50 protein-coding genes and 1 pseudogene (1 of these 51 cut by a window edge) are annotated in these 54,051 nt (G+C 72.3%); 17 read left to right on the top strand and 34 right to left on the bottom strand.

Annotation, left to right across the window (positions count from 1 at the left end):
- The 4 genes and pseudogenes from ACFVX9_RS07185 to ACFVX9_RS07170 form a co-directional block, all read right to left on the bottom strand.
- Positions 1-743: pseudogene (locus ACFVX9_RS07185) on the bottom strand (hypothetical protein); the annotation flags it as partial.
- Positions 740-1,381, bottom strand: coding sequence for a DUF6114 domain-containing protein (locus ACFVX9_RS07180; protein ID WP_380379181.1), 642 nt, complete (start codon positions 1,379-1,381; stop codon positions 740-742). The pseudogene ACFVX9_RS07185 and the gene ACFVX9_RS07180, both read right to left, overlap by 4 nt.
- Before the next feature lie 132 nt (positions 1,382-1,513).
- On the bottom strand, positions 1,514-2,176 hold the full coding sequence (locus ACFVX9_RS07175; RefSeq protein ID WP_063347768.1) for a DUF6230 family protein: 663 nt from the start codon (positions 2,174-2,176) through the stop codon (positions 1,514-1,516).
- Between the two features lie 719 nt (positions 2,177-2,895).
- Positions 2,896-3,888: a tetratricopeptide repeat protein gene (locus ACFVX9_RS07170; protein WP_380379178.1), complete on the bottom strand. Its 993-nt coding sequence runs from the start codon at positions 3,886-3,888 to the stop codon at positions 2,896-2,898.
- A 494-nt stretch (positions 3,889-4,382) separates the two neighbouring features.
- Here ACFVX9_RS07170 and ACFVX9_RS07165 point away from each other — a divergent pair, with 494 nt between their 5' ends.
- A complete protein-coding gene (locus tag ACFVX9_RS07165; protein ID WP_380379183.1) occupies positions 4,383-4,943 on the top strand; it encodes a TetR/AcrR family transcriptional regulator in 561 nt (186 codons plus the stop codon).
- A gap of 60 nt (positions 4,944-5,003) precedes the next feature.
- Here ACFVX9_RS07165 and ACFVX9_RS07160 read toward each other — a convergent pair whose 3' ends face one another.
- From ACFVX9_RS07160 to ACFVX9_RS07150, 3 genes are all read right to left on the bottom strand, one after another.
- Positions 5,004-6,689, bottom strand: coding sequence for a methylmalonyl-CoA mutase (locus ACFVX9_RS07160; RefSeq protein ID WP_063347770.1), 1,686 nt, complete (start codon positions 6,687-6,689; stop codon positions 5,004-5,006).
- Between the two features lie 183 nt (positions 6,690-6,872).
- Positions 6,873-7,214, bottom strand: coding sequence for a DUF3817 domain-containing protein (locus tag ACFVX9_RS07155; RefSeq protein WP_380379176.1), 342 nt, complete (start codon positions 7,212-7,214; stop codon positions 6,873-6,875).
- Positions 7,215-7,291: 77 nt separating this feature from the next.
- On the bottom strand, positions 7,292-7,831 hold the full coding sequence (locus ACFVX9_RS07150) for a MarR family winged helix-turn-helix transcriptional regulator (protein ID WP_380379174.1): 540 nt from the start codon (positions 7,829-7,831) through the stop codon (positions 7,292-7,294).
- A gap of 493 nt (positions 7,832-8,324) precedes the next feature.
- Between ACFVX9_RS07150 and ACFVX9_RS07145 the strand changes: the two genes are divergently transcribed.
- Complete coding sequence (locus tag ACFVX9_RS07145; RefSeq protein ID WP_387980822.1) at positions 8,325-9,962, top strand: M4 family metallopeptidase; 1,638 nt, start codon at positions 8,325-8,327, stop codon at positions 9,960-9,962.
- Positions 9,963-10,384: 422 nt separating this feature from the next.
- Positions 10,385-12,013, top strand: coding sequence for a M4 family metallopeptidase (locus ACFVX9_RS07140; protein WP_380336715.1), 1,629 nt, complete (start codon positions 10,385-10,387; stop codon positions 12,011-12,013).
- A 104-nt stretch (positions 12,014-12,117) separates the two neighbouring features.
- On the opposite strand, the gene ACFVX9_RS07135 is transcribed toward ACFVX9_RS07140, so the two are convergent.
- Positions 12,118-12,429, bottom strand: a complete 312-nt coding sequence (locus ACFVX9_RS07135; RefSeq protein ID WP_371517107.1) for a DUF3817 domain-containing protein — start codon at positions 12,427-12,429, stop codon at positions 12,118-12,120.
- Positions 12,430-12,740: 311 nt separating this feature from the next.
- Here ACFVX9_RS07135 and ACFVX9_RS07130 point away from each other — a divergent pair, with 311 nt between their 5' ends.
- From ACFVX9_RS07130 to ACFVX9_RS07110, 5 genes are all read left to right on the top strand, one after another.
- Positions 12,741-13,538, top strand: a complete 798-nt coding sequence (locus ACFVX9_RS07130) for a DUF2127 domain-containing protein (protein ID WP_380336718.1) — start codon at positions 12,741-12,743, stop codon at positions 13,536-13,538.
- Positions 13,539-13,618: 80 nt separating this feature from the next.
- The gene (locus ACFVX9_RS07125) at positions 13,619-14,257 is read left to right on the top strand and encodes an AIM24 family protein (RefSeq protein WP_079135621.1); all 639 of its coding nucleotides are present in this window, start codon (positions 13,619-13,621) and stop codon (positions 14,255-14,257) included.
- Positions 14,257-14,907, top strand: a complete 651-nt coding sequence (locus ACFVX9_RS07120; RefSeq protein ID WP_063347778.1) for an AIM24 family protein — start codon at positions 14,257-14,259, stop codon at positions 14,905-14,907. Before ACFVX9_RS07125 ends, ACFVX9_RS07120 begins: the two co-directional genes overlap by 1 nt.
- A gap of 221 nt (positions 14,908-15,128) precedes the next feature.
- Entirely contained in the window at positions 15,129-15,938 is an 810-nt protein-coding gene (locus ACFVX9_RS07115; protein WP_063351133.1) for an AIM24 family protein, read from the top strand.
- A 39-nt stretch (positions 15,939-15,977) separates the two neighbouring features.
- The gene (locus tag ACFVX9_RS07110; protein ID WP_079135623.1) at positions 15,978-16,493 is read left to right on the top strand and encodes a MarR family winged helix-turn-helix transcriptional regulator; all 516 of its coding nucleotides are present in this window, start codon (positions 15,978-15,980) and stop codon (positions 16,491-16,493) included.
- A 61-nt stretch (positions 16,494-16,554) separates the two neighbouring features.
- Here ACFVX9_RS07110 and meaB read toward each other — a convergent pair whose 3' ends face one another.
- Both meaB and ACFVX9_RS07100 read right to left on the bottom strand, forming a co-directional pair.
- On the bottom strand, positions 16,555-17,511 hold the full coding sequence (meaB, locus tag ACFVX9_RS07105) for a methylmalonyl Co-A mutase-associated GTPase MeaB (protein ID WP_063347780.1): 957 nt from the start codon (positions 17,509-17,511) through the stop codon (positions 16,555-16,557).
- A 79-nt stretch (positions 17,512-17,590) separates the two neighbouring features.
- Entirely contained in the window at positions 17,591-18,799 is a 1,209-nt protein-coding gene (locus tag ACFVX9_RS07100; protein WP_363371928.1) for an acetyl-CoA C-acetyltransferase, read from the bottom strand.
- Positions 18,800-19,100: 301 nt separating this feature from the next.
- Between ACFVX9_RS07100 and mce the strand changes: the two genes are divergently transcribed.
- The 3 genes from mce (at position 19,101) to ACFVX9_RS07085 (ending at position 25,819) form a co-directional block, all read left to right on the top strand.
- Positions 19,101-19,544, top strand: a complete 444-nt coding sequence (gene mce, locus ACFVX9_RS07095) for a methylmalonyl-CoA epimerase (RefSeq protein WP_063347782.1) — start codon at positions 19,101-19,103, stop codon at positions 19,542-19,544.
- Positions 19,545-20,042: 498 nt separating this feature from the next.
- Positions 20,043-24,782 carry a hypothetical protein gene (locus ACFVX9_RS07090; protein WP_387980821.1) on the top strand — a complete coding sequence of 1,580 codons (4,740 nt, stop codon included), beginning with the start codon at positions 20,043-20,045 and terminating at the stop codon, positions 24,780-24,782.
- 107 nt (positions 24,783-24,889) lie between these two features.
- Positions 24,890-25,819: a hypothetical protein gene (locus ACFVX9_RS07085; RefSeq protein WP_063347784.1), complete on the top strand. Its 930-nt coding sequence runs from the start codon at positions 24,890-24,892 to the stop codon at positions 25,817-25,819.
- Positions 25,820-25,960: 141 nt separating this feature from the next.
- On the opposite strand, the gene ACFVX9_RS07080 is transcribed toward ACFVX9_RS07085, so the two are convergent.
- Both ACFVX9_RS07080 and ACFVX9_RS07075 read right to left on the bottom strand, forming a co-directional pair.
- Entirely contained in the window at positions 25,961-26,272 is a 312-nt protein-coding gene (locus ACFVX9_RS07080; RefSeq protein WP_063347785.1) for a hypothetical protein, read from the bottom strand.
- On the bottom strand, positions 26,269-27,066 hold the full coding sequence (locus ACFVX9_RS07075) for an alpha/beta fold hydrolase (protein WP_387980820.1): 798 nt from the start codon (positions 27,064-27,066) through the stop codon (positions 26,269-26,271). Before ACFVX9_RS07075 ends, ACFVX9_RS07080 begins: the two co-directional genes overlap by 4 nt.
- Before the next feature lie 92 nt (positions 27,067-27,158).
- On the opposite strand from ACFVX9_RS07075, the gene ACFVX9_RS07070 reads away from it, so the two are divergent.
- Complete coding sequence (locus ACFVX9_RS07070) at positions 27,159-28,163, top strand: ABC transporter ATP-binding protein (protein ID WP_387980818.1); 1,005 nt, start codon at positions 27,159-27,161, stop codon at positions 28,161-28,163.
- Between the two features lies 1 nt (position 28,164).
- Entirely contained in the window at positions 28,165-28,932 is a 768-nt protein-coding gene (locus ACFVX9_RS07065; protein WP_063347788.1) for an ABC transporter permease subunit, read from the top strand.
- A 16-nt stretch (positions 28,933-28,948) separates the two neighbouring features.
- Here the strand turns inward: ACFVX9_RS07065 and ACFVX9_RS07060 are convergent, their stop codons facing one another.
- The gene (locus ACFVX9_RS07060) at positions 28,949-29,272 is read right to left on the bottom strand and encodes a hypothetical protein (RefSeq protein ID WP_063347789.1); all 324 of its coding nucleotides are present in this window, start codon (positions 29,270-29,272) and stop codon (positions 28,949-28,951) included.
- Positions 29,273-29,663: 391 nt separating this feature from the next.
- Between ACFVX9_RS07060 and ACFVX9_RS07055 the strand changes: the two genes are divergently transcribed.
- Positions 29,664-30,812 carry an LLM class flavin-dependent oxidoreductase gene (locus ACFVX9_RS07055; RefSeq protein ID WP_063351134.1) on the top strand — a complete coding sequence of 383 codons (1,149 nt, stop codon included), beginning with the start codon at positions 29,664-29,666 and terminating at the stop codon, positions 30,810-30,812.
- A 137-nt stretch (positions 30,813-30,949) separates the two neighbouring features.
- Here the strand turns inward: ACFVX9_RS07055 and ACFVX9_RS07050 are convergent, their stop codons facing one another.
- Positions 30,950-31,342, bottom strand: a complete 393-nt coding sequence (locus ACFVX9_RS07050) for an SCO5389 family protein (RefSeq protein ID WP_063347790.1) — start codon at positions 31,340-31,342, stop codon at positions 30,950-30,952.
- 480 nt (positions 31,343-31,822) lie between these two features.
- On the opposite strand from ACFVX9_RS07050, the gene nucS reads away from it, so the two are divergent.
- Complete coding sequence (gene nucS / locus ACFVX9_RS07045) at positions 31,823-32,482, top strand: endonuclease NucS (RefSeq protein WP_063347791.1); 660 nt, start codon at positions 31,823-31,825, stop codon at positions 32,480-32,482.
- A 4-nt stretch (positions 32,483-32,486) separates the two neighbouring features.
- On the opposite strand, the gene ACFVX9_RS07040 is transcribed toward nucS, so the two are convergent.
- Both ACFVX9_RS07040 and ACFVX9_RS07035 read right to left on the bottom strand, forming a co-directional pair.
- Positions 32,487-34,877 (bottom strand): ATP-binding protein, encoded by a 2,391-nt coding sequence (locus ACFVX9_RS07040; protein WP_380372658.1) that lies wholly within the window; start codon positions 34,875-34,877, stop codon positions 32,487-32,489.
- A 318-nt stretch (positions 34,878-35,195) separates the two neighbouring features.
- A complete protein-coding gene (locus ACFVX9_RS07035; RefSeq protein WP_380483198.1) occupies positions 35,196-35,525 on the bottom strand; it encodes a hypothetical protein in 330 nt (109 codons plus the stop codon).
- 83 nt (positions 35,526-35,608) lie between these two features.
- Here ACFVX9_RS07035 and ACFVX9_RS07030 point away from each other — a divergent pair, with 83 nt between their 5' ends.
- A complete protein-coding gene (locus ACFVX9_RS07030; RefSeq protein ID WP_387980814.1) occupies positions 35,609-36,652 on the top strand; it encodes an IS630 family transposase in 1,044 nt (347 codons plus the stop codon).
- Positions 36,653-36,686: 34 nt separating this feature from the next.
- On the opposite strand, the gene ACFVX9_RS07025 is transcribed toward ACFVX9_RS07030, so the two are convergent.
- The 4 genes from ACFVX9_RS07025 to ACFVX9_RS07010 form a co-directional block, all read right to left on the bottom strand.
- A complete protein-coding gene (locus tag ACFVX9_RS07025) occupies positions 36,687-37,007 on the bottom strand; it encodes an STAS domain-containing protein (RefSeq protein ID WP_063347793.1) in 321 nt (106 codons plus the stop codon).
- 387 nt (positions 37,008-37,394) lie between these two features.
- On the bottom strand, positions 37,395-38,264 hold the full coding sequence (locus ACFVX9_RS07020; RefSeq protein ID WP_063347794.1) for a 3-hydroxyacyl-CoA dehydrogenase family protein: 870 nt from the start codon (positions 38,262-38,264) through the stop codon (positions 37,395-37,397).
- Between the two features lie 253 nt (positions 38,265-38,517).
- Complete coding sequence (locus ACFVX9_RS07015) at positions 38,518-39,168, bottom strand: response regulator (protein ID WP_387980812.1); 651 nt, start codon at positions 39,166-39,168, stop codon at positions 38,518-38,520.
- Positions 39,165-40,367 (bottom strand): sensor histidine kinase, encoded by a 1,203-nt coding sequence (locus tag ACFVX9_RS07010; RefSeq protein ID WP_387980810.1) that lies wholly within the window; start codon positions 40,365-40,367, stop codon positions 39,165-39,167. Before ACFVX9_RS07010 ends, ACFVX9_RS07015 begins: the two co-directional genes overlap by 4 nt.
- Positions 40,368-40,523: 156 nt before the next feature.
- Between ACFVX9_RS07010 and ACFVX9_RS07005 the strand changes: the two genes are divergently transcribed.
- Positions 40,524-41,126: a hypothetical protein gene (locus ACFVX9_RS07005; RefSeq protein ID WP_380483194.1), complete on the top strand. Its 603-nt coding sequence runs from the start codon at positions 40,524-40,526 to the stop codon at positions 41,124-41,126.
- Between the two features lie 10 nt (positions 41,127-41,136).
- Here ACFVX9_RS07005 and ACFVX9_RS07000 read toward each other — a convergent pair whose 3' ends face one another.
- The 14 genes from ACFVX9_RS07000 to ACFVX9_RS06935 all read right to left on the bottom strand — a co-directional run.
- The gene (locus tag ACFVX9_RS07000) at positions 41,137-41,709 is read right to left on the bottom strand and encodes a cob(I)yrinic acid a,c-diamide adenosyltransferase (RefSeq protein WP_063347797.1); all 573 of its coding nucleotides are present in this window, start codon (positions 41,707-41,709) and stop codon (positions 41,137-41,139) included.
- Positions 41,710-41,863: 154 nt separating this feature from the next.
- Positions 41,864-42,364 carry a DUF2550 domain-containing protein gene (locus ACFVX9_RS06995; RefSeq protein ID WP_063347798.1) on the bottom strand — a complete coding sequence of 167 codons (501 nt, stop codon included), beginning with the start codon at positions 42,362-42,364 and terminating at the stop codon, positions 41,864-41,866.
- 149 nt (positions 42,365-42,513) lie between these two features.
- Positions 42,514-42,897 (bottom strand): F0F1 ATP synthase subunit epsilon, encoded by a 384-nt coding sequence (locus ACFVX9_RS06990; RefSeq protein WP_063347799.1) that lies wholly within the window; start codon positions 42,895-42,897, stop codon positions 42,514-42,516.
- 182 nt (positions 42,898-43,079) lie between these two features.
- Positions 43,080-44,525 (bottom strand): F0F1 ATP synthase subunit beta, encoded by a 1,446-nt coding sequence (gene atpD, locus ACFVX9_RS06985; protein ID WP_363371902.1) that lies wholly within the window; start codon positions 44,523-44,525, stop codon positions 43,080-43,082.
- Positions 44,526-44,527: 2 nt separating this feature from the next.
- Positions 44,528-45,442, bottom strand: coding sequence for a F0F1 ATP synthase subunit gamma (locus ACFVX9_RS06980; RefSeq protein WP_063347801.1), 915 nt, complete (start codon positions 45,440-45,442; stop codon positions 44,528-44,530).
- A gap of 32 nt (positions 45,443-45,474) precedes the next feature.
- A complete protein-coding gene (atpA, locus tag ACFVX9_RS06975) occupies positions 45,475-47,049 on the bottom strand; it encodes a F0F1 ATP synthase subunit alpha (protein WP_063347802.1) in 1,575 nt (524 codons plus the stop codon).
- 159 nt (positions 47,050-47,208) lie between these two features.
- Positions 47,209-48,024 carry a F0F1 ATP synthase subunit delta gene (locus tag ACFVX9_RS06970; RefSeq protein ID WP_063347803.1) on the bottom strand — a complete coding sequence of 272 codons (816 nt, stop codon included), beginning with the start codon at positions 48,022-48,024 and terminating at the stop codon, positions 47,209-47,211.
- A complete protein-coding gene (locus ACFVX9_RS06965; RefSeq protein WP_063347804.1) occupies positions 48,021-48,581 on the bottom strand; it encodes a F0F1 ATP synthase subunit B in 561 nt (186 codons plus the stop codon). The genes ACFVX9_RS06970 and ACFVX9_RS06965 overlap by 4 nt, the downstream gene beginning before the upstream one ends.
- Positions 48,582-48,615: 34 nt before the next feature.
- On the bottom strand, positions 48,616-48,858 hold the full coding sequence (atpE, locus tag ACFVX9_RS06960) for an ATP synthase F0 subunit C (RefSeq protein WP_030302757.1): 243 nt from the start codon (positions 48,856-48,858) through the stop codon (positions 48,616-48,618).
- A gap of 90 nt (positions 48,859-48,948) precedes the next feature.
- Positions 48,949-49,764 (bottom strand): F0F1 ATP synthase subunit A, encoded by an 816-nt coding sequence (atpB, locus tag ACFVX9_RS06955; protein ID WP_063347805.1) that lies wholly within the window; start codon positions 49,762-49,764, stop codon positions 48,949-48,951.
- 285 nt (positions 49,765-50,049) lie between these two features.
- Positions 50,050-50,493 (bottom strand): hypothetical protein, encoded by a 444-nt coding sequence (locus ACFVX9_RS06950; RefSeq protein ID WP_387980805.1) that lies wholly within the window; start codon positions 50,491-50,493, stop codon positions 50,050-50,052.
- Between the two features lie 302 nt (positions 50,494-50,795).
- On the bottom strand, positions 50,796-52,073 hold the full coding sequence (locus ACFVX9_RS06945; RefSeq protein ID WP_063347807.1) for an MraY family glycosyltransferase: 1,278 nt from the start codon (positions 52,071-52,073) through the stop codon (positions 50,796-50,798).
- A 174-nt stretch (positions 52,074-52,247) separates the two neighbouring features.
- Complete coding sequence (gene glyA / locus ACFVX9_RS06940) at positions 52,248-53,528, bottom strand: serine hydroxymethyltransferase (RefSeq protein ID WP_063347808.1); 1,281 nt, start codon at positions 53,526-53,528, stop codon at positions 52,248-52,250.
- Positions 53,529-53,708: 180 nt separating this feature from the next.
- On the bottom strand, positions 53,709-54,051 hold the 3' portion of the coding sequence (locus ACFVX9_RS06935) for a protein-tyrosine-phosphatase (RefSeq protein WP_063351136.1). 299 nt of this gene lie beyond the right edge of the window; 343 of the gene's 642 nt are visible here — the last part of the coding sequence; its start codon lies beyond the right edge, outside the window; its stop codon occupies positions 53,709-53,711.

Here is a 54,051-nt window from a genome sequence, read left to right as displayed (position 1 = left end):
GTGCCGGGCTGCGCGTCGGCCGGGGCCCCGGCCGTCGGGGCCTTCGGCTGGGCCAGCGTCCCGGCGCGCAGGGACAGGGCGGCCGGCGCGAGGGCCTGGGTGGTGGTCGGCGCGGGGGCCTGGGTGGTGGTCGGCGCGGGGGTGCCGGTCGACTTGGCGCTCGGCGTCGGGCTCGGTGAACCACCCGGGTCCAGCAGGTGGTTGACGCCGCCCAGGACGTCGTCGATCAGCCCGGCCCGGTGGACCGTGTCCGAACCGCCGGTGGCGGCGGAGCGGGCGGCCGGCGGAGTGGTCGCCGGGGTGGTGGCCGCGCCGGTCGGGGCGCCGGTCGGCGTCGCGTCGGCGCTCGGCGTACCGGCCGGCGCGGAGGGCTGCTGGGTGGGCGTGGTGGTCGGCGTCTGGGTGGGGATCGCGCTCGGCCCCGTCGAGGGCCCCGTCGAAGGCGCTGTGGAAGGCACCGTCGAGGGCGCCGTGGACGGACCGGGCGGTGGCTCGGGCAGCTCGCTCTTGGGGACGGGCGTCTCCAGCGGCGCGACGTCCGGCACGGTGGCGGGCGCGGTACCGCAGGGCTTGCCCGCCGTGGACTCGGCGACGGCCGGGTTGGGGGTGTACGCGGCGGCCATCAGCAGCGCCGTCGGCACCGCGGCCATCGCCAGCGCGCGACCTCTCAGCCGGACCCGGACGGGTGTGCGCGGCGCTGCGTGTCGACCGGCGCGCTGCGGTTGGTCCTCCGACGCGCTCACCGCGCCTCCTTCGGGTCCACGGCGACGGCCTGCTCGTTCGACGCGGCCTGTGCGGGCAGCTTCGCGGTGGGCGCTTCGGCGGCCGCGGGCTCGGTGGCGACGCTCTCGGCGACGACCGCGGTCTCGGCGACAGCAGCCTCGGAGGCAGGGGTTTCGGAGGCGAGGGCCTCAGGAGCAGGGGCCTCGGTGGCGACGCTCGCGGCGACGGCGGTCTCGGCCGCCTTCGGCTCCGGCAGCGGCGCCCAGGACGCCATCAGGCCGCCGCCGATCAGACCCGGCAGCAGCGCCAGGCCGAACCCGGCCAGGTTGGAGACCGGGATCGAGACCAGCGTCAGCAGGGTGGTGGCGACTCCCGCGAAGACCCGCACGGTCGGTTGGAACCACGCGGTCAGCCCGAGCACGATCAGCAGCACGCCGATGATCAGCGATCCGGCGCCCGCCGTGGTGGCCATGGCCACCGTCATGCCGCCCAACGAGAGCTTGGCGTACGGGAAGTACATGATCGGGACGCCGGCGATCATGGCCAGCAGGCCGCCGTAGTACGGCCGCGTCCGACGGAAGGTACGGAACACCCGGCGCAGCCACTGGACGGGGTTCTCGTGCTCGGCGGGCCGGAATGAGGCAAGGGCGCTGGACACGGTGCAGCTCCTCGATGGTGTGAACGAGGGATGGACGAGACACGGGATCCGGCGACGGCGCACGCGCCGCCACCGGTCCCTCAGGTGCCGTCGGGGCGGCGGACCGGGCCCGGTCCGCCGCCCGTCAACGGCCTAGTAGCACTCGCCGGTGCCGTCGGTGTGCAGCGCGAGCTTCAGGCCGGGGAGCTTGAAGGTGCCGGCCGAGGTGGCCCAGGCGGTCTGCTGCACGTTGTACAGGTCGGCCTTGTCGGCGGCCTGGGCGAAGCCGGTCGCGCCGGACGGCAGGCCGCCGAGCTTGGACTTCCAGCCCTGGGTGGCCTCTCCCTTGAGGGTCGAGGCGTCCTGGCCGATGTTGATGTTGGTGAACTCGGCGTCCGCGTTCAGCTGGTCGAGGTCGATCAGCAGGTTCTTGGCGTAGACCTGCTTCTTGACGTCGTCGCTGTTGCCCGCCTCCAGGCGAAGGACGATCTTGGGCAGCTTCCACGGCAGGCCGGGGATGACGTTGGGGTCGGTCACCACCGACTGGCAGAGGCCCTTGATGGTGGCCTCGTCGAAGGCCGAGACGGCGACCGGGTGCGGAGTGCCGTTCACCTCGGCGTCGATCGAGCCGAACTGGGCGAAGTTCTTGCCGTGCAGCTCCGGCGTGGTGACCTTGAAGCTCTGGCCGGAGACGCTGAACGAAGCCGCCAGCGCGTTGTTGGCCATGGCGGCGCCGACCATCGCGGTGGCCGCGATGCTCGGCACCATCACCAGGGCGAAGCGCTTCCAGCGGGTCTTGCCGTAGGTCTGGGACATGCGAGTCCTCCTTCTAGGACGTACATCTCCGGCTCCCCGGCGGCGCGCCCGCGCCGGTGGGGGACTGGGATGGGAGAGAGCTACGTCCTCGGTAGCGGAGAGCGCCTTGGGCGTCGTCGGACGCGGGAGCGGCCGGCACACAGCGGCACTCCCGTCCCTCCACCGGCCGTCCTTGCGGGGCGGCGGGCAGGACCGACGACATCGGCGATCACCCCCGAGCGACAACCAGCGACCGCGCAGGGCCGCGCGGCCGGTCGAAGGACAGGAACCGCCGTGGGACCGCGGATACCCCCCTGCCCTCCCTACCGCCGACCGGGGCCGGCGGATCACCCGGTGGGGATCCCGCGCTCCACGTGGCCGACCGGATCGGAGGGTGTGGAGTCAGGGACCGGGCGTCGCCGATCGTGCTCGAATCCCGGGCGAAGCACAAGAGGTTCCTTACTGACGGGTAATGCAACAGCCGACAGCGTTGATCATGAAATCGGCGCGGCATGCACCGTGCGTGACGCCTTGAAGGAAACGTGACGAAGAAATCCGCCGGAAACACGAACGAAACACCCGCGGACAGTCACCAAGTGTGACTGTCCACGGGTGTTGTCAAGATTTGGTAAACCTCTGTCCGGTTGACCGGATTGTCGCCAAATCACCCGGCGACACCGCAGGTCATCCGCCGTGCCAAGGCCCGCCCGGGACCAGCCGGGCCCGGACCGGAGGCAGCGTCAGAACAGCACGCGCGCCAGCGCGGTGCGAGCCGCGGTGACCCGCGGGTCCTCCGTGCCGATCACCTCGAACAGCTCCAGCAGGCGCAGCCGGGCGGCGTCCCGGTCCTCACCGGCGGTCCGGCCGACGGTGTCCACCAGCCGGCCGAAGGCGTCCTCGACGTGACCGCCCACCAGGTCCAGGTCGGCCGCCCGCAGCTGGGCCTCGACGTCCTTCGGGTCGGCCGCGGCCGCGGCGCGGACGGCCTGCGGGTCCACGCTCTCGATCCGCTGCAGCAGTTCGGCCTGGGCGAGGCCCAGCCTGGCCTCGGTGTTGCCCGGCTGGTCGGCCAGCACGTTGCGGTAGGCCTGGACGGCGCCGCCCAGGTCGCCGCTGTCCAGCGCGTCGTGCGCGGCGGCCAGGGCCGGGTCCTCCGGCCGCTGCGGGGCGGCGTCCGGCGCCTCGCCCGGAGCCCCGGCGCCGCCGACCACGCCGAAGCGCTGCTCGGCGACCAGGATCAGCTGGTCCAGCACCTTGCGGACGTTGGCCGCGCTCTCGGCACCCTGGAACAGCGGCACCAACTGGCCGGCCACCACGGCCATCACGGCCGGGATGCCCTGGATGCCGAACTGCTGGGAGATCAGCGGGTTGGCGTCCACGTCGATCTTGGCGAGCACGAACCGGCCGGCGTACTCCTCGGCCAGGCCCTCCAGGATCGGGCTGAGCTGCTTGCAGGGGCCGCACCACTCGGCCCAGAAGTCGATGACGACCGGCACTTCGGTGGAGCGCTGGACGACCTCGGACTCGAAGGTGTCCTCGGTGACGTCGATGACGAGCGCGTAGGCGGACTGCTCGGGGGCGACTCCGGCCGCTTCGTCGGCGGCCGCCTGGCGGGCCCGCTCGACCCGGGCCTGCTCGGCCTTCTGGGCAGCCTCGCCGGCTGCCTTCACTGCGGCGAGGTCGACCGCACCGCGCAGGGCGGAGCTGTTGAGACGCGAATTCCGTGGCTGCATGGCACCATCCTCCCCCGTCCGCGCCGCCTGCGGGCAACCAACCTCGGGAAAGTCGCCCCGCGCGGGCCGCGCGGCGCGGATTCCCGGGCGCGGTGGCCCTCCCCCGGTAGCCTGAACCGTTCGGCGCGGATCCCCACCCGCGCCCGCGCCGCCCCGTCCCACGGGTGCGGCGCCTGGTTGTCACTGCTTTCGCTACGAGTCGTAGCGTAACTGGAGCCGGGGTCCCGGCCGCAAGCCCCACCGGCGGTTCCGCGACGTGACCTGCCCCACTTTCCGGGGCGGCCCGGCTGCCCGAACGGGCGAACAGCCGCTACCGTTACCAGCCCCACCCATGTTACTCACCAGTAGAGCGCAAGGAGGCCCGGTTGCCGGCCCCCCAGCCCCCCGCGAACCCGGACGTCACGGGCCCGGAGACCGCGGACGGCCCCGCCCCCTCGGCGGGTGCCACGACCAGGGCCAAGGGGCGCCCGCGCAGTGCCGCCGCCGACCGCGCCATCCTCGACGCCACCCGCGAGGCCCTCGCCGAACTCGGCTGGGGCGGGCTGACCATGGGCCACGTCGCGACCCGCGCCAAGGTCGCCAAGACCACCCTCTACCGCCGCTGGCCGTCCAAGAACGAACTCGTGGTGGACGCCGTCGCCAGCCTCTTCGACGACCTGGTGATGCCCGACCTCGGCAGCCTGCGGGCCGACATCGAGGCGGTGGTCGCCCAGTTCGCCGACCTGCTGGCCCGCCCCGAGACCCAGGCCGCGCTGCTCGCGCTGTTCGCCGAGGGCACCCGCGACCCGCACCTGCGCCGCCGGATCCGGGAGGCCATCGTCGACCCGCAGAAGCGCCTGGTCCGGCAGGGCCGGGCGGCCGCCCAGGTGCGCGGCGAACTCGCCCCGGACGCCGACCCGCGGACGGCCCGCGAGGAGATCGACATCATCTTCGACACCATCGCCGGGACGGTCGAGCACCGCGTCCTGGTCAGCGGCGAGCCGATCACCGCCGACTGGACCCGCCGCTTCACCAACCTGCTGCTCGGCCCCTTCCCCAGCCTGCTGGGCGACTGAGCGCATGGCGAAGCCGCCCCGCACGAAGAAGCTCCGTACGGGGCGGCCCACCGGCGCGTCCTAGAAGGACGCGTTCTCCCGGTACGTCCCCCACTCCTCGCGCAGCGCGTTGCAGATCTCGCCCAGGGTCGCCTCGGCACGCACCGCGTCCAGCATCGGCGGGATCATCGACTCGCCCGAGCGCGCGGCCGCCAGCATGGCGTCCAGCCCGGCCCGCACCGCCGCCTCGTCCCGGGCCTCCTTGCGCTCGCGCAGCACCCGCACCTGCTCGCGTTCGACCTCGTGGCTGACCCGCAGGATCTCCAGTTCGGGGGTGACGCTGCGCGGGTGGCAGTTGACGCCGACCACGCGCTTGTCCCCCTTCTCCACCGACTGCTGGTACTGGAAGGCCGCCTCGGCGATCTCGCCGGTGAACCAGCCCTCCTCGATCCCGCGCAGGATGCCGGAGGTGATCGGGCCGATCCCGTGGTCCTCGCGGCCCTTGTCCAGGATCCGCTGGAAGATCGCCTCGGCCTGCTGCTCGATCCGGTCGGTGAGCGCCTCGACGTACCAGGAACCGCCCAGCGGGTCGGCCACGTTGGCGACGCCGGTCTCCTCCATCAGCACCTGCTGGGTGCGCAGGGCGATCTCGGCGGCCTGCTCGGAGGGCAGCGCCAGGGTCTCGTCCAGGGCGTTGGTGTGCAGCGAGTTGGTGCCGCCGAGCACCGCGGACAGCGCCTCCACGGCGGTGCGGACCACGTTGTTGTACGGCTGCTGCGCGGTCAGCGAGACGCCGGCGGTCTGGGTGTGGAAGCGCAGCCACTGCGCCTTGTCGGTCTTGGCGCCGAAGCGGTCGCGCATCCAGCGGGCCCAGATCCGGCGCGCGGCGCGGAACTTGGCGATCTCCTCGAAGAAGTCCAGGTGCGCGTCGAAGAAGAAGGACAGGCCGGGCGCGAAGACGTCCACGTCCAGGCCCCGGGACAGGCCCAGCTCGACGTAGGCGAAGCCGTCGGCGAGGGTGTACGCGAGCTCCTGCGCGGCCGTCGCCCCGGCCTCGCGGATGTGGTAGCCGGAGACGGACAGCGGCTTGTACGCGGGGATGCCCTGGGCGCAGTACGCCATCAGGTCGCCGATCAGCCGCAGGTGCGGCTCGGGGGCGAAGAGCCACTCCTTCTGGGCGATGTACTCCTTGAAGATGTCCGTCTGCAGGGTGCCGTTGAGCACCGCCGGGTCGACGCCCTGGCGCTCGGCGGCGACCAGGTACATGCAGAAGATCGGGACGGCCGGGCCGCTGATCGTCATCGAGGTGGTGACCTCGCCGAGCGGGATGCCGTTGAACAGCACCTCCATGTCGGCGGCCGAGTCGATGGCGACGCCGCAGTGGCCCACCTCGCCGAGCGACTTGGCGTCGTCGGAGTCGTAGCCCATCAGGGTGGGCATGTCGAAGGCGACCGAGAGGCCGCCGCCGCCCGCCTCCAGGATCATCCGGTAGCGCTCGTTGGTCTGCTGCGCGTTGCCGAAGCCGGCGAACTGGCGGATGGTCCAGGTGCGGCCCCGGTAGCCGGTCGGGTGCAGCCCGCGGGTGAAGGGGTACTCGCCCGGCCAGCCGATCCGCTCGAAGCCCTCGACGGCCTGCCCGGGGGCGGGCCCGTACATCGGCTCGACCTCGTCGCCGGACAGGGTGGTGAAGTCCGCGTCCCGCTTGCGGGCGCTGTCGTACCGCTGCTGCCAGCGCTGCCGTCCGCGCTCGATCTCCTCGGCGTCCATGACCCCGAACTCCGCTCCGTACGGCCGCCACGGCACCGGGGCGGCACAGCTATTAGGACGTCCTACTAATTTACTCGGACGTCCCAGTAGCTGTCGATGGATGCCGGGGTCGAAACGCCGGGGGCCGCAAACGCGCAGTGCCCCTTCCCCCGCGGGGGAAGGGGCACTCGCCGGGGCGTCGGATCAGACGCCGGCGGGCTGGCGGGCGTCGCCGCCGGCCGGGAGCCGCTCGGCGGCCTCGCGGACCACCTTGCGCTCGAAGACGAAGGAGGCGAACGGGATGCAGCCGGCGGCCAGGGTCAGGATCATCCGGCCGAGCGGCCACTTCAGCTTCTGCCCGAGCAGGAAGGTCACCACGAAGTACCCGATGTACAGGTAGCCGTGCAGCATCGCGACGTACGTGGTCAGGTCCTCGGCCGCGCCGAAGCCGTACTTCGCGACCATGAAGCCGCAGAACACCAGCAGGGCCACACCGGTCGCAATGGCCAGGGCCCGGTACCAGCCCAGCAGGGGGGTCGCCTTCATACTCTTCATCGCCTCGTTCGGCAGGGATCGACCGGTACGCCCGGATCCGCGCACCGCTCCCACGAGGGTAGCCGTCCTCACGGCCGCTCCGGCGCAGCCCCCTCGTCGCGTTCGTCGGTGAAGTCGCCGGCGGCGATCCGCAGCGGCCTGAGCAGTTCGAACACCTGCCGACACTGCTCGGTGTCGTACTCCTCCAGCCCGAACTCCATCGCCATGAGTTCCCGGGTGGCCTCCTCGACCGTCTCGCGGCCGCGGCCGGTGATCGCGGCGAGCACGCCGCGGCCGTCCAGCGGGTTGGGGCGGCGGGCGACCAGGCCGGCCCGCTCCAACCGGTCGACGGTGTTGGTGACGCTGGTCGGGTGGACCATGAGCCGCTCGCCGATCTTGGACAGCGAGAGCTCGCCGGTCCGGCTGAAGGTCAGCAGCACCAGCGCCTCGTACCGGGCGAAGGTCAGCCCGTACGGCTTGAGCACCGCGTCGACCCGGGAGAGCAGGATCTGGTGGGCTCGCATGATCGAGGTGATCGCCGCCATCGAGGGGACCCCGCCCCAGCGGCGGGTCCAGAGCTCGTCGGCGCGGGCGATCGGGTCGAAGTCGAGGGCTAGGGGCTTGGGCACCTCCTTACCGTACCGGCGGACGGGACGGGTGCTACCAGCCGTCCTGATGGTGGACAAGCGCGACGCGTGGCGGGAACCCGCCAAAAGGGCGGCCAGGTCCATACCAGGACATTGCACCGGTGTGAATGCACGGCAACGGGAGTGGGGCGCAGCGGAGTTGACGGCCGATCGGTCCGCAGCCGCACTATCAGGCCTCGGTTCGGATGGTAACCCGCTGAAAGGCAGGGTGATTCGCACCTTTTGTCCGCCCGTTCACAATCCTTCCGGCTGGCGGGACTTGGCCAATTCATGAGCAAGACCTGTCATTTGATTTGCTCGATTGTCATGCTTTCCGCCAACCCCGTCCGGTAGCCACCACCCCCACCCACCGGTGGCTCGCCGCTCGACCGCACGGGGTCCGCACGTCAGCGCCCGTCCCGCCCCTCAGGTGCCGACCCCGGCCCCCGGGACGAGGCGCGACCGCCCACACGCGGTTACCCGGAAGGACTCGTCCGTGAAGCGAAAGCTCGCAGCAGTCGCCGTACTCTCCGCCACCGCCCTGCTCACCGGCGTCGTCCAGGTGAGCACCGCCGCCCAGGCCAGCCCGATCCCCGCGGCGCAGGCGCAGGCCGCCGAGCAGCACGCGGCGGCGCTCGCCCTGGCGGGCGGCCAGTCCGGCCCGCTGGCGAAGGCCCTCGCCCTCGGCGGCCAGGAGCAACTGGTGGCGAAGGACGCCGTGGTGGACCAGGACGGCACCCGGCACCTGCGCTTCGAGCGCACCTACGCCGGACTGCCCGTGCTCGGCGGCGACCTGGTCGTCCACCAGAACGCCCGCGGCGCGGTGCAGTCGGTCGACAAGGCGGTCTCCGCACAGCTGAGCCTGTCGAGCCTGGCCCCGCAGATCCCGGCCGACAAGGCCGCCGCGCAGGCCACCGGCGCCGTCCAGGCCACCGTCGGCGTCGCCGCGGACAAGGACGAGTCCCCGCTGGCGGCCGTGCACCAGACCGGCAAGGCCGAGCTGGTGGTCTGGGCGAGCGACGGCAACCCGCGCCTGGCGTACCGGACCACCGTCGAGGGCGTGCGCGCCGACGGCACCCCCAGCAGCCAGCTGCTGGTCACCGACGCCGCCACCGGCCAGGTGCTGTCCACCCACGAGCAGGTGCAGACCGCCTCCGGCACCGGCAAGGGCGTCTTCGTCGGCAGCGTCCCGCTGACCACCACCCAGAGCGGCACCTCGTACCAGCTGAAGGACGCCACGCGCGGCGGCCAGTCGACCGTCAACCTGAAGAACAAGACCTCCGGCACCGGCACGCTGGTCGCCAACTCGACCAACGCCTTCGGCAACGGCCTGGCCTCCAACAGCGAGTCCGCCGCCGTGGACGCCCAGTACGGCGCGGCCGCCACCTGGGACTTCTACAAGAACACCTTCGGCCGCAACGGCATCAAGAACAACGGCGTCGGCGCGACCAGCCGGGTGCACTACGGCTCCAACTACGTGAACGCGTTCTGGAGCGACGCCTGCTTCTGCATGTCCTACGGCGACGGCAGCGGCAACACCCACCCGCTCACCGAGATCGACGTGGCCGGCCACGAGATGAGCCACGGCGTCACCTCCGCCACGGCGAACCTCAACTACTCCGGCGAGTCCGGCGGCCTCAACGAGGCCACCTCCGACATCTTCGGCACGATGGTCGAGTTCTACGCCAACCTGCCCTCCAACCCGCCGAACTACTGGATCGGCGAGCTGATCAACCTGAACGGCGACGGCAGCCCGCTGCGCTACATGGACAAGCCCAGCAAGGACGGCGCCTCGGCGGACTCCTGGTACTCGGGCGTCGGCAACCTGGACGTCCACTACTCCTCGGGCATCGCCAACCACTTCTTCTACCTGCTGTCCGAGGGCAGCGGCGCGAAGAGCATCAACGGCTTCAGCTACAACAGCCCGACCTCCAACGGCTCGGCCGTCACCGGCATCGGCCGGGACAAGGCCGCGCAGATCTGGTACCGCGCGCTGACCGTCTACTTCACCTCCACCACCAACTACGCGAGTGCCCGCACCGGCACCCTGAAGGCCGCCTCCGACCTGTACGGCGCCACCAGCGCCGAGTACAAGGCGGTTGCGGCCGCGTGGAGCGGCGTCAACGTCAACTGACGTACCGCGCACGGTGACAGGACGTCCGGGGCCTCCGCGGAAGGCGGTCCCGGACGTCCGCACACCCCCCTTGCACGCCTGCCCTCCCCCGCCCTTCCCGCCCGCCCCGCTCCCCGGGTGGCGAAGTCCCGCCAGCCGGACGAACCGCCCGTAGCGGGCACTGGGCGGCAGCCGAACCATCCGCACCAATACTGGCGGATCCCGGCCAATCCCTGTCCGTGGTCTGTCATTTCCTGCCATCGATTGTCATGCTTCTGCCCAAGCCCCGTCCGACATCCGTCACCCCCACCCATCGACGGATCGTCAGGTACCGCACGGGAGCAGCACGTCCGCGCCCTACCGCCCCAACGGCGCCAACCCCGGCGCCCCGGTACGCGGCGCAACCGCGCGCACACGCGGTTTCGTGGAAGGAACCCCCGCACGTGAAGCGAAAGCTGACAGCCGGCGCCGTACTCTCCTCCACCGCCCTGCTCGCCGGCGTGATCCAGATCGCCATCGTCCCCGCCGCCCAGGCCGCAGCCCCGTCGCCGGAGCAGCAGCGCGCGGCGCTGCTCGCGGTGGCCGCCGGGCAGAGCAGCCCGGTCGCCCAGGCCCTGGCCCTCGGCGGCCAGGAGCGGCTGGTGGTCAAGGACGTCGTCGCGGACGCCAACGGCGAACGCCACCTGCGCTACGAGCGGACCTACGCCGGCCTGCCGGTGCTCGGCGGCGACCTGGTCGTCCACCAGCGCGCCGACGGCTCGGTGGACTCGGTCGACCGGGCCTTCGACGGCAGCCTGTCGCTGCCGAGCCTGGCCCCGGGCCTCGCCGCCGGGCAGGCGGCCGAGCGGGCCACCGCCGCGGTGCGGGCGACCGTCGGAACGGCCGCCGACGAGGACGAGGCGGCGCTCAGCCGGGTCGACGGCGCGGGCGCGGCCGAGCTGGTGGTGTGGGCGGCCGACGGCGCGCCGCGGCTGGCCCACCGCACGGTGGTCCGCGGCGAGCGGGCCGACGGCACCCCGAGCAGCCAGCAGGTCGTCACCGACGCCGCCACCGGCGAGGTACTGTCCACCCGCGAGCAGGTGCAGACCGCGACCGGCACCGGCAAGGGCGTCAACGTCGGCACCGTCACGCTGACCACCACCCAGAGCGGCTCGACCTACTCGCTGAAGGACGCCACCCGCGGCGGCCAGTCCACCACCGACCTCAAGGGCGCCACCTCGGGCAACGGCACGCTGTTCGCCAAGACCAGCAACTCCTGGGGCAACGGCCTGGCCTCCAACCGCGAGTCCGCCGCCGTGGACGCCCAGTACGGCGCCGCGGCCACCTGGGACTACTACAAGAACACCTTCGGCCGCAACGGCATCAAGAACAACGGCGTCGGCGCCGCCAGCCGCGTCCACTACGGCTCCAACTACGTCAACGCGTTCTGGGACGACTCCTGCTTCTGCATGACGTACGGGGACGGCTCCGGCAACACCAACCCGCTGACCGCGATCGACGTCTCCGGCCACGAGATGACCCACGGCGTCACCTCCGCCACGGCGAACCTCAACTACTCCGGCGAGTCCGGCGGCCTCAACGAGGCCACCTCCGACATCTTCGGCACCATGGTCGAGTGGTCGGCCAACCTGCCCGCGGACCCGCCGGACTACCTGATCGGCGAGAAGCTCAACATCTTCGGCAACGGCAAGCCGCTGCGCTACATGGACAAGCCCTCCAAGGACGGCAGCTCCGCGGACTCCTGGTACTCGGGCGTCGGCAACCTCGACGTCCACTACTCCTCGGGCATCGCCAACCACTTCTTCTACCTGCTGTCCGAGGGCAGCGGCGCCAAGGTGGTCAACGGGGTCAGCTACAACAGCCCGACCTCCAACGGCTCGACGGTCACCGGCATCGGCCGGACCAAGGCGGCCGCGATCTGGTACCGCGCGCTGACCGTCTACATGACCTCCACCACCAACTACAAGGCCGCCCGCACGGCGACCCTGAAGGCCGCGACCGACCTGTACGGCGCCACCAGCACCGAGTACAAGACCGTGGCGGCCGCGTGGAGCGGCGTCAACGTCAACTAGCCACCCCCAGCCACCCCCGGTAAGAAACGGCGACAGGCTGCCGCGGCCCTTTGGGAGAGGAGGCCGCGGCAGCCTGTCGACCGTCGCGCAGTGGGGGTGCGTCCCTACGCGGTGGCCGGCTTCAGCTCGCCGCGCTCCTCCTTGGCGAGCATCCGCTCGGCGAAGAAGCCGCCGGTGGGCAGCACCGAGAGGACGAACAGCAGCACGCCGCGCTTGGCGTCCCACTTCTGCGCCTGCCAGGCCTGGATCCAGAAGACGACGTACAGGATGAACAGGATCCCGTGGACCATGCCCATCACCGGGACGCCGTCGAAGGACGTGGTCCGCTTCAGCACGGAGCAGATCAGCAGCAGGATGAACGAGACCCCTTCGGGGCCGGAGACCAGGCGCAGGCGGTGGACGGCGCTGCTGTTCACGATGGGTACCTCAATACGGGGGTCGGCGGCGGACCTGCTTGTGAAGCGACTCACAAGCCTTCCGGCCATTATCACCGAGCACCTGTCCGAAGCCCCGGCCGGGGTGGGCACCGTGCCCGACGTCACAACCGCCGTGTCCGGCCCCGGCGCCACGGCCGTCGCGCCCGACCCCACGGCCGTCGTGTCCGTGTCACAGCTGTGCGCCAGAACCCGGCGGGTCGCGCCGGCCCGTCACCCGCTGCCCCTATCCTGCTGCCCGCGCCCGACGCACCGGGCGCCGTAGACATCGGACGACCGGGGGTAGCGACCACATGTTCAAGCGGGACTGGGACCGAAGGACCTGCGCCAAGCGCGGCCACACCACCTACGCACCGACCGAGCCCGAGCTGGCCGCCCGGCTGCACGCCGCGACCGCCCTCGGCGACGCCTGGCGCTGCCTGCGCTGCGGCGACTTCGCGCTCGGCGCCCCGCACGGCTCCGGCCCGGCGCAGGACGCCCCGCTGGTGCCGCGCGGCAAGGCGCTGCGGGACCTCTTCATCCTGCGCTTCCTCGCCGTCGAGCGGGTGCTGCGCGGCCTGCTGATCATCATCGTGGCCTGGGCCGTCTGGAAGTTCTCCAACAGCCAGGACGCCGTGCACCGGGTGTTCGACGAGAACCTGTCGGTCTTCCGGCCGGTCACCGACCACTTCCACTGGGACCTCGAACACTCCCCGATCGTCGACACCATCCGCAAGACCTTCGACTACAGGAAGAGCACCCTGCTGATCGTCGCGGGCGCGCTGGTGGCCTACGCGCTGATCGAGATCGTCGAGGCGGTCGGCCTCTGGCTGGGCAGGCGCTGGGCCGAGTACCTCACCGTCGTGGCCACCGCCGCCTTCCTGCCGCTGGAGGGCTACGAGCTGAGCGAGCACGTCAGCGCCGTGAAGATCGGCACGCTGGTGCTGAACATCGCCGCGGTGCTCTGGATCATGCTGTCCAAGCGGCTGTTCGGGCTGCGCGGCGGTGTGGTGGCCTTCGAGGCGGAGCGCCACTCGGCCTCGCTGCTGGAGGTCGAGGAGGCGGCCGGCGCCGTCCCGCACGCCGCTCGGGGGGCGCACGCGCGGGCGTGACCGGCGCGTTTGTCGCAGACCGGTACCAGTTCCGCCCCCGCCCCTCCCCCTGCACCGGCCGCGCCCGCTAGATTGCGGCCGTGGCACAGTTCAGACTCCAGGGATCCCGGGTACTCGCCGTCGAGTTGGCCGGCGAGGCCGTCAAGGCCAGACACGGCTCGATGGTCGCCTACACCGGCCAGATGAGCTTCAAGAAGCTGACCGGCGGCGGGGACGGCCTGCGCGGCATGGTCGCCCGCCGGCTCACCGGCGAGCAGATGACCGTCATGGAGGTGAAGGGCCAGGGCACCTGCTACTTCGCTGACAAGGCCACCGAGATCAACCTGGTCCGGCTGAACGGCGAGACGCTGTTCGTCGAGGCGGACAACCTGCTCTGCACGGAGGGCTCGCTGCGCACCGGCACCACCTTCACCGGACTCAACGGCATGTCCTCCGGCAACGGCCTCTTCACCACCAAGGTGGAGGGCCACGGCTGGGCCGCCGTCACCTCGAACGGGCCCGCGATCATCCTGCGGGTCGGCCAGGGCCAGCCGCTGCGGGTGGACCCGGGCGCCTACGTGGCGCACACCGGCAGCCTGCACCGCAGCCTGAAGTCGGGCGCGGGCTGGACCACGGTGATCGGCGAGGGCGGCGGCGAGGCCGTCCAGGTGGAGTTCACCGGAGAGGGGCTGGTGTACGTGCAGCCGTCGGAGAAGGTCACCATCGGGGGCGACGTCTGATGGGCTTCACGAAGATCAACGGCAAGATGGTCGAGGCCGTGGTGCTGCCCGGGCAGCGGCTGTTCAGCCAGCGCGGCGCGATGCTCGCGTACACCGGGGACGTCCGCTTCACGCCGAACATCACCGGCGGGCAGGGCGGCGTGATGTCGATGATCGGCCGCCGGGTGGCCAACGAGGACACCCCGCTGATGACCGTCGAGGGCCAGGGCCGGGTGATGTTCGGCCACGGCGGCCACCACGTGCACGTGATCGACCTGGCCGGCGACACCCTGTACGTCGAGGCGGACCGGCTGCTGGCCTTCGAGGGCACGCTGCGCCAGTCCACCATGTTCATGGGCTCGCAGGGCGGGGTGATGGGCATGGTCCGCGGCCAGGTCACCGGCCAGGGCCTGTTCACCACCCAGCTGGACGGCAAGGGCTCGGTCGCGGTGATGGCGCACGGCGGCGTCTTCGAGCTGCCGATCGTCCCGGGCCAGCCGGTGCACGTCGACCCACAGGCGTACGTGGCGCACCGCGGCCAGGTGCAGAACAAGCTGTCCACGGCGCTGGGCTGGCGCGACATGATCGGCCGCGGCTCCGGCGAGGCCTTCCAGCTGGAGCTGTCCGGACAGGGCGCGGTGTACGTCCAGGCGAGCGAGGAGAAGCTCTGATGTCCTACCCGCCGCAGCCGCCGTACGGGCAGTCGCCGTACGACCAGCCGACCCAGCCCGGCTTCGCCGCCCCTCCCCCGCCGGGCTACGCGCCGCCGCCCGGCCAGGGCCACCCGCCCGCGCAGGGCTACCCCCAGCAGGGCGGCTACCCGCCGCCGCCTCCCCCGCAGCAGCCCCAACAGGCGTACGCCCAGGAGCAGTTCGGCGGCCCGCAGGCCCCGCTGCCGAACGCGCACGGCGGCTCCGGCCCGGTGGTGCACGACGCGTACAGCCTGCCGGTGAACGACAACGTCAACCCGTACGCCTACTCGGTCGACCTGAACGGCTCGTACTTCCTGCAGAAGGGCAAGATGGTCGCCTACTACGGCGACATCACCTTCAAGGGCGTCGGCGCCGGCATGCTGGACCGGGTGATCGGCCAGCACTTCAACTCGCCGATGCACGCGGCGGACTGGGTCGTCGCCCAGGGCCGCGGCAAGCTGCTGCTGGCCGACCGGGCCTTCGACCTCAACTCCTACGACCTGGACGACGGCAACCTGACCGTCCGCTCGGGCAACCTGCTGGCCTTCGACCCGTCGCTGCGGCTCAAGCAGTCGATCATCCCGGGCTTCCTGACCCTGATCGGCACCGGGAAGTTCGTCGCCGCCTCCAACGGGCCGGTGCACTTCGTCGAGCCGCCGATCCGGGTGGACCCGCAGGCGCTGGTCGGCTGGGCGGACTGCCCGGCGCCGTGCCACCACTACGACCACGACTACATGCACGGGCTGATCGGCGGCATCCGGCGGCTGACCGGGCTGGGCGGGGCCTCCGGCGAGGAGCACCAGTTCGAGTTCATCGGCGCCGGCCAGGTGCTGCTGCAGTCCAGCGAGAAGCTGATGGCCGAGCGGTCGGTGGGCCAGGTGGACGCCGAGGCGGGCGTGCCGGTGGGCGGGGTGCCGTCCCAGCCGGCGGCGTCGGGCCACGGCGGGGGCAACCTCAACGTGCCGGGCCTCGGCAATCTGGGCGATCTGGGGCGACGTTTCGGCCTGTAAACTTGTACAATATTGAACTAAATAGGGTATGCTGAGCCCATGGATACGCACACGATCAACACTGCGGACACCCCTCCGTCGCAGCCCGAGGAGGAGACTCCCTGGCTGACCGCCAGGGAGCAGCGGATGTGGCGCGCCCATCTGGAGGTCGCCAAGCTGCTGGAGTACCAGCTCAGCCGCGAACTCCAGCCGCACAACCTGGCGATCAACGACTACGAGATCCTGGTCGTGCTCTCCGAGGCCCCCGACCGCCGGATGCGGATGACCGACCTCGCCACCGCCACCCTCCAGTCCAAGAGCCGGCTCTCGCACCAGATCACCCGGATGGAGAACGCCGGCCTGGTGCTGCGCCAGGAGTGTCCCGGCGACCGCCGCGGCCTCTACGCCCACCTCACCGAGCACGGCTGGGACACCATGCAGCGGGTCGCCCCCGACCACGTGCGCAGCGTCCGGGCCCACTTCATCGACCGCTTCACCCAGGAGCAGCTCGACGCCATGTACGAGGCCCTCGCCCCGGTCGCCGAACACCTGCGCGGCCTCCGCGGCCGCGCCTGACGCACCGCCGCCCCCCAGCACACCAGGGCCGGCCCCACCCGGGGCCGGCCCTGCGCCGTTCTCAGGCGCGGGTGAGGCCGGCCACGAGTTCGTCGGCCGCGCCGTACGGGTCCAGTTCGCCCGCCACCACCCGCTCGGCCAGGCCGGCCAGGTGGCGGTCCCCGCGCAGGTCGCCGATCCGGGTGCGCAGTTCGGCCAGCGCGATCGCCTCGATCTCGTCGGAGGCCCGGCGGCGGCGGCGCGCCGCCAGTTCGCCGTGCTCCTCCAGCCAGGCGCGGTGCTTCTCCAGCGCCTCGACCAGCTCGTCGACGCCCTCGCCGCGGGCGGCGACGGTCTTGACGATCGGCGGGCGCCAGTCCCCCGCCCCGCGGGCCTCGCCGAGGCCGAGCATGTGGTTGAGCTCGCGCGCGGTGGCGTCGGCGCCGTCCCGGTCGGCCTTGTTGACCACGAAGACGTCGCCGATCTCCAGGATCCCGGCCTTGGCGGCCTGGATGCCGTCGCCCATGCCGGGGGCGAGCAGCACCACGGTGGTGTCGGCCTGGGCGGCGATCTCCACCTCGGACTGGCCCACCCCGACGGTCTCGACCAGGATCACGTCGCAGCCGGCCGCGTCCAGCACCCGCAGGGCCTGCGGGGCCGTCCAGGACAGCCCGCCGAGGTGGCCGCGGGTGGCCATCGAGCGGATGAACACCTCGGGGTCGGTGGCGTGGTCCTGCATCCGGACCCGGTCGCCGAGCAGCGCGCCGCCGGAGAACGGCGAGGACGGGTCGACGGCCAGCACCCCGACCCGCTTGCCGAGCCGCCGGTAGGCGGAGACCAGCGCCGAGGTGGAGGTGGACTTGCCGACCCCGGGCGAGCCGGTCAGGCCCACCGTGTAGGCCTGACCGGTGTACGGCGCGAGCGCGGCCATCGCCTCGCGCAGTTGCGGGGCGGCGTTCTCGACCAGCGTGATCAGCCGGGCGACCGCCCGCGGCCGGCCCGCCCGGGCCTGTTCGACCAGCGTGGCGACATCGATCATCGGGAGCTCCTAGCGCGGATGCCTTCGGGGCTGCGGCGCCGCGCGTGGCGGTCCGCAGCCCCGAAGGCATGTCAGCTGATCAGGCCTTCGGGCTGGCGTCCTTGGGGACGCGCACGATCAGGGCGTCGCCCTGGCCGCCGCCGCCGCACAGCGCGGCCGCGCCGACCCCGCCGCCGCGCCGCTGGAGCTCCAGCGCCAGGTGCAGCACCACGCGGGCGCCGGACATCCCGATCGGGTGGCCGAGCGCGATCGCGCCGCCGTTGACGTTGACGATGTCCGAGGAGACGCCCAGGTCCTTGGTCGACTGGTGGGCGACGGCCGCGAACGCCTCGTTGATCTCGATCAGGTCGAGGTCGGAGACCTCCAGGCCCTCCTTGGCCAGCGCGTGCCTGATCGCGTTGGACGGCTGCGACTGCAGCGAGTTGTCCGGGCCCGCCACGTTGCCGTGCGCGCCGATCTCGGCGATCCAGCTCAGGCCCAGCTCCTCGGCCTTGGCCTTGCTCATCACGACCACCGCGGCGGCGCCGTCGGAGATCTGCGAGGAGGTGCCGGCCGTGATCGTGCCGTCCTTGGCGAACGCCGGACGCAGCTTGGCCAGGCCCTCGACGGTGGTGTCCGCGCGGATGCCCTCGTCCTGGCCGAACAGCACCGGCTCGCCCTTGCGCTGCGGGATCGGGACCGGGGTGATCTCGGCGTCGAAGACGCCGTCGGCCTGCGCCTTGGCGGCCCGCTGGTGGGAGGCCGCGGCGATCTCGTCCTGCACCTCGCGGGCGATGCCCAGCCGGGTGTTGTGCTTCTCGGTGGACTCGCCCATCGGGATGTTCTCGTAGGCGTCGGTGAGGCCGTCGTGGGCCATCGAGTCGAGCATCCCGATCGCGCCGTACTTGTAGCCCTCGCGGGACTTCGGCAGCAGGTGCGGGGCGTTGGTCATCGACTCCTGGCCGCCGGCCACCACGACGTCGAACTCGCCGGCCCGGATCAGCTGGTCGGCCAGCGCGATGGCGTCCAGGCCGGAGAGGCAGACCTTGTTGATGGTGAGCGCCGGGACGCTCATCGGGATGCCGGCCCGGACGGCGGCCTGGCGGGCCGGGATCTGGCCGGCGCCGGCCTGCAGCACCTGGCCCATGATCACGTACTGGACCTGCTCACCCGTGATGCCGGCCCGCTCCAGCGCGGCCTTGATCGCGAAGCCGCCGAGGTCGGCACCGGAGAAGCCCTTGAGGGAACCGAGCAGGCGACCCATCGGGGTCCGCGCACCGGCAACGATCACAGAGGTGGTGTTGGTCATGGGACGAGCCCCTTCGCACGTCGTGGCCAGGTGAGGATGCGCTCAATGTACTGACCCGTTACCCGCCCGTCACCGGAGCGACGGTGTGATCGAGCGCACTGGCACCTTCCAGTCAACACCGTGTCAACGCGGCCCGGGTGAACCCCGGCGCCCGCCCCGGGTGAGCCCCCGGCGTGCGGCCCGGGGCAACCCCCGGCGTGTGAGCAGACTCGCACGTCCGGCGCTGGCGCCGGTCAGCAGCGATGCGCTGCACTGGTGCCACCTGGTTCCCGAGGTACCCAACCCGCCCCCGGAGGTCGCCGTGCTGACCCGTATCGACCACATCGGCATCGCCTGCCGCGACCTCGACAAGACGGTCGAGTTCTACCGCGCCACCTACGGCTTCGAGGTGTTCCACACCGAGGTCAACGAGGAGCAGGGCGTCCGCGAGGCCATGCTCAAGATCAACGACACCGGCGACGGCGGCGCCTCCTACCTCCAGCTGCTGGAGCCCACCCGGCCCGACTCGACCGTCGCCAAGTGGCTGGAGAAGAACGGCGAGGGCGTGCACCACATCGCCTTCGGCACCGCCGACGTGGACGGCGACGCCGAGGCCGTCCGGGCCAAGGGCGTGCGGGTCCTCTACGACCAGCCCCGGATCGGCTCGATGGGTTCGCGGATCACCTTCCTGCACCCCAAGGACTGCGGCGGCGTCCTGACCGAGCTGGTCACCTCCGCCGAACCGGGCCCCCACGACGCCCACTGACCCCCGCCAGGTGCCGCCCACGACCGGGCGGCACCCCCGAATCACCGGTCATGACCCGTCAGTAACCTCGTCCGACAGCCGGAAAACCACCACGCGGCCATTCCCCCGCAGTGCGCTCCCACTACAATGCCCAGGTGCGCGAAGGCTCCGGGGGACGGAGGCGACGGGCACGGCCGATGACAGGCCCGTCCGCCCAGCGGCGGCCGGCCCGTCGCAGGGGAGTCCACAACGCGGGCACGGCTGAACAGTCGCAACACTGATCTGTCACCATTCTCCACAAGGCAAGAGTTCGCCCAGGAGTCCACCCGGACGGGGGAACGCGGCATCACCGCGCTTCCACGCCCAGGGCTCCGACGACCGCGGCGGGCGGCCCCGGCTTGACCGGCGGGCCGTCCACCGGCTGCGGATGCAAGGAGCCAGTCGGACCAGTACCCGGACAACGGGTGCCCTGGACCGGCCGGGTCGAGGACGCGACCAGGAGATGGATGGGACCGCGGAGTGCGGGGCAACGACCGCTACGAGGTTGACGATCACCTCTCCCAGTTCGAGGCCGAGATGGGTCGGACTCGAAAGGAGCGGGACAAGGCAGCCGAGCATGCCGAGGACCTCGCCTACCAGGTGGAGGTGCTCCGGGCCAAGCTGCACGAATCCCGCCGCATGCTCGCCCAACCGCGCGCCTTCGACGCCGTCTCCGGCCAGGCCGAGCAGATGCTCCGCACTGCCGAGATGCAGGCCCAGCAGCTGCGCGCCGACGCCGAGCGCCAGCTGCGCGACTCCCAGGCCGCCACCCAGCGGATCATGGCCGAGGCCGCCGAGCGCACCGCCCGACTGGAGGCCGAGCTCACCGCCCGCCGCCGCCAGCTGGAGGACGAGCTCACCGAGCTGCGCCGCACCGCCGAGCAGCACGTCAACGGCTGGGCCGAGCAGACCAGGACCGGCTCCGAGCAGGAGGCCCAGCGCCTGCTCCAGGACGCCCGCGTCGAGGCCGAGCGCATGGTCGCCGCCGCCCGCGCGGAGGCCGTCGCGCTCTCCGACCAGGCCCGCGCCCAGACCGCCGCCGACGTCGACGCCGCCCGCGGCGAGGCCCAGGCCGCCGCCGAGGCCGCCATCCAGCGGGCCCAGAGCGACGCCGAGCGCCTGCTGCGCGCCGCCTCCGAGCACGCCCAGCAGGCCGGCGCCCAGGCCGCCGCCGACGTGGACGCCGCCCGCGGCGAGGCCCAGCAGCAGCTGGCCGCCGCGCACGCCGCCGCCGAGCAGCAGCTCGCCATCGCGAAGGGCGAGATCGGCCGGCTCAAGGAGCAGGCCTCCGCCGAGCAGATCCGGGCCGAGCAGCAGCTCGCCCACGCCCAGGCCGAGATAGAGCGGCTGCGTGCCGAGGCGATCGCCGAGGCCGAACGCACCCGCCGCGAGTCCGCCGAGCTGCGGGCCCAGGCCGAACAGGCCGCCGAACAGCTCCAGGCCGACGCCGAGGCCGCCGCCGAACGCAAGGCCGCCGACGGCGAGGCCGCCAACGAGCAGCGCTCGCAGACCGCCCGTGCCGAGGTCGCCCGGATGGTCGCCCACGCCACCAAGGAGGCCGAGGCGATCCGCGCCGAGGCCACCACCAGGCAGGCCGAGGCGGAGGCCGCCAAGGCCGCCGCCGCCGAGGAGAGCGAACGGCTGCGGGCCACCGCCGAATCGGTGGCCGGCGAGCTGCGCGCCGAGGCCGAGGCCGCGATCGCCGAACTGCGCGCCCAGGCCGACCGGGACGTCGCCGAACTGCGCGCCCACGCCGAGGCCGAGGCCCAGCGGCTGCGCCACGCGGCCGAGGAGGAGGGCCGGGCGACCGGCGCCAAGGACGCCACCGTCCAGCTCGCCAAGGCCGCCAAGACCGCCGAGGAGATGCTCGGCCAGGCCAACCAGGACGCCGAGACCGCCCGCACCGAGGCCGCCACCGAGGCCGAGCGGATCCGCACCGAGGCCGCCGCCGAGGCGCAGCGCCTGCGCGAGCAGGCCCAGGCCGCCGTCGAGCAGGCCCAGAACGCCGCCCTCGACGACGCCGCCGCGATCCGCGAGCGGATCGAGCAGATGCAGGACGAGGCGGCCCGGCTGCGGGCCGAGGCCGAGGAGCTGCGCGCCCAGGCCGCCGCCGAGGCCGACCGGGTGCGCGGCGAGGCCCGCCGCCAAGCCGTCGTGCAGATCGAGGAGTCGGCGAAGAACGCCGAGGAACTGCTCACCAGGGCCAAGGCCGACTCCGACGAGCTGCGCGCGGGCGCCGCCGGGGAGATCGAGCGGCTGCGCGCGCAGGCCCAGGAACAGGCCGCCGAGACCCAGGGCCGGGCCGAGCAGACCCTCGCCCGGGCCCGTAGCGAGGCCGAGAAGACCACCACCGCCGCCGAGCAGCAGGGCCAGGACGCCCTCGCCGCCGCCAAGGCCGCGGCCGCCGAGAACCGCGCCGCCGCCGAGCGCGAGACCGCCGAACTCCGCCGGGACGCGACCGAGTTCGACCAGCGGGTCCGGGCCGAGGCGAACGCCGCCGCGACCGCCCTCGGCACCGATGCGCAGGCCGAGGCGAACGCCGTCCGGGACGCCGCGGTGGCCGACGCCGAGCGCGTCCGCACCGAGGCCGACGCCGAGGCCGCCCGTACCCGCAGCGAGGCCGAGGCCGCCGCGAACGCGCTGCGCGAGGAGAGCCGGCGTGAGCACGAGGAGGCCGCCGCCGGGCTGCACCGCGAACGCGAGGAGACCGCCGAGCAGCTGGCCGCCGCCCAGGCCGCCCACGAGCAGGCCGAGCAGACCGCGACCGAGCTGCGGGCCCTCGCCGAACGCGAGAGCACCGAACTGCGCGAGCTCGCCGAGCGGGAGAGCGCCGAACTGCGCGAACTCGCCGACCGCGAGACCACCGAACAGCGCACCGCCGCCGAGGCGTACGCCGCCGACGTCCGGGCCAAGGCCGAACAGGCCGCCACCGAACTCACCGAACGCACCACCGCCGAGACCGCCGAACAGCGCGAGGCGACCGAACAGCACGTCACCGAACTGCGCGCCCTCGCCGAACGCGAGACCGCCGAACAGCGCGAGCTGGCCGAGCGGGAGAGCGCCGAACTGCGCACCGCCGCCGAGGCGTACGCCGCCGACGTCCGGACCAAGGCCGAACAGGCCGCCACCGAACTCACCGAACGCACCGCCACCGAGACCGCCGAACAGCGCGAGGCGACCGAACAGCACGTCACCGAACTGCGCGCCGAAGCCGAGGAACTGCTGGAGGGCGCCCGGAGCGCCGCCGAGCAGCGCCGGGCCGAGGCCGCCCGGGACGCCAAGGCCGTGCGGGAGAAGGCCGCCGCCGAGCTGGCGTTCGCCGCCGAGCAGGCCGAGACGGTCCGCGCCGAGGCCGGCCGCGAGCTGTCCGAGGCCCGCGCCACCGCCGACGGCATCCGGGCCGAGGCCACCGCCGTCCTGGAGCAGGCCCGGGTCGACGGCGAGGAGCTGGTCGCCGCCGCCGGCGTCGAGGGCGCCGCCCTGGTCGAGGCCGCCGAGGAGGAGGCCGCCGAGGTCCGCCAGTCGGTGGCCGGCATGCACGAGGCCGCCGCCGAGCAGATCGCCGAGCGGAAGGCCGCCGCCGAGCGGGAGGCCACCGAGGTCCGCGACCGGGCCGAGCAGGCCGCCGCCGAACTGCGCGAGCTGGCCGAGCGCGAGACCGCCGAGCAGCGGGCCCTCGCCGACGCCGAGACCACCGCCCTGCGCGAACTCGCCGACGCCGAGACCGCCGAGCAGCGGGCCCTCGCCGACCACGAGACCACCGAACTGCGCGCCCGCACCGACGCCGAGACCACCGCCCTGCGCGAGCTGACCGACCGCGAGCTGGCCGCCGAACGCGAGGCCCACGAGGCCGAGTTGGGCCATCAGCGCGCCGAGGCCCAGGCCTACGACGAGCACCTGCGGGCGGAGGCCGACGCCGTGCTGCACGCGGCCCGGGAGGGCGCCGGGCAGCTGCGCGCGGACGCCGAGGCCCAGGCCGTCCGGACGATGGCCGCCGCCGACGAGCGCTCGGCCGGCCTGATCGCCGACGCCGAGGAGCTGGCCGCCGCCCTGCGCGCCGAGGCCGAGGAGTACGCGCTCGCCACCCGCACCCTCGCCGACGAGTACGACGCCGCCGCCCACAGCCGCGCCGACGCGTACGACGCGGAGACCCGGGAGGCCGCCGAGCAGTTCGACAAGGCCACCCGCGAGCAGGCCAACTCCGTCCTGGAGAAGGCCTTCGCGGACGCCGAGTCGCTCGGCGAGGACGCCCAGACCACCGCACTGGCCACCACCGCCGCCGCCGAGGAGCAGGCGGACGCGATGGTCGCCGCCGCCCGCAAGGAGGCCGACCGGCTGGTCGCCGCCGGCGAGGCGGCCGGCCAGGCCGAGGTGGAGAAGGGCCGCTCCGACGCCGACACGCTGCTCGCCGAGGCCCGCCGGGACTCCACCGCGATCCGCGAGCGCGCCGAGGAGTTGCGCGAGCGCACCGACGCCGAGGTGGAGGCGCTGCACGAGCGCGCCCGCAAGGAGAACGCGGCGGCCATGAAGTCGGCCGGCGAGCGGGTCGACGCGCTGGTGACGGCCGCTCAGGAGCAGCTGACCGAGGCCGAGGAGCAGGCGGTGGCCACCGTCGCCGAGGCCGAGGACCGGGCGGCGGCCCTGGTCGCGGCCGCCGAGGACCGCGCGGGCGAGCTCACCTCGGAGGCGTCCGCGGAGGCCAGCAAGGTCCGGATCTCGGCCGTCCGCAAGGCCGAGGGGCTGCTGAAGGAGGCGGAGACCAAGCTGTCCGACTCCACCAGCCGCGCCGAGGCGCTGATCGTCAAGGCCGAGGCCAGGCTCCAGTCGGCCGAGGCCGAGTCCGAGGAGCGGCTGGAGAACGCCGCCACCGAGGCGGAGAAGCGGCTGCAGGACGCCGACCGCAGCGCCGACGAGCAGGTCGAGCTGGCGAAGGCGGAGGCCGAGCGGCTGCTCGCCGAGGCGCAGGCCGAGGCGAAGCGGGTCACCGACGAGGGCCGGCGCGAGCTGGACGAGCTGGTGCGGCGGCGCAAGGACATCAACACCGAGATCTCCAGGGTGCAGGACGTGCTGTCCGCACTGGAGGCGTTCGAGGCACCGGCACCGGTCGCCCAGACCAACGGGGGAAGCAGCACCAAGAAGGACGGGGGTGCCAAGGCGGGTGCCGGAATTGGTTCCCCCCGGTCGGGTGGCAATCGCTCCAAGAACGCACCACCCGATTGAGCGGACATTGTCCGCGGGACGACGGCATCTCGCCGTCGACACTCCGGTACCGTGTCAGGATTCCCTCAACCACCTCAGCGGTTTGACGACAGGAAGCCCAGAACCCCATGAGCGACAGTCACTCCCCTCACGGCTTCGACCTGGTGCGCCGTGGGTACGAGCGCGCCCAGGTCGACGAGCGGATCACCAAGCTGGTGGCCGACCGTGACAGTGCCCTGACCCGGATCAGCGCGCTCGAGAAGCGCATCGAGGAGCTCCACCTGGAGACCCAGACCGCGCAGGCGGCGGTCACCGAGGCGGAGCCCTCGTACGCCGGTCTCGGCGCCCGGGTCGAGAAGATCCTGCGACTGGCCGAGGAGGAGGCCAAGGACCTGCGCGACGAGGCGCACCGCGCCTCCGAGCAGCACCGCGAGCTCGCCGAGGCCGCTGCCCAGCAGGTCCGCACCGAGGCCGAGAACTACGCCAAGGACCGCAAGGCCAAGGCGGAGGACGAGGGTCTGCGGATCGTCGACAAGGCCAAGAGCGACAGCGCCCAGCTGCGCGCCGAGGCCAACAAGGACGCCCAGAACAAGCGCGAGGAGGCGGACGCCCTCTTCGAGGAGACCCGCACCAAGGCCGCCCAGGCCGCGCTGGAGTTCGAGACCAACCTGGCCAAGCGCCGCGAGCAGTCCGAGCGTGACCTGGCCGCCCGTCAGGCCAAGGCCGAGAAGCGCCTGGCCGAGATCGAGCACCGGGCCGAGCAGCTGCGCCTGGAGGCCGAGAAGCTGCGCACCGACGCCGAGCGCCGCGCCCGCCAGACCGTCGAGACGGCGCAGCGCCAGTCCGAGGACATCGTGGCGGACGCCAACGCCAAGGCCGACCGGATCCGCAGCGAGTCCGAGCGCGAGCTGGCGGCGCTCACCAACCGCCGCGACAGCATCAACGCCCAGCTGACCAACGTCCGCGAGATGCTGGCGACGCTGACCGGCGCGGCCGTGGCCGCCGCCTCGCTGCCGGGCGACGACACCATGGGCGTGCCCGCCCAGCAGTCGCGCTGACGCCGCCGCCGGGCGCCTGCGCCCGGCGGTACGTGCGCAACGGACGGCACGTGCGGAACAGCAGACAGGCCCTCACCCACCCGGGTGAGGGCCTGCCGTCGTTCCACCGTCATCATCTCGGGTGACCTGGGTGAGCGGGCGTCACCTGGGGTAGGCCCCGTCGGGCCGCTGGTACCCGCTGCTGAGCTGGTTGCCCTCGTCGTCGGAGACGGTGCCGAACCACGAGGTGCACCAGACCGACACCGAGTCCGGCCAGTACTGCACCTCGAACGGGTGGCCGGAGCCGTGGTCGCCGTACGAGGTGACGATGAAGGTCTCGCCGGGGCGCAGCCAGTAGTCCTCGCCGAGCGGTTCCAGGGTCAGTTCGACCAGGCCCTCGCCGCGGTTGGTCACGGGCATCCGGCCGGTCACCTCCAGCGCCGAGAAGTCCCAGCCGGTCGCTTCCTCCCTCATCCGGCCGCCGCCCGGGCCAGCAGGTCGCGGACGGCGGTGTTGAACGCCTCCGGCGCCTCCAGGGCGCTCAGATGGCCCGCCCCGGGGATGACGGTCAGTTCGGCGTCCGGCCGGGCCCGGAGCATCAGTTCGGCCTCCTCCGGCGCCACCAGGCCGTCCTGCGCGCCCGCGACGACGGCGGTGGGCACCCGCAGCCCGGCCAGCACGTCCAGCGCGTCCGGCCGGGCCGCCATGGCCCGCTGGGCCCAGGCGACGGCGGCCGGCGACGCGGCGGCGACCAGCGACCGCACCCGCTCCACCAGGTGCCGCGAGTCCGGCCCGAGCTGCCCGGCGGCGACCTCCTCGTCGAGCAGCAGTTGGACGCTGCCCCGGGCGGTGACGGCGGCCGCGATCCGCTCCCGGTTGGCCCGGACGGCGTCGGTGTCGGCGGTGGCGCGGGTGCTGGCCAGCAGCAGTCCGGCCAGCCGGTCCGGGTGGCGGCGGGCGAAGGCCAGCGCCACGTAGCCGCCCATGGAGAGCCCGCCGACCACCGCGCGTTCGATCCCGGCCGCGTCCAGCAGCAGGGCGAGGTCGTCGGCGACCAGGTCCAGCGAGGGTTCGTCGGTCCCCAGCTCGGTGCCGCCGAAGCCGCGCTGGTCCGGGGCGAGCACCCGGGCCTCGTCGCCGGTCAGACCGGGCAGCGCGTCCAGTTGGGCGGACCACATCGAGGCGTTCAACGGAAAGGCGTGCAGCAGTACGAGGGGTGTTCCGGTGCCGCTCTCGCGGACGGACACTGCGGAGGGGGGCTGGGTCATGGGCCCACCGTATTCCGGCACGCCCGGCGGGCCCACTCAGCGGGCCGCGATATCCGCTTTGTCCTAGCCTTACAAAGAGTAAGGGAGCGCGAATGATCGAGTTGCACGACCTGACAAAACGTTACGGCAGGACCCTCGCGGTGGACCGGCTCAGCTTCCAGGTCCCCCAGGGCGTGGTGACCGGCTTCCTCGGCCCCAACGGCGCAGGCAAGTCCACCACCATGCGCATGATCCTCGACCTCGATCGCCCCACCAGCGGCCGGGTCACCATCGACGGCAAGCACTACGGGCAGCTCAGCGAACCGCTCAAGTACATCGGCGCGCTGCTGGAGGCCAAGGCCGTCCACCCCGGCCGCACCGCCCGCGACCACCTGCTCTGGCTCGCCCAGAGCAACCGCATCCCGACCCGCCGGGTGGACGAGGTGCTCAACCTGGTGGGCCTCACCCCGGTCGCCCGCAAGCGGGCCCGCGGCTTCTCGCTCGGCATGGGCCAGCGCCTGGGCATCGCCTCCGCCCTGCTCGGCGACCCGGAGATCGTCATGTTCGACGAGCCGGTCAACGGGCTGGACCCGGAGGGCATCCTCTGGATCCGCAACCTGATGAAGCGGCTCGCCACCGAGGGCCGGACCGTCTTCGTCTCCTCCCACCTGATGAGCGAGATGGCCGTCACCGCCGACCACCTGGTGGTCATCGGCAAGGGCCGGCTGCTCGCCGACCTGCCGATGCCGGAGTTCATCCGACGCAACTCCCGCTCCGCCGTCCGGCTGCGCACCCCGCACCCCGAGCGCCTGCTCGACGCCCTGTCCGGCGTCGGGCTCCGGCCCGAGCCCGGGCCCGGCGGCTCCTACGAGGTGGTCGACGGCGATCTCGCCCGGCTCGGCGACCTGGCCGCGGCGCACGGCGTCGTCCTGCACGAACTCAGCCCGCAGCAGGCCTCGTTGGAGGAGGCGTTCATGCAGATGACGGCCGACTCGGTGGAGTACCACGCGGGCGACGGCCCGGGCCGGGACGCGGCCGGCGCACCCGGCGTCTGGGGCGCCGGCTGGAAGGCGGACGGCGCCCCGCAGACCGCGGCGGCCCGGCAGGAGGAGAACTGAGATGACGTCCTTCCCGGCGATCCTGCGCTCCGAGTGGACGAAGATCCGCAGCGTCCGCTCGACGGTCTGGACGCTCGCGCTGACCTTCGTCGTCACCGTCGGCATCGGCGCGCTGCTGTCCCTGCTCACCAACAACAACTTCGGTGAGTTCCGGCGGGGCGACCAGTCCGTCTTCGACGCCACCGGCACGGCCTTCTCCGGCATCATGCTCGGCGAGCTCGCCATCATCGTCTTCGGCGTGCTGGCCATCGGCAACGAGTACAGCACCGGCATGATCCGGGTCACCCTGGCCGCCGTCCCGCAGCGCGGCACTCTGCTCACCGGCAAGGCGGTGGTGCTCGGCGCGATGGCCCTGGCGGTCTCGGTGGTGACGGCCTTCGTCACCTTCTTCACCGGCCAGGCGCTGCTCGGCTCGCACTCCACCAGCCTCGACCAACCGCACGTGCTGCGCGCGGTGTTCGGCGCCGCGCTGTACCTGACGATGCTGTGCCTGTTCTCGGCCGGCGTCACCACGATGCTGCACAGCCAGACGCTGGCGCTGGGCGTACTGGTCCCGTTCTTCTTCCTGCTCTCGCCGATCCTCTCCGCGGTGCCGAAGGTCAAGACCCTGGCCCACTACTTCCCGGACTACGCGGGCTCGCGGATGCTGCTGGTGTACGAGCAGTACGGCCAGCCGTACGGGCCGTGGGCGGGCTTCGTGATCTGCCTGGCCTGGACGCTCGCCGCCCTGCTCGGCGGCGCGTTGGTGCTCAAGAACCGGGACGCCTAGGGGGCGCGCAGCCGGCTCAGTACCGCGGAGCGCCGCGGCCCCGCAGGACGTTGGAGGCCCGGCGCTCCCGCGCGCCCCAGCAGGCGCGGTGCCAGTGCCGCCGGTCGTCCACGCCCGCGCCGTGCATCGGCCAGGCCACCACGTGGCCCATCCCCGGCGGGATCTCCTGGTCGCAGCCCGGGCACCGGTAGTGCCGCCCGGCCGTCCCGGCGACCGTCTGGACCACCCAGTCGTCGCCTTGGTGGCTCTCGGTGCGGCGCAGCGATCCACCGAGCGGGGAGGCCTGCTCGGCGCTCCCGCTCGGGTCGGCGCTCTTGATCCGGTTGCGGCGCGGCGACACGTCGGACTACCTCTCTTCCGGGGTTTCGGGGCCGTTCCAGCCTACGGCCGGCCACCCCTCCGGCAGGCCACTATCACGGCATCGTCCGACGCTCCCGCGTTTTTGCCGAGATCCACCCGATCTCCGACGAAATCCGGGTTTCCGCGTGCCGTTGGCACATGACATCGGATACCCACAAGGGGAACAGGCGGGGCCCGCAGACCCTGCGCGCACCCGAGGAGGCCCCACCATGACCAAGACCAGCGCCCGCGCCGAGACCCGTCGGCCCGTAGGAGTCCGGCCGCCCGCCCCCGGCCCGGTGCTGACCTCGCCCGCCCCGGTCACGGCCGCGGCGGGCGAGCCGCTGCCCGTGCCGCAGCGGGCGGGCGCGCTCCCGCCGGACACCGCGCCGGTGCGGGTCGGCGCGTTCCTGCTGTCCGCGCAGTTCCCCGGGCAGAGCCACCGCGAGGCGCTGGACCGCACCGTCCGGGCCGCCGTCGAGGCCGAACGCGCGGGCCTGGACAGCGTCTGGCTGGCCGAGCACCACTTCGTCCCGTACGGGGTCTGCCCCAACGCCGCCACGCTGGCCGCGCTGCTGCTCGGCCGCACCCGCCGGATCGGCGTCGGCACGGCGGTCAGCGTGCTCTCCACCGCCCACCCGGTGGCGCTCGGCGAGCAGGCCGCGCTGCTGCACCTCACCTCGGACGGGCGCTTCACGCTCGGGGTGGGCCGCGGCGGCCCCTGGATCGACCTGGACGTGTTCGGCGGCGGCGTGGACGCCTTCGAGAACGGCTTCCCGGAGCGGCTGGACCTGCTGCTGCGCTGGCTGCGCGGCTCCCGGGTCGGCGCGGACGGCCCGCAGTTCGCCTTCCCCGAGGTGGCGGTGGTGCCGCGCGCCACCGAACCGGTGCGCCGGCCAGGACTGGGCAGCTGGCTCGGTCTCGGCGAGCAGTCCGGCCCGGTGCGCTTCCCGCGCCAGCGCCAGGACGTCGAGGGCGTCGGTGAGGAACTCGACCCGTCCGGGCGGCCGGTGGCCGGCCCGCCGATGGTGGTCGCGTGCACCTCGCCGAGCGGGGTGCGGCTGGCCGCCGAACGCGGCCTGCCGATGCTGCTCGGCATGCACTCCGGCGACGACGACAAGCTGCGCATGCTGGAGCTGTACCGCACCGCCTGGCTGGCCGCCGGGCGCGGCGAGGAGCAGCTGCGCCGGGTGAACCGCCGGCACGTCGCGGCCGGGGTGGCCCAGGTCGACGACCGCACCTCGGCGGCCCGCGCCACCCTGCTGAACGCCATGCCGGGCTGGTTCGAGTACGGGCTCGGCGCCCACCGCACCGTGGACGGCCGGGAGCGCAAGATGCGCGACCCGCGCGAGTACACCGAACTCCTCTGCGACCTGCACGCGGTGGGCACGCCGCGGCAGTGCGCCGACCGGCTGCTGGCCACCGCCGAGCGGACCGGCATCCGCCGCTTCGCGCTGCTCGCGGAGGGCAGCGGCGAGCGCGAGGCGACCCTGCACAACATCGCCCGGCTCGGCTCCGAGGTGCTGCCGCAGCTGGGGTGAGACCGGGGGTGGAGCGGCCGGGCCCGGTCCGGGCCGCCGCCCCTCCCCCCGCACCGGGGGACGGGGGCGGCCCGACGACCTTCAGGACCGCTAGGGCCGATCAGGACCCAGGGCCCGGGATCGGCGGTGCTGCCGGGTCAGCAGTCCCGCAGTTCCTCGGACTGGTTGAGCAGCTGCTCCCGGACCGAGGTGAAGCGTGCGTGCCGCGCCTCGTTGGCGTCCGACGGCAGGAAGACCGCCACCCGGTGACAGTTCTGGAAGGCCAGCCGCACCCCGAAGTGCCGCTGCAGGGCCCCCCGGATGGCGTCGCTGGCGAGGGCCCGCAGGAGCTGGCCGCGGGCCTGCTCGCTGGGCGGCGGTACCTGGTTGTCGGCGAAGTCGGTACCGTCGACCTTCGCCTGGGCGACCAGCGAGCTGATCAGGTCCCAGGCGTACGGCAGCGAGACGCGGACGCAGTCGACGAATTCCCGCTCGTCGACCTCGCCCCGCTCGGCCTTTTCCAGCAGGGCCGGTGAGACGTCGAGCGACATGGATTCTCCTCTCGCGGTCCACCCGCGCGGCGCCCGGGTGGTCGTGCGTAGTCCAAGCTCACAGTGAGGGTGGGCGGATCGCGCGTGGTGTCCGGAACGCCGTGGAACGGGCGTTTTTGACACCCTGCGAAGGCGGAGGCACCACGGGACGTGACGTCCCGGACACCGACCGCGCTCGGAACAGCGTGGCAGTCAACGGCGGGACGGGCCGGTCATTCCTGTGGATTGCTTTGGAAATACGCGGTGGTGCACCACATTGGCCGGATCCCGTCGGATCGTTCATCTGAAGTCTCCGTCCCCGTTGACAGCGATCCCGCACGCGTGCCGTCACGTACGGTAGCGACCCCAGGGGGTGGGCGCCAGACCGCGACGGGCGGTGCGCGGAATTGCCGAACCTCCATGTTCGCGGGGTTCCCGGTTTCTTCACCCGGTCGTCGTGGAATCGCATCAACTGGCCCCGGTGGGCTAGCGTGGTCGACCGTGCGTCTCGTAATTGCCCGCTGCTCAGTCGACTATGCCGGTCGGCTCTCCGCCCATCTGCCCTCCGCCACCAGGCTCATCCTGGTCAAGGCCGACGGCAGCGTCAGCATCCACGCCGACGACCGCGCCTACAAGCCGCTCAACTGGATGTCCCCGCCGTGCGCGCTCAAGGAGGCGGACGGGGTCTGGACGGTGGTGAACAAGGCCGGCGAGAAGCTCATCATCACGCTGGAGGAGGTGCTGCACGACTCCTCCCACGAACTCGGGGTGGACCCGGGCCTGATCAAGGACGGCGTCGAGGCGCACCTCCAGGAGCTGCTCGCGGACCGGATGGAGGTGCTCGGCGCCGGTTGGTCCCTGATCCGCCGCGAGTACCCCACCGCGATCGGCCCGGTCGACATCCTCTGCCGCGACTCGGACGGCACCACGGTGGCCGTCGAGATCAAGCGCCGCGGTGAGATCGACGGCGTCGAGCAGCTCACCCGCTACCTCGAACTCCTCAACCGGGACCCGCTGTTGGCCCCGGTCAAGGGCATCTTCGCCGCCCAGGAGATCAAGCCCCAGGCCCGCGTGCTGGCCACCGACCGGGGCATCGGCTGCGTGGTGCTGGACTACGACGAGCTGCGCGGCATCGACGACGACAAGCTCAAGCTGTTCTGACCGGTCAGCTCGCGGGCGGCGAGGACGCCGTCGACGACGGACTGGGCGTCCCGGTCGCGGGGCCCGTCGTGGCGGGCGGCGGTGTGGTCGCGGTCGCCGAGGGCGACGTGGTCGACGGCTTCGGCGGGGGCGGCGTACTGGCGCCTCCGCCGGGCTGAGTGCCCCCGGAGTTGCCACCGCCACCGCTGCCACCACCTGCACCACCACTGCCGCCGCTGCCACCACTGCCACCGCCCGGCGGCGGGCCGGACTGCTGGGCCGGCGGCTGCGACTGTCCCGGTGCGGGCGGCTGCGACTGCGACTGCTGCGGCTGCTCGGTGGCCCCCGCGGTCTCGCTCGGCCCACGGCTCGGCTTCTTCGACGCACTCGGCGAGCGCGACGCGCCACCGCTCTGCGACGGCTCCGGGCTGGTCCCGTCCGCCGCCGGACCGCCGCCCGCGTCCGTCCCCGGCGCCCCCGTACCGGTGGCACCGGTGGCGGCGGTCGGGCCGCCGGCGTGCGGCGACGGGAGCGGCCCGCCCTGCCCGCCGTCGGGGTCGTCGAGCCGGGTGTGCGGGTCGTTGCCCGGGTGCTGCTCCGGACCGGTGGCGCTCATCGCCACCGCCGTCCCGAGCGCCCCGAGCGCGAGGACGGCCGCCGACGCGGCGATCACCCGGCGCCTGGTCCCGGAACGCAGGCTGGACGGCACCTTGGCTATCGCGCGGATGACGGGCCGCCGCACGGGCGCCGGCCCGGGGGTCGCGGCGGGCGCCAGCTGCCGCCCGTCGGCGCGCAGCAGGTCCAGCATCCGGCCGGCTGCCGCGACGCCGCGCTGCTCGCCGGCGGCGGACCGCAGGGTGAGCGCCGTCTCCAGCTCGGCCATCGCCCGGGACGGCTCCTGGACGCAGAACGCGTGCACGCCCGCCTCGTGGTGGAACCAGGCCTGGTCGGTACCGGAGCCCGTCCTGCGGGCCGCCTCCAGCCCCAGGTGCAGGACCCGCTCCCAGGCGCCCCAGCGCAGTGCCAGCGCCAGCGCGGGCGCGGCCGCCCGGGCCAGGCGCACGACCGCGTCGTGCCGGCCGGCCTCCCGGTCCGCGACCAGCACGCCGACCACCACCTCCGCCTCGGCCGCGACCTGCGCCAGCGACACCGAGCTGTGCCCGACCCACCAGGAGAAGTGCTGGGCGGCGCCGTCCAGGCAGCCGCGGGCCGGCCAGTGCGGGGCGAGCAGGTCCAGCACCCCGGCGGTCAGCCGGTGGTGCCCGCCGATGGACACCGCCAGCCCGGCGTCGGCGAGTTCGGCGAGGGCGCTCTCGCCCTGGCCGACGTCGATCAGCGCGGGCAGGTGCGGCGCGGTGGGGCACTCGCCGCCGAGCGCGACGGCGAGCCTCAGGACGGCCTGGGCGGGCTCGCTCAGACCCTCCGCGAGCCGGACGGCGGGTGAGGCGGTCTCGGCGACGGACGGCAGCGGGACGGTGCGGCGCAGCGCGTTCTCGCGGACGGCCGGGTCGGGGTCGTGGACGGGCTCCTCGACCGCGCCGAAGACCCCCATCCGGTCCTCCTCGGCGGCGACCAGCGCGTCCACCGCGACGTCCCGCTGGCGCAGCAGCGCGGCGGCCTGGACGAAGCGCAGCGGCAGTCCCTCGGACTCGAACCAGAGGTCGACCGCCCAGGCCTTCTCCTCGACGTCCAGCGGCCGACCGGCCTGGCGGGCGGCGAGGGCGAGGCAGGCGGAGCGGGAGAGCCCGGCGACCAGGTGGTCCTGCAAGCGGGAGCCGGGCGACAGCGCCGGGCTCCCGGGGGCGACGGAGATCAGAAAGGCGCAGCCGGGGGCGATGGCGAGCAGGCCCTCCAGCTCGGCGCCGGACTGCTCCGCGCCGTCGACGACCACGATCGCGCCGACCTCGGCGAGGTGCACGGCCAGCCGGCCCGGGTCGGGCCGGTAGCCGGGGGCGTGATGGGTGGCCGCGAAGAGGTCCTGGAGCAGGTCGGCGGTGGTGCGGCGGTGCCCGCAGAGCTGGACGACGCCGCCGGGGGCGAGGTCGGCGGCGGCCTCGGCGACGGCCGACAGCAGCGCGCTGCGGCCCGAGCCGGCCTGGCCGACCAGGCGTATCGAGCGGCCCTCGGCGAGCAGGCCGAGGAGTTCGGCGACGTCGGCCTCGCGGTCGAGCAGCGGCAGGTCGGCGGGCCCGGCACCGAGGGCGAGCGGGCCGACCGCGCGGCCGACGCCGCCGACCGGGCCCCGGGCGGGCTCGCTGCGCTCGATCCGGCGCGGGCGGGGCCGCCACTCCTCGGGGCAGGGCCTGACCTCGGAGCCGTCCGGGGCGCCGACGCCGACCAGCAGGGCGCCGGAGACGAGTTCGCCGCCTCGGGTGCGGGCGGCCTCCTGCCGGAACTCCCCGGTTGGCTGTGCCACGTTCTGCTCCGCATCCTGCTCGGCCGCCGGCGCCCCGCGCCGGTCGGCTGACGTCTCGGTCGCGGCCGCGCGCGGGCTGGGGGCAGCTGGCTGAGGCGGCCGTCATCTGACGGGCAGACTCTTGCACATCCGGGCCCGCCCGCGCAGGGGCAGTCCGGTCGGGGGCCGGGCGACGGCCGATCCGGGCCGGGTCGGAGCCGGACGAAGACCGGGCAGGGGACGAACGCGGGCTGGGAACGAGCAAGGGCAGAGGCCGAACGAGGGCAGGGCGGGACAGGCCCTAGTGCTGCTCCGCGGAAGTTCGTGGAGGGGTGTTGATCAGATAGCCAGTCCGCTGAGGTAGAGGCCGCCTGCGCAGTCGAGGGCTTCTTCCGGGGAGCCGGACGGCAGCCCGCTGGGCAGGAAGTTGTCGCGGTAGCTGTCGTTGCTGGCCAGGTAAAGCGAGAAGCCCCAGGTGTGGAGTACGCCGGTGAAGCGCAGGCGGCACAGTGGAAGGCTCTGGCCACCGGGCAACTCGGCGGCGACGTACGCAAATCCGGCACGGAAGCGGACCGAGATGGCGTCCACGTGCAGCCAGCGTTCGCGGGCGTGGCGGTTCAAGCGCTGGCGCAGGTGGTGCTGCATCGATTCCGGCGGGTTCTTCGGCACAGGCCCATCCTGCCGGGTGCGGCGGCGGCCCGCCATGATCGGTGGCCGTGCGTGGTGATCAACGGGCGGGGGCGGCGGTCGCGGTGGTACTGGAGACGGGGGTCCGCGAGCGGCTGGACAGGACAGCGGCTTCGGCGAAGTCCGAAGTACGGGCGGTGTTGCGGGCCCGCATCGTGCTCGCGGCGGCGGACGGGCTCGCCAATGGCGCGATCGCCCGGGAGCTGGATGTCAGCGTGAACACGGTGCGCAAGTGGCGGGGCCGGTTCGCCACCCTGGGTCTGGGCGGCCTGCGGGACGCCGAACGCTCGGGCCGGCCAAAGGCCTACGGGCCCGAGGTCCGCATGGCGATCGTGGCCACTGCCACCAGCGCGCCTCCGCATCCGGAGTCGACCTGGTCGCACCGCGCCATCGCCCGACGGGTGGCCGACACGTGCTTCGCGCCGGTCTCCGCCTCCCAGGTCGGCAGGATCCTGGCCGGCCTGGACCTGAAGCCGCACAAGGTCCGTGGCTGGCTCACCCGCCGGGACACCCCCGACTTCTGGCAGCGGGCCGCCGAGGTGTGCGCCCTCTACCTGAATCCGCCCGCGGGCTCGGTAGTGCTCTCGATCGACGAGAAGACCGCGATCGCGGCCCGCTCGCGCCGCTATCCCGGGCGTTCCACACGCCCCGGCGAGCCGACCAGGCAGGAGTTCGAGTACCGGCGCCACGGCACGGTTTCCCTCGTGGCCGCGCTCGACGTTCGCACCGGCGAGGTCCTCACCGAGGTGATCGCCCGCAACGACGCGGCGACCTTCACCGCGTTCCTGAACCAGCTCGACCAGGCGATCGCACCCGGCAGTGAGATCCACGTCGTGCTCGACAACGGCTCGTCCCACACGGCCAAACACACCAAGGCGTGGCTGGCGGCCCACCCACGCTGGCACGTCCGGTGGACCCCTCCGCACACCTCGTGGCTCAATCAGGTCGAGTTGTTCTTTTCCGCCCTGACCCGCCGAGTCGTGCGGCATGGCGACTTCGCCAGCCGCGACGACCTGATCGAGAAGCTGGAGGCCTACGTGATCGGCCACAACGAGACCGCCAAGCCCTACCACTGGACCTACGAGGGCACCCCACTCAAAGCAGCCTGATCAACACCCCTCCACGAACTTCCGCGGAGCAGCACTAGAGGGCGATCCCCTGGGCCTCGGTGACGCCGTCCACGGCCAGGATGCGGTGCAGCTTGGTGGCCACCAGCAGCCGCTGGAGCTGGGCCGGGACGGAGCGCAGCACCAGCCGGCGGCCGATCCGGCCGGCCCTGCGGTGGGTGCCCATGATCACGCCGAGGCCGGTGGCGTCCCAGAACTCCAGCCGGGCGAGGTCGAGCACGAGGTCGCCGAGGCCGCCGTCCACGGCCTGGTGCAGCCGGGCACGCGCGTCGGCGGCGGTGCGCACGTCGAGGCGGCCTTCGATGGCCAGCGCCCTGTGGTCGCCGGTGATGCGCATGCTCTCCTCCTTCGCCTGACCGGTCCGGTACGGGGGTGGTCCGACCCGGCCGTGCCGGGTCGGGGGGTGGGGTGTCCATCCGGGCGGGCCGTGGCCCCTCGCCCGGGTCCGGTCGCAGCCTCGTCGTGCTGGGCCGGGTCTCCCTCTTCTGACGGCGAACCAGCAGCGCAGGTTGCTGGTTCCGGCCAGATCTGAAGCAACTTCACTCGTCCGAGGGAATATACGCAGTCAGTCTCCACACCTACGCTCGATTACCGCCCAAATCACCCGTCTGCGGCACCTGGCGTGAGGAAACTCACCCGCCCCCGGGCGGGCGGGCCGTACGGTGTTCGGCCGCACGGCCCGCCCGGTCTCCGGGCGTCGTCGTTCACCCGTTCCGGCGGGGGCTCACTTGCCCTCGTACGGGTAGAAGCCGCGGCCGCTCTTACGGCCGAGGTCACCGGCGGTGACCATGCGCGCCATGATCTCCGGGGCGGCGAACTTCTCGTCCTGGGTCTCCTCGTAGATGTTGCGGGCGGCGTGCAGCAGGATGTCCACGCCGGTCAGGTCGGCGGTCTCCAGCGGGCCCATCGGGTGGCCGAAGCCGAGGCGGCAGGCGGTGTCGATGTCCTCGGCGGTGGCGACGCCCGACTCGTACAGCTTGGCGGCCTCGACGACCAGTGCGGTGATCAGGCGGGTGGTGACGAAGCCGGCCACGTCCCGGTTGACCACCACGACGTCCTTGCCGACGCCCTCGGCGAAGGCGCGGGCGGCGGCCAGGGTCTCGTCGCTGGTCTTGTAGCCGCGGACCAGCTCGACCAGCTTCATCAGCGGCACCGGCGAGAAGAAGTGCACGCCGACGACCGACTCGGGGCGCCGGGTGGCGGCGGCGATCCGGGTGATCGGGATGGCGGAGGTGTTGGAGGCCAGCACCGCGCCGTCCTTGGCGAGCTTGTCGAGCTCCCGGAAGACGGCCTCCTTGACCTCGAACTGCTCGAACACGGCCTCGACCACGATGTCGGCCTCGGCGACGGCGCCCAGGTCGGTGGTGGTGGTGATCCGGCCCAGCGCGGCCTCGGCGTCCTCGGCGCTCAGCCGGCCCTTGGCGACGAACTTCGCGTAGGAGGCGCGGATGCCCGCGAGACCGCGCTGCAGGGCCTCCTCGGTGACGTCCCGCAGCACCACCGGGTGGCCGGCCTGCGCGGACACCTGGGCGATGCCGGCGCCCATCAGGCCGGCACCGATCACGGCGATCTGCTTGCTGGACGCATTGCTCATGGCTGGGTCTCCCGATGCCGTCGCCGCCCTGGGGCGGGCCCTGAAGGCGGCTCAGGGCAGGGGTCACCGCCGGAGAGCCGCGTCGCTCGTTGCCGGGACTCTAATGCCCAATCCGGCCCCGTGGTGTCAATCGGGAGTGTGATCTGCGCCCGACCTGGTCGGGCGACCCAGACCCGCCGTGACCAGCTGATCAGACCAGCCGATCGGACCATCTGACCGGACCGGATGGCCAGACCATCAGACGGTCGGACGGTCAGACACTCAGCCCGAGGTCCTGCGCCAGGATCGCCGCCTGCACCCGATTGCGCAGCCCCAGCTTCGCCAGGATCCGGCTGACGTGCGTCTTGGTGGTCGCCTCCGCCATCTCCAGCCGGACCGCGATCTCCCCGTTGGACAGCCCGGCCCCGATGCAGGCCAGCACCTCCCGCTCACGCGGGGTCAGTCCGGCCACCGCCTCCCTGGCTTCCGGCCCGACCGCCCGGTCCGGCCGGGCGAAGGCGCCGATCAGCCGCCTGGTCACCGAGGGCGCCAGCATGCCGTCCCCGCGTGCCACCGTCCGGACGCCCTCGACCAGGGTGTCCGCCTCCAGGTCCTTGAGCAGGAACCCGGCCGCGCCGGCCCGCAGCGCGCCGTAGACGTACTCGTCCAGGTCGAAGGTGGTCAGCACGAGCACCTGGCCGGCCCCGGCGGCGACCACCTGCCGGGTCGCCGAGACGCCGTCCAGCCGGGGCATCTGCACGTCCATCAGCACCACGTCGGGCCGCAGCTCCAGCGCCAGCCGGACGGCCTCCTCGCCGTCGGCGGCCTGCCCGACCACCTCGATGTCCGGTTCGACCCGCAGGATCATCACCAGCGCCGCCCGTACCGCCGCCTGGTCCTCGGCCACCAGCACCCGGATCGTCATGCCCCTGCCTCGCTCTCCCGCCCGCGCGGCAGTACCGCGCGCACGCTCCAGTAGTCGTTCCGTGGCCCCGCCTCGAAGCTGCCGCCGAGCAGCCCGGCCCGCTCCGCCATGCCGACCAGCCCGGCCCGGGCGCCGGGCAGTTCGCGGCCCGGTCCGTGCCGGTACGGGCTGTCGACGGCGATCCGCAGTTCCTCGGGGCCGAACTCCATCCGCACGCTGACCAGTCCGGGCCCGGCGTGCTTGAGCGCGTTGGTCAGCGACTCCTGGACGATCCGGTACGCGGCCAGCCGGACCGGCACCGGGACCTCCCCGCGCTCGCCCTGCTCGGCGAGTTCGAAGTCCAGCCCGACGTCCTGACCGGCCGCCCGGGCCTTGGCCAGCAGGGCGTCCACGGCGGCCAGGTCGGGCGCCGCGTACGACTCGTCCGCCTCTCCCCCGCCGCTGTCGCGCAGCAGTCCGATCATGCGACGCATTTCGGCCAAACCCTGGACGCTGCTCTCCCGGATCACCGCCAGCACCTCCACCAGCGGGTCGTCCCCGGCCAGCCGACGGCGCCGGGCGACGGACTGCGCACCGGTCGCGTGGATCGCGATCGCCGACAGGTGGTTGGCCACCACGTCGTGCAACTCCCGTGCCATCCTCGCGCGTTCGGCGACGACGGCCTCACGCCGGTCCATCTCCGAGAGCAGCGCGGTCTGTTCGGCCCGCAGCCGCTCGCTCACCGCCCGGTCGCGGTGCTTGCGGACCACGTCCCCGGTCCAGACCGGCGCCAGGTAGATCAGCACGGTGAGCACCACCACCGCCACCGCGTTCGAGGCGTCGCTGTAGATCAGCACCAGGGTGGACAGCACCAGCACCGAGCCCGTGCCGGTCAGGTGCAGGATCCGGGACATCCTCGGGGTGCCGTAGAGCACCGCCGCGTAGAGCAGGTCGGTGTACATCAGACTGGTCGCCAGCAGGGCGCCGGTGAAGATGCTGTACCCGAAGGCGAGCCCGCCCAGCGTCGTGGTGAGCACCGGCCTGGTCCGGCGGAACAGCTCCAGCACCGCCATCACCAGCAGCGACGGCACCACCGCCCAGCGCGGGATCCGCGAGGAGTTGTCGTAGACCTGGAGCGCGATCAGCAGCGCTCCGCCGAACAGACCGAGCAGGGCGATCCCCCGGTCCTCCTGGCGCGGGGTGAGGGTCGGTCTCAGCACACCCCCATCTCACCATCCCCGGGCGCCGGGCGGCTCCCGTCCCCGGAGGAGCAGCCGTACATCGAAAGGTGCAGGCCGGGACGGCACCCGGCGACGACGACGCGGCCACGCCCGCGCGCCAGGCTGGAGGCACCGCCGACCGCCCGGGAGCACAACGTGATCGTCACCCTCATCGTCGCGGCCGAGATCTCCTTCTGGATCCTGCTCGGCCTCGGTCTCGCCGCCCGCTACCTGCTGCGGTGGCGCCGCACCAGCACCGCCCTGCTGGCCGGCCTGCCGGTGGTGGACCTCACCCTGTACGCGCTCACCGTGCTCGACCTGCGCGGCGGCGCCGCCGCGAGCTGGACGCACGCCCTCGCGGCGAGCTACGCGGGCTTCTCGATCGGATACGGGCCCTCCCTGGTCCGCTGGGCCGACCGGCACTTCATGTACCGCTTCGCCGGCGGCCCCAAGCCGCCGCGCTCGCCGAAGTACGGCGCGGAGCGGTCCCGGTACGAGTGGCAGATCTGCCGCCGCACGGTGGTCTCGGCCGTGATCACGCTGAGTCTGATCACCCTGCTGGTGCCGCTGTCGGGAGGCTCCGCGCACTTCGGCACCTTCCTCCAGTGGTACCTCAAGCTGGGCATCGCCGCCGTGGTCAACGTGGTCATCGCCGTCAGCTACACGCTCTGGCCCAAGCAGCCGCCGGCCGGCGAGCAGGACGCGCACGCCCCGATCGCCGAGCAGCCCGCCGCCGGCGTCCCGGAGAAGCGGCTCTGAGGGACTCTCCCTAGCGGTTCTCGCCCGGCACCCAGAGCACGTCGCCGCGCTCCTTGTTGGCCGCCCGGGCCAGGATGAACAGCAGGTCGGAGAGCCGGTTGAGGTACTTCGCGGTCAGCGGGTTGACGCTGTCCCCGTGCTCCGCGATCGCCGCCCAGGTGGCCCGCTCGGCCCGCCGCACCACCGTGCAGGCCAGGTGCAGGTAAGCCGCGCCGGGCGTGCCGCCGGGCAGGATGAAGCTACGCAGCTTCTCCAACTGCTCCAGGTAGTGGTCGCAGTCCCCCTCCAGCCGGTCGATGTACGACGGCAGCACCCGCAGCGGCGGGTACTTCGGGTCCTCGACCACCGGCGTGGACAGGTCCGCGCCGACGTCGAACAGGTCGTTCTGGATCCGGACGAGCACCGTGACGATGTCCTCGGGCAGCGATCCGGCCGCGACGGCCACCCCGATCGCCGCGTTCGCCTCGTTGGTGTCGGCGTACGCCGCCAGGCGGGGATCGGTCTTGGTGGTCCGGCTCATGTCGCCGAGCGCGGTGGTGCCGTCGTCGCCGGTACGGGTGTAGATGCGCGTCAGATTCACCATGCGGCCAGCGTAGCCGGACGGGTTAGGCGGCGTTAACCCCGAGCGGGGATCAGCCCGGCGGCCGGGGGTGCCCCCACCCCGAGGGTCCGTCGCTACGCGACGTTCACCTCCCCCAGCCTCCGGCCGGGGGTACCCCCACCCCGAGGGTCCGTCGCTACGCGACGTTGACCCTCTGCCCGGGCGGGGCGGCCTCCAGCCAGGCGAGGAAGCCGGTGAGCGCGTCCTCGCTCATCGCCAGCTCCAGCGGCTCCCCGTTGTGCAGGCAGCGCAGCACCACCGAGCCGGAGAGCAGGGCGAGCTCCTCCTGGCCCTCCGGGTAGCGCCGGCCGAGCACCTCGATCTCCCGGCGCGGCAGCACCCTGCGCGGGCGCGGGGCGTACGAGAAGACCCGGAACCACTCGATCGAGTCACCGCTGTAGCGGCCGATACCAAAAACCCACCCCTTGCCGTCGGTCTGGGGGACCGGGGCCGAGGTGGGTTTGCCGTTCTCGTCGAGGTCGGGCTGCGTCGAGGCGTCGGCGGGCATTTTGAGTCGGTAACTGCAGTCGAACGTGCCGCCGACCCGCTGGATCAGGCGGCGTCGTACCGCGAACGCCACCAGGCCGATCACACCCAGCGCCACGACCGCCGCACACACCACAAGCGCGAGGACCATGCTCACCTACCTCCTCGCTACCCGCGTTCCCCGTATCGGTCGTATCAAGCGACCGCGTTGACCTACCAACTACGACGACAGTCCCGGGGTCACGCTCACGCGTCCCCGGGACCGTCGGTCGACCCCGCTGAACCGGGGTCTCGGCGCACTCAGACGTGGGCCTTGAGGCCGCGCGCCGCGAACAGGCGGACCTCGGCGCGCCGCTCGGCGTGCTCGTCCAGGCCCGACTTGGCCTGCTCCAGCGCGCGCTCGGCGCGGGCGACGTCGATCTCGTCCGCCAGCTCGGCGATCTCCGCGAGCAGAGACAGCTTGTTGTCGGCGAAGGAGATGAAGCCGCCGTGCACCGCGGCGATCACGGTGCCGCCGTCCGTCGTGCGGATGGTGACCGGACCGGTCTCCAGCACACTCAGCACCGGGGTGTGACCCGGCATGATGCCGGTGTCGCCGGAGGCCGTACGGGCGACGACGATGGTGGCCGCACCGGACCACACCTTGCGGTCGGCTGCGACCAGCTCGACGTGCAGCTCAGCCAACGTGGGCTCCTAGGCTCATGCAACCCCCGATTACTCGGGAGTTTCGGTAAGAATAACGGCCGCGCGCCCCCGGCATGAAACCGGCGGCACGGATTTGACCGGAATCACAGCCGATGCGACGCGAGGGGTGGTCCCGGGCTCGGGGCCACCCCTCACGGTCACTCAGCTGCTACCGGCCGCGATTACTTCTTCGCCAGCTCGGCGGCGTTCTTCTCGAGGTCCTCGATGCCACCGCACATGAAGAAGGCCTGCTCCGGGACGGAGTCGTACTTGCCGTCGGCGATCGAGTTGAAGGCCTCGATGGTCTCCGACAGCGGCACGGTCGAACCCTCGACACCGGTGAACTGCTTCGCCACGTAGGTGTTCTGCGAGAGGAAGCGCTCGATGCGACGGGCCCGGTGGACCGTGATCTTGTCCTCCTCCGACAGCTCGTCCATGCCGAGGATGGCGATGATGTCCTGGAGGTCCTTGTACTTCTGCAGGATCCCCTTGATACGGAGGGCCGTGTCGTAGTGGGTCTGCGCGATGTACCGCGGGTCGAGGATGCGGGACGTGGAGTCCAGCGGGTCGACGGCCGGGTAGATGCCCTTCTCCGAGATCGGGCGCGACAGAACGGTCGTCGCGTCCAGGTGGGCGAAGGTGGTGGCCGGGGCCGGGTCGGTCAGGTCGTCCGCGGGGACGTAGATCGCCTGCATCGAGGTGATCGAGTGACCGCGGGTCGAGGTGATGCGCTCCTGGAGGAGGCCCATCTCGTCGGCCAGGTTCGGCTGGTAGCCCACCGCGGAGGGCATGCGGCCGAGCAGGGTCGACACCTCGGAACCGGCCTGGGTGAACCGGAAGATGTTGTCGATGAAGAGGAGCACGTCCTGCTTCTCGACGTCACGGAAGTACTCCGCCATGGTCAGCGCGGAGAGCGCGACGCGCAGACGGGTGCCCGGCGGCTCGTCCATCTGGCCGAAGACCAGCGCGGTCTTGTCCAGAACGCCCGAGTCGACCATCTCGTCGATGAGGTCGTTGCCCTCACGGGTGCGCTCGCCGACGCCGGCGAACACCGACACACCACCGAAGTTCTCGGCGACGCGGTAGATCATCTCCTGGATCAGAACGGTCTTGCCGACACCGGCACCACCGAACAGACCGATCTTGCCACCCTGGACGTACGGGGTGAGGAGGTCGATGACCTTGATGCCGGTCTCGAACATCTCGGTCTTGGACTCGAGGTCCTTGAACGCCGGCGCCTTGCGGTGGATCGGCCAGCGGACCTCGACCTGCTGGTCGAACTCCTTCTGGTCCACGTTCAGCACGTCGCCGAGGGCGTTGAAGACCTTGCCCTTGGTGATCTGGCCGACGGGCACCGAGATGGCGGCACCGGTGTCGGTGACCTGGGTGCCACGGACCAGACCGTCGGTCGGCTGCATCGAGATGCCGCGGACCATGCCGTCGCCCAGGTGCTGGGCGACCTCGAGGGTCAGGGTCTTCTTGCCCGAGCCGTCGGGGTTCTCCACCTCGACGTGCAGGGCGTTGAACATGTTCGGAATGGCGTCGACGGGGAACTCCACGTCGACGACCGGGCCGATGACCCGCGCGACGCGGCCCGTCGCCGTGGTCGGCTCAACAGTGGTGGTCATTCTCATTCGCTCCCGCGGCTAGCGTCGGCGAGGGCGTTGGCACCGCCGACGATCTCGCTGATTTCCTGGGTGATCTCGGCCTGACGGGCCGAGTTGGCAAGCCGCGTGAGCGACTTGATGAGCTCGCCGGCGTTGTCCGTCGCGCTCTTCATCGCGCGGCGGCGGGCGGCGTGCTCGGAGGCGGCCGACTGCAGCAGCGCGTTGTAGATCCGGCTCTCGACGTACCGCGGCAGCAGCGCGTCGAGGACGCCCTCCGCCGACGGCTCGAAGTCGTACAGCGGGAAGATCTCGGCCTTGGCCGACGTCTGGTCGCTGAGCTGGACCTCGTCCAGCTTCAGCGGCAGCAGTCGGGCGTCCACCGCGTCCTGCGTCAGCATCGACACGAACTCGGTCGAGACCACGTGGAGTTCGTCCACGCCGCCGGTCTCGGCCGTGAAGGCCTCGATCAGCTCGCCCGCGACCGTCTTCGCGTCACCGTAGGTCGGCTTGTCCGAGAAGCCCGTCCACGAGTTCCCGACCGCCAGGTCACGGAAGGTGTAGTACGACAGACCCTTCCGACCGACGATGTAGGTCACCACGTCCTTGCCCTCGCCGCGCAGGCGCTCGGTGAGCGCCAGCGCCGCCTTGATGGCGTTGGACGAGTAACCGCCCGCCAGGCCGCGGTCCGCCGTGATCAGCAGGACGGCGGCACGCGTGGCGTTCGGGTTCTCGGTGGTGAGCGGGTGCTTGGCGTTGGACCGGGTGGCCACCGCCGTCACCGCCCGGGTGAGCTCATCGGCGTACGGGGCGGAGGCGGCCACCGCGCGCTGCGCCTTGCCGATGCGCGCCGCGGAGATCATCTCCATCGCCTTGGTGATCTTCTTCGTCGCGGTGACAGAGCGGATCCGGCGCTTGTAGACCCGAAGCTGTGCTCCCATGGGTCGTTACGTCCTTTCCCTCGCTACCGGACTCAGGCCTGCTCGGAGAGCAGCTTGCCGTCGGCGGTCTGGTACCCCTGCTTGAAGGCGTCGATGGCCGTGGTCAGCGCGTCGACGGTGCCCTCGGCGAGCAGACCGGTCTCGACGATGCCCGCGAGCAGGTCCTTGTGCTGGAGGCGCACGTGGTCCAGGAACTCGCGCTCGAAGCGGCGGATCTCGGCGACCGGGACGTCGTCCAGCTTGCCGGTGGTGCCGGCCCAGATGGAGACGACCTGCTCCTCGACCGGGAACGGCTGGTACTGGCCCTGCTTCAGCAGCTCGACCATGCGCGCACCGCGCGCCAGCTGGGCCTTGGAGGCCGCGTCCAGGTCGGAACCGAAGCCGGCGAAGGCCTCCAGCTCGCGGTACTGGGCGAGGTCCAGACGCAGACGGCCGGCAACCGAGCGCATGGCCTTGATCTGGGCGGAGCCACCGACGCGGGAGACCGAGATGCCGACGTTCACGGCCGGGCGGATGCCGGCGTTGAACAGGTCGGACTCCAGGAAGCACTGGCCGTCGGTGATGGAGATGACGTTGGTCGGGATGTACGCCGAGACGTCGTTGGCCTTGGTCTCGATGATCGGCAGACCGGTCATCGAGCCGCCGCCCAGGGCGTCGTTCAGCTTGGCGCAGCGCTCCAGCAGGCGGGAGTGCAGGTAGAAGACGTCGCCCGGGTAGGCCTCGCGGCCCGGCGGACGGCGCAGCAGCAGCGACACGGAGCGGTAGGCCTCGGCCTGCTTCGACAGGTCGTCGAAGATGATCAGGACGTGCTTGCCGTCGTACATCCACTCCTGGCCGATGGCCGAACCGGTGTACGGGGCGAGGTACTTGAAGCCGGCCGGGTCGGAGGCGGGAGCAGCCACGATGGTGGTGTACTCCAGCGCGCCGGCCTCCTCCAGGGCGCCGCGGACGGACGCGATGGTGGAGCCCTTCTGGCCCACGGCGACGTAGATGCAGCGGACCTGCTTCTCCGGGTCGCCCGAGCGCCAGTTGTCGCGCTGGTTGATGATCGTGTCGACGGCCACCGCGGTCTTGCCGGTCTGGCGGTCACCGATGATCAGCTGACGCTGGCCACGGCCGATCGGGGTCATCGAGTCGATGGCCTTGATGCCGGTCTGCAGCGGCTGCTTGACCGACTTGCGGGCCATGACGCCGGGGGCCTGCAGCTCCAGGGCACGACGGCCGGTGGAGGCGATGTCACCCAGACCGTCGATCGGGTTGCCCAGCGGGTCCACGACGCGGCCGAGGTAGCCGTCGCCGACCGGAACCGAGAGGACCTCGCCGGTGCGGCGCACGGTCTGGCCCTCTTCGATGCCACCGAACTCGCCGAGGATGACGACACCGATCTCGCGGGTGTCGAGGTTCAGCGCGAGGCCGAGCGTGCCGTCCTCGAACCTCAGCAGCTCGTTCGCCATGACCGAGGGCAGGCCCTCGACATGCGCGATGCCGTCCGCCGCGTCAGTGACCGTGCCGACCTCTTCCACAGAAGCGGCGTCCGGCTGGTACGACTGGACAAAGTCGGCCAGCGCGTCCCGGATCTCCTCCGGACGGATCGTAAGCTCCGCCATCAGGCTTCCCTGCTCTCCTAGTTTGCGATCCTCGGCCCGCCATTGAGGGCCGCAAGTATTCGACTCTCGGCCGGGTCTGCCGAACCGGCCGTCCGATGTGCCGGCTCCTTGGGGAGCCGGTTTCCCGACCGAGGGTCGGATGTGCTGCTGCTTCGGTGCTCAGCCTTCGAGCGACTGGCGAGCGCCTTCGAGGCGGCTCGACACGGTGCCGTCGATGATCTCGTCGCCGACCTGCACCCGGACACCGCCGACGACCTCGGGGTCGACGTCGATGTTCAGGTGGACCTGGCGGCCGTACATCCGGGCCAGAGCACCGGACAGGCGCTCCTTCTGGGTGTCCGACAGCGGCACCGCGGTGGTGACCAGGGCCACCACGCGGCCGCGGCGCGCGGCGGCGAGCTTCGAGTAGGACTCCAGGCCCTGCTCCAGGCTACGGCCACGCGGCGCGTTGACGATGGCCGTGACCAGCCGGACGGTGCCCGCGTGGGCGCGGCCGCCGAGCAGCTTGTTGATCAGCGCGGCCTTCGGGGCGATGCCGGCCTTCGGCTCGGTCAGCGCGGCGCGCAGCTCGTGCGAGCCGCTCACCACCCGGCTGAACCGGAACAGCTCGTCCTCGACGTCGTCCAGGGCGCCTGCCCTGTCCGCCGCGATGACCTCGGCGTACGCGGCCAGCTCCTCGGTCCCGTCCACCAGGTCGCGCGAGCCCGACCAGCGGGAGCGGACCAGACCGGAGACGAGGTCGACGGTCTCGCCGGAGACCTGACCGGTCAGCAGCGAGGAGACCAGCTGGGCCTTGTCCTGACCCGACCGGGACGGGTCGGTCAGGACACGGCGCAGCGACACCTCACGGTCCAGCACGGCCGTGACGGCGGTGAGCTCCTCGGCGAGCTTGGCCGCGTCCACCGAGGTGGAGTCGGTCAGGCTCTCCAGGTTCTGCCGGCCGGCGGCGAGGGCCTCGCGGCTGGCGCCGATCACTTGGCCGCACCCTGAGCAACGGCGGCCTTGGCCTCCAGCTCGTCCAGGAAACGGTCGATCACGCCGCTCTGCCGAGCGCTGTCCTCAAGGGACTCACCCACGATGCGGGAAGCCAGCTGGGAGGCCAGCGAACCCACGTCCTGGCGCAGGACGGCGGTCGCCTGCTTCTTGTCGGCCTCGATCTGCGCGTGGCCGGCGGCGACGATGGCCTCGCGCTGACGCTGGCCCTCCTCGCGCATCTCGGTGAGCTGGGCAGCGCCCTGCTCGCGAGCCTGCTCGACGATGCGGGCAGCCTCGTGACGCGCCTCGGCGAGCTCGGCGCGGTACTGCTCAAGCAGGGCCTGGGCCTCGGCCTGCGCGGCCTCGGCGCGCTCCATGCCGCCTTCGATGGCGTCCCGACGCTCCGACAGCACCTTCTCGATGCTGGGGAGGAGCTTCTTGCCGAGCAGGCCGAAGACGATGAAGAAGCAGAGCAGGCCGATGATGATCTCGGGCCACGCGGGCAGGAGAGGATTCATGATCTCCTCCGTCTCCGCAAGCTGAGCCACGACGCTCATATCTGGACCTTCCTCGAAGGGTCTACGCCGGGGATTACTTGGGGCCCTGGCCGAAGACGAACGGCATGACGATGCCGATGAGGGCGAGCGCCTCGGTCAGCGCGAAGCCGATGAACATGTTGGAGCGGATCAGGCCGGCAGCCTCGGGCTGGCGGGCCATCGCCTGCACACCGTTACCGAAGATGAGACCGACACCGATGCCGGGGCCGATCGCGGCGAGGCCGTAACCGATCGAAGCGACGGAACCGTAGACGCCGACCTCAGCGAGCATGCTCATTGCAGTGTGTCCTTTGCGGGGATGGTGTACCGGTGGTGATTGGCCACCGGGCGTTCCGGGAGTGGTTCAGGAGGGCCGGGGCCCCCTGGCTCAGTGCGCCTCTTCGAGGGCACCGGCGATGTAGCTGCTGGCGAGCATCACGAAGATGTAGGCCTGCAGGAACTGGACCAGCAGCTCGAAGGCGGTCAGGCCGACGGCGACGACGAACGAGGCCGAGCCGTAGAGCGCACCCAGGGTCGGGCTGAGCAGGTACCAGGAGGCAACGGAGAACATCACGACCAGCAGGTGGCCCGCGAACATGTTCGCGAAGGCTCGGACCGCGAGCGTGAAGGGGCGCACGAAGATGTTCGAGAAGAACTCGATCGGCACCAGGATGAACATGACCCAGCCGGGGATGCCCGAGGGCCAGCAGAGGTTCTTGAGACCGCCGACGAAGCCGTGCTTCTTGAAGGTCAGCGTCATGTAGGTGATCCACACGACCGCCGCGAGGCCGGCCGGGAACGCGATCGCCGCCGTCACGGGGAACTGTGCGAACGGGATGATCGACATGATGTTCATCAACCAGATGAAGAAGAACATCGAGACGAGCATCGGGACGTACTTCTCGCCCTTCTTGCCGATCGTCTCCAGCACGATGGAGCGCTTGACGAAGTCGTAGCCGATCTCGCCGACCAGCTGCAGCTTGCCGGGGACCAGGCGCGGCTTGGCGAAGGCGGCCCAGAAGAAGACGACGACCAGGAGCGCAACGATGACCGACAGCAGCATCGGCTTGTTGAACTCGATGCTGCCGATCGAGAAGATCGGCTTGAACTGGAACTCGTTCAGACCCGGGGCCGGGAAGCCGCAGCCAGCGTCCCCGAAGTGGCAACTGCCTGAGGCGAGGAACGTGAGCTGATCAGCACTCACCACGGACTCCTTCGTCGTGACGCATGGTTACGGCAACCTCGGTGTGTCGGCGTGGCCTGCGGCCACGGAGCGGCACTGAAACTTGATGGGTTTCTCGCGGATCCCGCGCGCCGGTGCGCCGCACCACAGCGGGATCATCGAAGACTGCGCGGATTCGGGGGGCGATCCGTCCGCTGTTCGGACAGACCTGGCCGCTTCCCGTACTCCGTTGTTGCGACGGACGATAGCAGTCCGTCAGTGCGGCATAAACACCGCCCCCCTCGTTGGGGGGACAGTCAGGCCTCGTCACTGTTGACGCCCCGAGTCGGAAGGCTTGTCACCCTTCTTTTCCGAGGCGTCGGGGTCGACGTAGAAGGTCTTGGCCTTCAGCGCGCCACGCACCTGGAACCCCGTCCAGATCAGCGCGCAGCCGAGCAGCGTGAAGGCGAAGGCCTGCCGGTTGAAGAGCTCGGTGTCCTTGAAGACGGCCAGGACGATGCCGACCAGCAGGATCTGCGTGGTGTACACCAGGAGCGCCGCGGCCATCATGATCTGCGGGTTCGACCTGGTCAGGCGGTCGAGCGCGACCTGGCCGGAACTGAAGAAGGCCATCACCAGCAGCGCGCCGAAGAGGGCGCCGAGCAGCCCCTTCCCGCCGGCGACGGCGAACGAGATCGCCATGGCGATGATCCCGGCGGCCGCAGTGGGAATCGCGGCGCCTCGGAGGATCCGGGCGTCGGTGGACGGCATGTCGGCAGCTCCGGCGGCATGTCGATGAGACGGGGGGACGGGGCACAGAAGGTGGTGGGTGACACCGGACCGAGAGGCCGCCGCCCGGGCCGCCCGCTGGAGCGGCGGGCCCGTCGAGGGAGACCGACCAGGGACGGAAGTCCTCCACCTGTCAGGTCTTTCGGCGTGTTCTCGGTACTCGTGAACGGTATCACAAACTATTTGATGAGAGCTTTACCATGAATGTGTGGCACCTGTCACACCGACGGCGCAACGGTACAGCCGAACGGGTGAGGCCATCCGACGGAACATCAACTGCCTTGCTAGCGGCGGCCGGTGGTCCGGCCGTGGTCGTCGAGCGCGGAGGCTCCCCGGTCGGCTTCACCGAGAAGTTGCTTGTCCTTTGCCGACAGTTCGGCCATGGGGGCGGGCGGACGGCGCCGGTAGCGCGGCGGGACGAAGGCCTGCACCGCCTTCGGCGCGCGCGGCCGGAACTGCGGCGTCAGCAGCACCACCAGGCCGACCAGGCAGAGCCCGGCGAGCGTCAGCACCACCGTGCGGCCGGTGTTGGTGACCGAGAAGGCCACCGTGCCGAAGGCGATCAGCGCGGCCCAGAAGTACATGATCAGGACCGCACGGCTGTGCGAGTGCCCGACCTGGAGCAGCCGGTGGTGCAGGTGGCGCTTGTCCGCGGCGAACGGCGACTGGCCGGCCCAGGTGCGGCGCACCACCGCGAGCAGCAGGTCCGCCAGCGGCAGCGCGATGACCGTCAGCGGCAGCAGCAGCGGGATGTAGATCGGCACCAGGGCGTGCACGGTCGCGGTCTGCGAACCGGTCTCGCTGCTGATCAGGTCCGGGTCGACGCGGCCGGTGATGGAGATCGCGGCCACGGCCAGCATCAGGCCCAGCATCATCGAGCCGGAGTCGCCCATGAAGATTCGCGCGGGGTGCATGTTGTGCGCCAGGAAGCCCAGGCACATGCCGATCAGCAGCACGCTGAACAGCACCGCGGGCGCCGCGTCGGTGATCGTGTAGCCGTACCAGAGCCGGTAGCTGTACAGGAAGAACGCCATCGCGGCGATGCAGACCATGCCGCCCGCCAGGCCGTCCAGGCCGTCGATGAAGTTCACCGCGTTGACCATGACGACGACCAGGGTGACCGAGATGACCATGCCCTGGGTGGGGCTCACCGCGACCGCGCCGACACCGGGCACCGGGAGGGTGATCACCGTGACGCCCTGCCAGACCATCACACCGGCGGCGATCATCTGGCCGCCGAGCTTCACCAGCGCGTCCACGCCCCACTTGTCGTCGAGCACCCCGAGCAGCCACATGATCCCGGCGCCGGACAGCAGCGCGCGGATGTCGGTGCCCTGGGAGAACACCTTGCTCAGGTTGTCCAGCTGCGAGGCGACCAGGATGCCCGCGCACAGCCCGCCGAACATGGCGATCCCGCCGAGCCGCGGCGTCGGCTCGCGGTGCACGTCCCGGGCGCGGACCGGCGGCATGGCGCCGGCCGCGATGGCGAACTTCCGGACCGGGCCGGTCAACAGGTAGGTGACGGCGGCGGTGCAGAACAGCACCAGCAGATACTCACGCACCACCGGCCTCCTGCGTCACTGTCCAACGGGGAGGTACCGAAGGTACTCCCCTGCGTTCCCGGGGTTCGAGGTGCGTCGCCACGCCCCACACCTTATTGAGTCGGACGCTCAAGGCACGCATCGCGGTTCGCTCTCCCGGGTAGGAGATCCGAATATCCGTCGACGACGCTCTCGTCACCGCCGGTCGGCGAAGGACAGGGCCAGCTCCCGGACCCGGTTCGCCACCCGCGCGCCCGTGCCCCCGGCGAGCGCCTGAGCGATCAGCCCGGCGAGCTCGGCGAGTTCCGCCTCGCCCATCCCCTGGCTGGTCACCGTGCCGGTGCCCAGCCGGATCCCGGAGGCCTCGGCCGCCGGAGCCGGGTCGAAGGGCAGCGCGCACTTGCCGAGCAGCAGTCCGGCCACGGCGCAGCGCCGCTCGGCCTCCGCACCGGTGACGCCCAGCGGGCTCACGTCCGCCGTCACCAGGTGGGTGTCGGTGCCGCCGGTCAGCAGGCGCATCCCGGCCGCCGCGAGCCCTGTCGCCAGCACCCGCGCCCCGTCCACCGTCCGCTGCGCGTACGCCCGGTAGCCGGGCGTCGCCGCCTCGGCCAGCGCCACCGCCTTGCCGGCCACCTCGTTCATCGCCGCCCCGCCCTGGCTGAACGGGAACACCGCCCGGTCGATCCGCTCGGCCAGCTCCGCGGTGGACAGCAGCAGGCCCCCGCGCGGGCCGCGCAGCAGCTTGTGGGTGGCCGCCACGGTGACGTCCGCGTACGGCACCGGGGAGGGCGCCACGCCGGCCGCGACCAGGCCGGCGGTCTGGGCGACCGAGGCGATCAGGTAGGCGTCCACCTCGTCGGCGATCTCCCGGAAGGCGGCCCAGTCCGGGTGCCGGGGGTGCGAGATCGAACCCGCCACGATCGCCTTCGGGCGGTGCTCGCGGGCCAGGTCGCGCACCTGGTCGAGGTCGATCAGGCCGTCGGCCTCGCGCACCCCGTACCCCGTGAAGGCGAACCAGCGGCCGGAGAAGTTCGCCCGCGAGCCGCAGCTGAGGTGGCCGCCGTGCTCCAGCGACATCGCCAGCACCCCGTCGCCGGGCCGCAGCAGCGCCGCGTACGCCGCCAGCATCGCCGAAGTCGCCGACCGGGGCTGGACGTTGGCGTGCGGGGCGGCGAACAGCTCACGGGCCCGGTCGATCGCCAGCAGCTCGGCGGCGTCCGCGAGGGCGCAGCCGGTGTGGTGCCGGCGGCCCGGGTAGCCCTCGGCGTACTTGTCGATCAGCGGCCCGCTCAGCGCCGCCAGGACGGCCGGGGAGGTCAGGTTCTCCCCCGCCAGCAGCTGGACCGTCTCGGCCCGCCGCTCGGCCTCGGCCGCCAGCAGGTCGGCCACCTGCGGATCGGCCCGGTGCAGTGCCTCGGAGGCCCACGGGCGCCCTCTGGTCGCGGTCGGGCCGGTCGGGGCGTCGGTGACGGTCATGGCGGGGCTCCGGGGCGGCGTGGGGGCGCCTCCCGGCGTGGGGGCCGGGAAGGGTGGGTTCCTCCAGCGTAGGACCGGCCGGGCCGGGCGGCTCGTCGGCGCGGGGCCATTCGGCGCTCGGCCGCCGCGGGCCGTCCCCGGGCCGCCGGGGGGCCTTCGGGCCGCTCGCGGCGCGGGCGGTCAGCGCAGCGCGGGCACGCCGGTGAGCGCGGTGACCACCGGGTCGACCGCGTGGAATATCTCCTCGCCGCAGTTGCGGAACATGCCGATCGGGGCCCCGTACGGGTCGTCCAGTTCGTCAGACTCCGGGGTGGCGGCGAGCAGCCAGCCGCGCAGCGCGGCGGCCGCCCGGACCAGGGCGCGGGCGCGCTCGGTGACGTCGGCGCCGCGGCGCGGGTCGGGCAGGGTGCCCGGGTCGATCGTCCGCACCAGGCGGGTGAACTCCTTCAGGGTGAAGGTGCGCAGCCCCGCCTCGTGGCCCATCGAGATGACCTGGGCGCGGTGGTCCAGGGTCGCGGTGAGC

The organism is Kitasatospora sp. NPDC058243, assembly GCF_042882025.1.
GTDB lineage: Bacteria > Actinomycetota > Actinomycetes > Streptomycetales > Streptomycetaceae > Kitasatospora.
This window is presented reverse-complemented; position numbering and strand designations above follow the sequence as displayed.

Bases quoted from the DNA above. Each gene is read 5' to 3' on its own strand.
- glyA (WP_063347808.1), bottom strand. From the start codon at position 53,528: ATGACCGTCACCGACGCCCCGACCGGCCCGACCGCGACCAGAGGGCGC.
- ACFVX9_RS07175 (WP_063347768.1), bottom strand. From the start codon at position 2,176: ATGTCCCAGACCTACGGCAAGACCCGCTGGAAGCGCTTCGCCCTGGTG.
- ACFVX9_RS06965 (WP_063347804.1), bottom strand. From the start codon at position 48,581: ATGAGCGTCGTGGCTCAGCTTGCGGAGACGGAGGAGATCATGAATCCT.
- ACFVX9_RS06995 (WP_063347798.1), bottom strand. From the start codon at position 42,364: ATGGTCCTCGCGCTTGTGGTGTGTGCGGCGGTCGTGGCGCTGGGTGTG.
- ACFVX9_RS06980 (WP_063347801.1), bottom strand. From the start codon at position 45,442: ATGGGAGCACAGCTTCGGGTCTACAAGCGCCGGATCCGCTCTGTCACC.
- ACFVX9_RS07085 (WP_063347784.1), top strand. From the start codon at position 24,890: ATGAGCGACAGTCACTCCCCTCACGGCTTCGACCTGGTGCGCCGTGGG.
- ACFVX9_RS07130 (WP_380336718.1), top strand. From the start codon at position 12,741: ATGTTCAAGCGGGACTGGGACCGAAGGACCTGCGCCAAGCGCGGCCAC.
- ACFVX9_RS07015 (WP_387980812.1), bottom strand. From the start codon at position 39,168: ATGACGATCCGGGTGCTGGTGGCCGAGGACCAGGCGGCGGTACGGGCG.
- meaB (WP_063347780.1), bottom strand. From the start codon at position 17,511: ATGATCGATGTCGCCACGCTGGTCGAACAGGCCCGGGCGGGCCGGCCG.
- ACFVX9_RS07080 (WP_063347785.1), bottom strand. From the start codon at position 26,272: ATGAGGGAGGAAGCGACCGGCTGGGACTTCTCGGCGCTGGAGGTGACC.
- ACFVX9_RS07020 (WP_063347794.1), bottom strand. From the start codon at position 38,264: ATGAGCAATGCGTCCAGCAAGCAGATCGCCGTGATCGGTGCCGGCCTG.
- ACFVX9_RS07075 (WP_387980820.1), bottom strand. From the start codon at position 27,066: ATGACCCAGCCCCCCTCCGCAGTGTCCGTCCGCGAGAGCGGCACCGGA.
- ACFVX9_RS06950 (WP_387980805.1), bottom strand. From the start codon at position 50,493: ATGCCGTCCACCGACGCCCGGATCCTCCGAGGCGCCGCGATTCCCACT.
- atpD (WP_363371902.1), bottom strand. From the start codon at position 44,525: ATGACCACCACTGTTGAGCCGACCACGGCGACGGGCCGCGTCGCGCGG.
- ACFVX9_RS07025 (WP_063347793.1), bottom strand. From the start codon at position 37,007: ATGCGCATCACCGGCGACCACAGGGCGCTGGCCATCGAAGGCCGCCTC.
- ACFVX9_RS07120 (WP_063347778.1), top strand. From the start codon at position 14,257: ATGGGCTTCACGAAGATCAACGGCAAGATGGTCGAGGCCGTGGTGCTG.
- ACFVX9_RS07110 (WP_079135623.1), top strand. From the start codon at position 15,978: ATGGATACGCACACGATCAACACTGCGGACACCCCTCCGTCGCAGCCC.
- ACFVX9_RS07050 (WP_063347790.1), bottom strand. From the start codon at position 31,342: ATGTCGCTCGACGTCTCACCGGCCCTGCTGGAAAAGGCCGAGCGGGGC.
- atpA (WP_063347802.1), bottom strand. From the start codon at position 47,049: ATGGCGGAGCTTACGATCCGTCCGGAGGAGATCCGGGACGCGCTGGCC.
- ACFVX9_RS07170 (WP_380379178.1), bottom strand. From the start codon at position 3,888: ATGCAGCCACGGAATTCGCGTCTCAACAGCTCCGCCCTGCGCGGTGCG.
- atpE (WP_030302757.1), bottom strand. From the start codon at position 48,858: ATGAGCATGCTCGCTGAGGTCGGCGTCTACGGTTCCGTCGCTTCGATC.
- ACFVX9_RS07070 (WP_387980818.1), top strand. From the start codon at position 27,159: ATGATCGAGTTGCACGACCTGACAAAACGTTACGGCAGGACCCTCGCG.
- ACFVX9_RS07000 (WP_063347797.1), bottom strand. From the start codon at position 41,709: ATGGTGAATCTGACGCGCATCTACACCCGTACCGGCGACGACGGCACC.
- ACFVX9_RS07160 (WP_063347770.1), bottom strand. From the start codon at position 6,689: ATGGACGCCGAGGAGATCGAGCGCGGACGGCAGCGCTGGCAGCAGCGG.
- ACFVX9_RS07065 (WP_063347788.1), top strand. From the start codon at position 28,165: ATGACGTCCTTCCCGGCGATCCTGCGCTCCGAGTGGACGAAGATCCGC.
- ACFVX9_RS07155 (WP_380379176.1), bottom strand. From the start codon at position 7,214: ATGAAGGCGACCCCCCTGCTGGGCTGGTACCGGGCCCTGGCCATTGCG.
- ACFVX9_RS07100 (WP_363371928.1), bottom strand. From the start codon at position 18,799: ATGACCAACACCACCTCTGTGATCGTTGCCGGTGCGCGGACCCCGATG.